Source organism: Geothermobacter hydrogeniphilus, assembly GCF_002898515.1.
In the GTDB taxonomy this organism is placed as follows: Bacteria; Desulfobacterota; Desulfuromonadia; order Desulfuromonadales; family Geothermobacteraceae; genus Geothermobacter_A.
In genome coordinates this window covers 1-55985 of record NZ_PPFX01000003.1, presented here as the reverse complement: position 1 = coordinate 55985, position 55985 = coordinate 1, and the positions used below count along the sequence as shown (strand labels likewise).

Here is a 55985-nt window from a genome sequence, read left to right as displayed (position 1 = left end):
GGATAATTCGGGTTGCCGCCAGTTCCGGCCGTTGCTTGATGCTCTCGGCCAGGTCAAGGCCGTTCATATCCGGTAGATCAACCGAGAGCAGCACCAGCTGAAACGGATCCCGCTCGGCGGCGTGTCGCAGTCGGGGCAGGACCTCGTTGCCGCTGTCGGCGAGTTCAACTTGGATGCCGACCAGGGTCAACTGGTCGGCCAGAGCCTGTCTGCTCGCCGGGTGCGCTTCGACAACCAGGGCACGCTGACCGGTAAAATGCCGCCGGGAAGGATGAGGGCCGGGATCCTCATCAAACGGCTTTTCCAGCGGCAGGCGCAGGGTGAAGACGGTTCCTTCTCCCCTGGCGCTGCGCAGGCCGATTTCTCCTCCCATCATGCTGACCAGCTGGCGGACAATGGCCAGTCCAAGGCCGGTGCCGCCGTACTGCCGGGTATTGGAATTGTCGACCTGGATGAAGGGGTCGAAAATGGTCTGTTGTTCGTTGCTGTCCATGCCGATGCCGGTGTCGGCGATCTGCAGTTTGATCCAGATCCGGTTGCCGCTGACCTTCTCGCGTTCGGCGCGCAGCACCACGTCCCCTTCGCCGGTGAATTTGATGGCATTGCCGACCAGGTTGAGGACCACCTGGCGGATGCGGCCGGCATCTCCGATCAGTTTCGTTTCGATATCGTTGTCAATCTGGCAGGCCAGGTCGAGACCCTTTTTATGGGCTTTCTCTCCGAGCAGGAAGCAGGCGTCTTCGAGGACCTGGCGGAGGTTGAAGGGTTCCTGTTTGAGGGTCATTTTGCCCGCCTCGATGCGGGAAAAATCGAGCAGTTCTTCGAGGATTTTCAAAAGTGCCTCACCGGATGCGTTGATCGCCTCGGCCATCGATCTCTGCTGGGGATTGAGCCCGCTTTCGGTGAGCAATTCGTTCATGCCGAGAATGCCGACCATCGGGGTGCGGATCTCGTGACTCATGTTGGCCAGGAACTGGCTCTTGGCGCGGTTGGCCACTTCCGCTTCCTGTTTCGCCTTCTGCAGTTCAAGAATGCTTTTCTCCAGCCGTCGGTTGGTTCGGTGCAGGTCTTCGGTGCGATCCATGACCTCGTCCTCGAGGGCGTCGCGGTGGGCGGCCAGTCGCCGGTCCTGTTCCTCAATCTGGACCAGCATCCGGTTGAAACAGTCGACCAGTTCGGAGAATTCATCATCACTGTCGATCTCGGCCCGTCGGGTGTAGTCCCGCTGGTCGCTGATTTCTTTCATGGTGTTGACCAGTGCCAGCAGCGGGCGGGAGAGCCGACCCTGCAGCCGGTTGGAGAGGACATAAGCAACCAGCAGGCAGACCAGCATCACCAGCAGGCCGGTCAGCAGGATCCAGATGACACCGGCATTGAGAGGGGCCAGGTCGGCCTGCAGATAAATGGTGCCGACCACCGCGTCGTCCAGTTTGACCGGCTGATAGAGTTCCAGCCGCATGCCGTTGGCGGAGGCCTGGAGGAGTTGTTGATTCCGCCCGCGGCGGGTGATGATTTCCGGGACCTTGACCGGTCGTTCGTTTTGGGGATGGAAGCTGGCGAACAACCTGCCCTGGTTGTCGTAAATGGCGGCTGCCAGAATCGTTGGTTCGACCTGCAGCGGGGCCAGGTTGTCCTCGGCGGCGGCGGCGTCCTGGAAAACCAGGGGGGCACTGCTGTTGACGGCCAGCATTTCGGCCAGCAACTGCAGCTTGTCAAACATCGCCTGCCGCCGTCCGAGCAGATCCATAGTGGTGAAGGCCGTCGCCGCCAGGGCCAGGGCGAGAGCACAGGTCAGCATGATGGTGGCGACCAGTTTGCGGCGAAATCGGCTTTTTTGTTGATCGATCATGGCTCTTGCCCCCGGGCGGAGATCACATTTCTTGCCAGTTTGAGCAGGTGGGCGCTGAGGGTGAGGCCGGCCTTGCGGCTGGCGTCGAGGTTGATGATGAAGCGGATGCGTTGATCAATTTTCAGCAGTTCGATCATGCCGCCGCGGGCGGCGAATCCGGGAATGTCGCTGACGGTCAGTAAGCCGGATTGCGGTAACTGTTGCAGGATCTGCCGCAGCCGGGGGGATTCGGAGTCGGCGATGAAAAGGATGTGACAGCCGCGCGCTTCGGCCAGGGTTGAAACGTCCCGGATGCGGACCGGCCGGCCATGAATCCGGTAATCGCGGAAGGGCTGCAGGGCCGGTCCGAACGGATCGCGGCCCATGATGCCGACGATCAGTTCGCCCGTCTGTTGTGGAGAGTGTTGCGTGGGCCAGCTGGTGAACTTGGCGAAATTGAAGAGGAAGGCCGTCTTGACCTGGATGGTTGTGTATTGCGCGGCCGCGCTTCCCCCGAATCCCAGGAGGAGGCAGAACAGCAGGACGATGATGGCAGGGCGGCGGCGCATGCGGATTGTCTCCCCCTCAGAAAGTCCAGGTGCCCCTGAGAAACAGGCTGCGATCCACTTCAATGGCGGTCGAATTGAGGACTTCGGAAACAAATTCCGGGTGGTGCGGGTCGTTCAGATTCTGCCCGACCAGTTCCAGTTGCCATCCCGGCCGGGGTTTCCAGGCCAATCGTGTGTCGATGCCGAGATAGCCGCTGACGTTGCTGCCGGGGAGATTGTCAACCAGCCGCAGGCCGGCATCCCATTCCCAGTTGCGGGCGAAGTCGATGCTCGACCGCAGCGAGAGCTGATGATGCGGACTGTTGTCGGCCCGCTGTTTGAACCCGGTGAAGACCGCGCCCGCCTTCAGACTCTGGGTGACGTTCAGGTAGGTGTAGGCGGATTGCAGTTTCCACCAGCGGCGCGGCATCCAGTCGGCGGCGAGTTCGATTCCGTAACTGTCGGCATCAAGACGGTTGTTGCCCACCATGGGCAGCAGCCAGTTGGCGCCTTCGTTGACCGGTGTGCCGAGATCAACACTGGCCAGACCTTCGTAGCTGGTGTGGAAGAGCACGAGTTCCAGGTAGGTGGCCGCCGCCGGTTGGCAGCGCAGACCGAGTTCGTAGGTCCAGGCGGTGGTGGAATCGAAATTGTCATTGCCGATCAGTGAGAACTGACCCAGTGACGGCGCCGGCAGGCCGTTCAGTGGTGGCGGCAACAGGGCGACCGGAACGACATTCTGCCGCAGGTCGATACCGGTTTCGGCGCGGCTTGGGGTCCGTACCGAGCGGGAAATGGCACCCCAGATGGTATAGAAGGGGCGTGGGGTCCAGAGCAGACGCAGGGTCGGCTGGATCTCGAATCCGCTGTAATCGCTGTGTTCGATCTGGGTGCCGGCAATCAGTCTGAGATGGTCGGGGACCAGTTCGATCTGGTCATTGATGAAGGCGGTGAACAGGTCGTTTTTTTCATCCTGCGGGGTGAAGCTGATGACCGGTCCCTGCTTGGTGTGATCCCAGATATGACGGTAGCCCAGTCCCCAGCCGACAAGCTGCCTCTCGGTCGGTGCGAAACGATGTTGAAAATCGATGTCGAAGGTCTGCTGGTCCTGGCCGCTGGCGATATCCCAGTTGTGGGCCCGGTCGTAGAAAACCTGCAGCGAGAGGTCCGAGGTCGCGGAAAAGATTTCTTTCCAACGGCCGAGCAGGTTGCCGCCGAAGATGTCGGTGTCATCGGTCAGGGTTGTCGAGAAGGGCGGCGACAAGGTCGCCAGGGTGAAGGTTTCCCCCACGCTTCCACGGTAGATATCTCCCTGCAGGGTCAGGTGGTTCCGCCCTGCCTGTTCACGGTCAAAACGAAAGCCGCCGCGCAGGGCGCGCCAGTCGTCTGAATTGTCGTTCCCCCTGGCGTCGCTGCCGGAATCACGTTCAAAACCTTTGGCGTAGACGCGAAGATCAGCGTTCTCGTTCAGCGCGACTCCCTGGCGGGCTTCGACGATGACGCGGTTCTCGTTGCCGAGGGTCAGGCTGAGCAGGTTTCCCCGGGTCGCGGCGGCGGACTTGGTGATGATGTTGATGACACCGTTGACCGCGTTGGCACCCCAGATGGCCGCGCCGGGACCGCGAATGACTTCGATGCGCTCGATATCTTCCAGCACGGTGTCCTGGGCATCCCAGTAGACACCGGAAAAAATGCGGTTGTAGAGTGTTCGGCCATCCTGCATGACCAGCAGCTTGTTGGCGAAACGGTCATTCAGCCCACGGGCCGAAACCGCCCAGACACTGCTGTTGATGCGGGCCACCTGGATTCCCGGGACCATCCGCAGGATCTCCGGCAGGGACGTCGCTCCCGAGCGGCGGATGTCCTCCTGGCTGATGACATAGATTGCCGCGGCGGTGTCATAGATGCCCTGCGGTCGGCGGGCGGCCGAGGTGACTTCGACGTTGAGCAGTTCTTCGAGGTTGAGGCTGGTGAGGTCGGGGTGGTCAGCGGCCCGCGCCGGTATGCTTGTCAGCGCGGTCAGCAGCATGCCGAGCAGCAGAACTCCGGGCCGGTGCCGATGCGACCTGCGGTCAGTCATGAGACCTCCTTTTCGATAGCAAAACCGGTTGGAACCGGAAGCAGATCCGGTTGAGAGAACCGGACCCTTCATGGGATATGCGTGGGGAATCGCGATGATGGTTCCGTCAAGCCGGCGGGGAGAAAATAACCCCTGCCGGAATGGGACAGTTCAGTTTGAGCGGGGTCCCCCTCCCGTCCGGGTTTTTCGCCCGGCATGAGATTGCAATTTCCTCATTCTAGGGAGGTTGGGGTGGGAAGTCAATTGATGAAGACGGCCGGGGTTCAGTCCGCCTTCCCATCCCGGTTGCGGGTGGTGAAGTCGGTCCAGCGGCTCAGCGCCTCCTCTTCCAGGGCGATACGTCGTCGCAGCGTCACCAGCAGCAGGGGAATGAACAGCAATAGGGTGGTCGGGGCACGCAACAGCAGGGGAATGATGGCGAATTCGAGCGTCATGACGAGGTAGTTGGGATGGCGAAGCCAGCGGAAGGGACCGGTCCGGACCAGCCGGGAGCCGGGGATGACGACAATGCGGGTATTCCAGAAGTCGCCGAGAACGCCGATGGTCCAGTAGCGCAGGAGTTGAACCAGGCCGTAGCTGGTCAGCAGGCTCCAGGTCAGCAGGTCCGCCGGTACCCGGAAGGGATAGGCTTCGATCAGCAGCAGCAGATGAAAGCCGAGGTAGAGGGCCACCATGCCACGGTAGCTGCGGGGGGCGTATTCGCGGCCACCGCGGGCCTGCAGCCGGCGGCGGTTGCGGGCACAGAGCAGGAGTTCGGCACCACGTTGGATGAGCAGCAGCAGATAGAACCAACTCAGGTTGAGAAGGACGTTTCCCATGACGAGAGTCTACCCTGAATCGCACGGACAACAAAGCCCCCGGAGCTTGTTCCGGGGGCTTTGTTGCTGCTCTGTTTTCGTGTCTCGTCTATTCAACGACAACCTTGGCATCCTCGATGATGACCGAGTACTTGTAGCCGTAGCCGAAATCCTTGTCGGTAACCAGTTTGCCGGTGACGACAACAGTATCGCCGACCTTGGCGGTGTCGGCACTGGTGACGGTCAGGTCATTGGTGCCCTCGGCACCGGTTCCATCCTGCAGGTGCAGCCAGTTCTTGCCCATGATGTTGGCATTGTATTTGACCACTTTGCCGCGAACGGTGATCGGTTTGCCGGCCAGGGATTCAGTGTCAGCGAAAAGCTCGGCGATCGTTTTGCCGCCTTCCGGCGGCTTGATGCCGGAGAAGTCAACATCCGCCGGGGCTGATGAGGTGACATCAGGATGTTTCTGCTGGGTGCCGGCCGGTGCAGCGGCCGGGGTTTCGCTGAGGGGCTGGTCAGCACCGCCGACCATGATCGCGTCGACAAAATAGACAACCGGAAAATCTCGGTCGAGGGTTTTGCTGTGGTAGTTTTTCATCGCCATGCCCTTGGGAACTACCACCGCGTCGCCGACTTTGGCACTGAATTTGGGCGCCGCCGCCCAGATTTTTTCACTGCCGGTGTCGACCTGAACATAGGTATAGCCTGCGGCATCCATGGTTTCCAGCACCTTGCCGGTCCATCCGGCCTGCTGGGAGACAGCGGCAGGTTCTGCGGCAGGCGCAGGCGCCGTTGCCGGGGTTTCTGCGGCAGGTTTGGCGGCACTCTGTTCGGGGGCGGGGGATTCGTTTTTACAACCGGTTGCCAGCAGCAGAGCGACAGTTCCGGCAAGAAGCAACATCAGGTGTTTGTTCACAATCAAACCTCCAGTTTTTGGGTTTCCCGAGCGAAATCGATTCGACACCGCGTGGCAATGTAGCACAGGCGGTGTCTGCCAGACAAGAAGATCCGTTTTTATGGGCAGTTCACGCAGCGGTTCGCCGGCAGCGCCGACATTCTTCCCGCAGCCAGTCCGCCAGTTCAACAGTCAGGACATTTTCCGCCATTCGCCAGGTCCAATTCCCGTCCGGCCGACCGGGACGGTTCATGCGGTCGTCGGCCGGCAGCCCGAGCAGATCCTGAAGCGGGATGACGGCCAGCCGCGCGGGGCTTTGCAGGGCGCTGCGGATCAGGTCCTGCGGCATCTGTCGGCAGGGTTCACCGAGAAGATCCCGTACCCGTCGGCGGGCTGTCCGGTCGAGTTCCCGCCACCAGCCGAGGGTGGTGTTGTTGTCATGGGTTCCGGTGTAGACCACGGCGTTGGCGGGGTGGTTGCGGGGCAGGTAGGGGTTGTCGTCATCCGAATCAAAGGCGAACTGAAGGATTTTCATGCCCGGAAGTTGCCAGCGGTCACGCAGGGCCGCAACCTCCGGGGTGATGACGCCGAGATCCTCGGCGACCAGCGGCAGATGTCCGAGATCCTGCCGCAGGGCTTCAAACAGGCGATCCCCGGGGCCGGGTTGCCAGCTTCCGGCGAGCGCGGTTGAGGCTTCGGCGGGTATTCCCCAGCAGGCGGAAAAACCGCGAAAATGATCAATCCGCAGCAGGTCGAACAGCTCCAGGTTGCGAGCCATGCGCTGTCGCCACCAGGCATAATCCTGCTCGGCCAGTTTTTCCCAGTTGAAGAGTGGGTTGCCCCAGCGTTGTCCGGTTCGGCTGAAATAATCGGGAGGGACTCCGGCGACCAGCGGCGGGTTGCCGTGAGCATCCAGGCGGAAAAGCTGACGATGTCCCCAGGTGTCACTGGAATCCTGGGCAACGAAAATCGGCATGTCGCCGAAGATGCTGACGCCGCGGCTGTTGGCGTAGTTTTTCAGCCCCTGCCACTGCTCGAAGAAGATAAACTGCTGGTAGTATTGTTGTCGAATCCGGGCGCGCAGCCTGTGTCGCAATTCGCCGAGAGTGGCCTCGTCCCGATCTCGCAGCTCCGGCGGCCAGTTGTTCCAGCATTGTCGGTCAAATTGTTCACGTAGAACCCGGAACAGGGCGTAATCATCCAGCCAGAAGGCCTGCCCGCGACAGAAATCTTCAAATTGCCGCCGCCGTTCCGTCGTGGCGGAGCGGAAGAAGGTGTGTTCGGCTTTTTCGAGCAACGGCCTGCGGCAGTTTTCGGCCCAGCTGAAATCGGTTCGTTCCCCCTTTTTTCGCCAGGGATCGAGATCGGCCGGTTCCAGGTCGCCGACGGCTGCCAGCAGCTCCGGAGAGATCAGCAGCGGATTGCCGGCAAAAGCCGAGAGGGCGCTGTAGGGCGAGTCGCCGTAACCGGTTGGGCCGAGCGGCAGGGTCTGCCAGCAGCTCTGCCCGGCTCGGACGAGAAAATCGACAAATTGCCGGGCGGCAGGGCCCATATCGCCGATGCCGAAGGGGCCGGCGAGGGAAGACGGGTGGAGCAGCAGGCCGCTGGCGCGCTGTGTCAGCATGGAGACTCCAGGGGAAAATAAAATATCCGAATCGTCAGTATCCTGAATCAGTGAATTCATTGCTGGCGAACAGCACAAGCCCAAATCCACCATGAACCCACTGATTCAGGAGTATGCCATAAATTGCCCGGTTGCAAAGTCCCTTTCCAGCTGTCAGGATAGTTCATGTGAGTTATCCCTGAATCAGTGAGCCCCTTGTCGGTGGCCGGCACAAGTCATTGCTCTGCCTGAGCTTCCCAAAAATCACCAGCGAACCTATGGGTGCGCTTCAGATTTTTGGAAATCTCATTCAGACCAAGCACTTGCACTCTCCATCCAACAGGGACTCACTGATTCAGGTTGTCATTTTGCGGGCATGGGATCGCTTTCGGGAGAGGGATTATGCTGCGTATCACCTTTTTGCGTAACATGCTGCTGTTGTCACTGGTCCTGGTGACGGTCCTGCCACTCTACGATCTCTTCTATATCTATCCGACCTACCGCAACCTGCTTACTCAGGAGACCGAGGATGATGCGGTGCGGTTCGTCAACTACCTGGTTCGTACCCTGAAGCTGGAAGACCTCAGCCTCAACCGGGAGCAGATTGCCCCGACCTTTACCCGTGAGGCGCGCCTGCTGATGCAGGATTCCCTGCTGGTCAAGCTGCGGGTCTTCTCGCCGCGGGGAGAGATTATTTTCTCTACCGTCCCCGGGGAAGTCGGCACCATCAACAGCAGCCCTTATTTTCACCAGATCGTCGCCCGCGGCCGGGTCTACTCCAAGGTTGTCAGCCGAGACCGGGAAACCGCTGAAGGCAAACATCTGCCGGTGGACGTGGTTGAAACCTATGTCCCGGTGATGAACAGCCGGGGGTTCGGAGGGGCGCTGGAGGTCTATTACAACGTCACCCGGAACCAGCAGCGTATCGATCAGTTGACCCGCCGCTCAACCCTGTTGTTGCTGGGGCTCTGCGGCGGCATGCTGCTGGTTGTTTTGTTGCTGCTTTACAAGGCGAAAAAATTCTGGCTGCAGCGGGAACAGGCCGAAATCGACCTGCAGTCGAACAACGAGGCCCTTGAAGAACGGATACAGAAACGGACCGGGCAGCTGTTGCTGGCCAACCAGCAGCTGACAGCCGAAATCGCCGAACGGACCCTCGCCCAGGCCGCTCTCAAGGCTGCGCTGGCCGAGACCGAGGCCGGCCGGGAGAAAATCAACGGCATCCTCAATTCGGTTGCCGACGGGCTGCTGGTTGTCGATCAGCAGCAACGGGTGGTGCTGATGAACGCGGCCGCGGAAACCGCCCTGGGCATCTCTTTTTCCGCTGTTGCCGAGCGCCCGCTGGCAGAAGCCCTGGCGGGATCGGGGCTTGAACAATTGTTCCAGGAGGCTCTGGCGGACCCGGATCAACCGGGGCATTTCGACTTCAGCAGGGAGACCGGCAATCCTGACCGGCCGGAACGTGTTTACCAGGGTCGCTGTTCGCCGCTGTTGAGCCAGTCCGGTGAGATCAGCGGGCAGATCGTGCTGATGCAGGATGTCTCCCGTGAGCGCGCTCTCGACCGGATGAAAAGTGAATTTCTGGCCATGGCCGCCCATGAACTGCATACGCCCATCACCACCATCATGGGTTACACCGAACTGCTGGTCACGCATCCGCTGGAGGAATTTCAGCCGGAACAGCGTCGGGAATTCGTCAACTATATCTACGACAAGGCCCAGGCCCTGGCGCGGATGGTCGATGACCTGCTCGACGTCAGCCGTATCGAGGCCGGGCAGATGCTGTCGCTGAAAAAAGAAACATTCGCCCTGTCCGCCGCCCTCGACCAGGTTCGCCGGACAACCCGACTTTCCGGCAGTCATAAGCTACGGCTGGATGTCGCACCGGAAGACATTGAACTTCATGCCGACCGGCTCAGGTTCGAGCAGTTGATGGCCAACCTGCTCGGTAACGCGGTCAAGTATTCGCCCGACGGTGGGGAAATCACCATTACCGCCCGGCAGGTCGACGACAACCTGCAGGTGACCGTCAGCGACCAGGGCATCGGCATGAGTGAAGAACAGGCGATCCACGTTTTCGAACGGTTTTACCGTGCCGATACCTCGACCACCGCGGTTGCCGGAACCGGCCTCGGGATGAGTGTGGCGAAGATCATCGTCGACGCCCATGGAGGCCATATCTGGCTCGAAAGCGAAGAGGGCGTCGGCACCCGGGTCTCTTTCACCCTGCCGGTTGTGCCCACGGAGAGGGGCGGGGATTGACCCTGGTCCCCGTTCCGGGCTAGAATCCAGCTTTCCTCGGGCCGTTTTCGGCCCGGTTTTTTTTGTCATTCGGCGCGGCGCGGCCGCTCCGGCAGTTGAACCCAAGGATTGACTCGTGAGCAAACGACTCCAAGAAGAAATCGCCCGGCGGCGGACCTTCGGCATCATCAGCCACCCGGATGCCGGCAAGACCACCCTGACCGAAAAATTGCTGCTGTTCGGCGGCGCCATCAATCTCGCCGGCGCGGTCAAGGCGCGCAAGGCGGCCCGCCACGCCACCAGCGACTGGATGAAGATGGAGCAGGAGCGTGGTATCTCGGTGACCACCTCGGTGATGAAGTTCAATCACCGCGACTTCGAGATCAACCTGCTCGACACCCCGGGCCACCAGGACTTTTCCGAGGATACCTACCGGGTGCTGACCGCTGTCGATGCGGCGCTGATGGTGATCGACTCGGCCAAGGGGGTCGAGGCGCAGACCGAGAAGCTGATGGAGATCTGCCGGATGCGCAACACCCCGGTGATCACCTTCATCAACAAGCTTGACCGCGAGGGGATGGATCCCCTCGACCTGCTGGCCGACATCGAGGAGAAACTGCAGATCGAATGCGCGCCGCTGGCCTGGCCGATCGGCATGGGCAAGCGCTTCAAGGGGGTCTACAGCCTCTACCGCAAACAGCTCAACCTGTTCACCCCCGGCACCGAGACCCGCAATCAGGAGTTGATCACCATCGAGGACCTGGCCGATGCCCGGCTCGACGAGCTGCTCGGCGACCAGGCCGACGAGCTGCGCGGGGATGTCGAGCTGCTTGAAGGGGCGGCCAATCCCTTCGACCTGGAGGATTTTCTCAAGGCCAGCCAGACCCCGGTCTTCTTCGGCAGCGCGGTCAACAACTTCGGGGTGCGGGAACTGCTCGACGCCTTTGTCGAGCTGGCCCCGGCGCCGGGGCCGCGGATGACCGAAACCCGCGAGGTGCACCCGGACGAGGAGCAGTTCTCCGGCTTTGTCTTCAAGATTCAGGCGAACATGGACCCGGCGCACCGCGACCGGATCGCCTTTCTGCGCATTTGCTCCGGCAAGTTCGAGCGGGGGATGAAGGTCCGTCACCACCGCATCGGCAAGGAGGTGGCGCTGAACAACGCCATCATCTTCATGGCCCAGGACCGTGCCCACATCGAGGAAGCTTATCCGGGCGATATCATCGGCCTGCACAACCACGGCACCATCAAGGTCGGCGACACTTTCAGCAGCAAGGAGCCGCTCAAGTTCACCGGCATCCCCAGCTTCGCCCCGGAGCATTTCCGCCGGGTGCGGCTGAAGAACCCGCTCAAAGTCAAGCAGCTCGACAAGGGGCTGACCCAGCTCGCCGAGGAGGGGGCGGTGCAGGTCTTCCGGCCGCTGCTTGGTGCCGACTGGATTCTCGGCGCGGTCGGGGTGCTGCAGTTCGACGTCACCATGGAACGGCTGAAGAACGAGTACGGGGTCGACGCCGTCTACGAGGGGATCGACTTCGCCACCGCCCGCTGGATCGACTGCGAGGACGCGAAGAAGCTGGAGGAATTCCAGAAGAAGAATCAGGCCAACCTGGCGCATGACGCCGAGGGCAACCTCGCCTACCTGGCCTCGAGCGAGTGGCGGCTGGGGTATGTGCAGGAGCAATGGCCAGAGATCATCTTCCACAAAACGAGGGAGCAAGGCAGCCGATAAGCATCCGCCTGCTGCGTTGCTCGCACCTTCAGTCGCTGCGGAGTAGCTGCCGCTACACCTCACTCCTTCAGTTGCGAGACGCCTTGCATCTACACACGTCTCGACCACCTTGTGGCGGTAGTGCTGGTTTTTTTTCGATCTTGCCGTTCCCTTCCCCCGTGGAAGCCACTGAACGGAGGGGACGGCCGGAGGAAATAGAGGCATGAATGTCTGAGGCGTCAGCCGAGTTTTCATGCCTCCCGCCGGGCGGCTCCGGAGTGAAGGAACCCGCAGGGTGGCTTCGTCGGGTGCCCTTCTTTTGCTTACTTTTCTTGGGCAAGCAAGAAAAGTGAGGCGCATGGCGGGCGCTCCCGCCGGTTTTGGGGGTGAGGGGTCGGCCGACAACACCCGTCAGTGGCGTTATGTTCAGCCTTCAATCTCGACATGAAGACAACAACGGCCATCCCCTTGCGGGAATGGCCGTTTTGATTTGGGTTCAATCTCAAGCTGTTTTTGCTTTTGATCTTCCTGGCTGGCGGCAGATCTATTTCTCCACCAGCGCCGCGCCGCGCTTGATCGCCTCGATATTCATCGGGATGAAGCGGTGATTGCGTTTCGGCAGTGCCTGTTCCAGAGCCTTCTCCAGGCTGGCGGCGTCGACCGCGCCGGTGGCGGTGACGTAGGCGCCGAGGGAGACCATGTTGAGCAGCCGGTCGCCGCCGGTTTCCCGGGCGATTTCGGTCAGCGGGGCGGAGAGCAGGTTGATATCATCGCGTGGATTGGCCGGCAGCTCGATCAGGGAGCTGTTGAGCAGGCAGAATCCGCCGGGGCGGACCTTCTCCAGGTACTTGTCGCAGGAAAGCTGGTTGAGGATGATCGCCGCGCCCGGTTGGCCGATCACCGGTGAACCGACCTCCTGGTCGGAGATCACGACCGTGCAGGTTGCCGCTCCGCCCCGTTTCTCCACCCCGTAGGAGGGATAGTAGGAGACATTCTTCCCTTCGAAGATTGCCGCCCGCGCCAGCAGGTCGCCCATCATCAGCACCCCCTGGCCGCCGAAGCCGGCCATGAAAACATCGTAGGTCATTGGTTGCCCTCCTGGCTCTGGGTGTCCTTGAAGGTGCCCAGCGGGAAACAGGGGATCATCTCCTCGGCGACCCGGGCGTTGGCCTGCCGCGGGTCCATCCCCCAGTTGGTCGGGCAGGTCGACAGGATCTCGACGAAAGCGAATCTGCCCTCGTCACGCTGCAGGCGGAAGGCCTTTTCAATCGCCTTGTCGGCCTGGCGGACATGCTGCGGGTTGTCGACCGCCACCCGGGTCGAATAGGCGACCCCGTCCAGCTGGGCGAGCAGCTCGGCCATGCGGATCGGGTGACCGTCCCGTTCGGCGCTGCGGCCGCCCGGAGAGGTGGCTGACTCCTGGCCGAGCAGGGTGGTCGGGGCCATCTGCCCGCCGGTCATGCCGTAAGTGGTGTTGTTGACGAACAGCACGCTGAAGGCTTCGCCGCGGTTGGCGGCATGGATGATCTCGCTGGTGCCGATCGCCGCCAGGTCGCCGTCCCCCTGGTAGGTGAAGACAAATTTGTCGCTCTGCACCCGCTTGGCGCCGGTGGCGACGGCCGGGGCGCGGCCGTGCGGTGACTCGATGACATCGACATCCAGGTAGGCATAGAGAAAGACGCTGCAGCCGACCGAGGCGACGCCGATGGTCTGCTGCTGCAGCCCGAGGCGGTCGAGGTTCTGGGCGACCAGGCGGTGAATAAGGCCGTGATGGCAGCCGGGGCAGAAGTGGCTCGGGACATCTTTCAGCGATTTCGGACGTTCGAAAACGGTTTGCATGGTCATGATCGGCCTCAATAACTTTCTCGGATCTGCTCGTACAGTTCTTCGGGGGTCGGCAGCGAGCCGGTTCCCGGTGGACGGCCGTAGAAATGGACTTCACGCCGGCCGTTGACCGCCAGGCGCACATCCTCGACCATCTGCCCGGTATTCAGTTCGATGCAGAGGAAGCGGCGCGCCGTTTCCGCCAGACGGGCCAGGTGCCGTTCGGGGAAGGGGAAGAGGGTGATTGGTCGCAGCATGCCGACCTTGAGTCCCGTCTCCCGGGCCATCCGCACCGCGGTCTTGGCGATCCGCGCCGCCGCGCCGAAGGCAACCAGGACCAGTTCGGCGTCATCCAGGGCGACCTCCTCGGCCATCACCTCGTTGGCCCGCAGGGCTTCGGCCTTGGCCTGCAGGTGACGGTTGTGGGCTTCTAGTTCGCCGTCGCCGAGAAACAGTGATTTGACGATGCGCTGTTCGCTGCGCTCGCCCTTGCCGGTGACGATCCAGTCCTTGGCCGGCAGCTCGACTTCAGGTCGGGGGCGCAGTTCGATTGCCTCTTTCATCTGGCCGACCAGGGAGTCGCCGAGCAGCATGGCCGGCATCCGGTAGCGGTCGGAGAGATCGAAGGCGTGCATGGTCAGGTCGTACATCTCCTGCACCGAATGGGGGGCCAGGACGATCATCCGGTAGTCACCGTGACCGCCGCCCTTGACCGCCTGGAAATAATCGGCCTGGGAGGCGTCGATGCCGCCGAGCCCGGGGCCGGAACGGGAGATGTTGACGATCAGCCCGGGCAGTTCACTGCCCGCCAGGTAGGAGATTCCCTCCTGCTTGAGTGAGATGCCGGGGCTGGATGACGAGGTCATCGCCCGGGCGCCGCAGGCGCTGGCACCGAGCAGCATGTTGATCGAGGCGACCTCGCTTTCGGCCTGCAGGAACTGGCCGCCGTGCTTCGGCAGTTCGCTGGACATCAGGGCCGGGATTTCGCTCTGCGGCGTGATCGGGTAGCCGAAATAGTAGCGGCAGCCGGCCTCGATGGCGCCGTAGCAGACCGCTTCGTTGCCTTTCAGGAAGACGCGTGCTGGTGTTGATTGACTCATTTCTCTTTCACCTCCCTGGCGACGCGGATGGCCACGTCCGGACAGACCTGGGCGCAGAGCGCGCAGCTGACGCAGGCTTCAAGGTTTTCCGGGCTGATGGTGGCCGGTGTGAAGCCGAGGCGGTTGATCTCTTCGCACAGTGCGAGCAGCCCCTTCGGGCAGACATCGACGCAGAGGCCGCAGCCCTTGCAGTAGGTTTCATCGATCGTCAGTTTCTTCATGCCTGTTCCTTGTCGCCGCGCGGGTGGCGGGCGGATGTTTCCCTGTTTGCGGACTGGCTTTGGTTCAGGAAGGAATCTTCACTGCTGGCCGGTCCGGGCCGCGCACGGTCCGGGCGGTGGGGATGCGTGCATTGGCTGTCGAGGGCAAGTCCGGTTTCAGAAAACCGGATTTTACTGTAGTATCCTTGAACTCTGCAAGACCTGAATGAGGGTTGTGGGCGGAAAATTTCTTGAGCACGGGGAGCTGAACAGAGATAATCTGCAGCGCCAAGAAATAAGTTTGATAACAATAAACATTCGGCAGGATTTTCCAACCGGAAGTCCTGTCCGGTACAGGAGATGGTCATGCCAGCTGTCATCGACAACCGCAAGATCCGCTCCGTCGCGGAGGTGCTGCGGCGGAATGAAGTCCAGCCCGATCTCTGTATCCGCGGCTGGGTGCGTACCCTCCGGCGCGGCAAGGAGGTCAGTTTCATCGCCGTCAACGACGGTTCCTGCTTTGCCGCGCTGCAGGTGGTCGCCGCGACCGAGCTGCTTCAGGGTCTTCCGGACGGGCTGGGAACCGGGGCGGCCGTTGCCGTCCATGGCAACCTGGTTGCATCGCCGGCGGCCGGGCAGCCGTGGGAGCTACAGGCCACCGCCATTGAGCTGATCGGACCCAGCGGCGAGGATTATCCACTGCAGAAGAAGCGGCACAGCTTCGAGTTTCTGCGCTCCATTGCTCATCTTCGACCCCGCACCAACAGCTTCGGCGCGGTTTTCCGGGTGCGCAGCCGCCTGGCCTATGCCGTACACCGCTTCTTCCAGGAGCGCGGCTTTCTCTACGTGCAGACGCCGATCATCACCGCCAGCGACTGCGAGGGAGCCGGTGAGCTGTTTCGGGTCACCACCCTCGAAATGGAGAAACCGCCGAAGGGGGAAAGGGGGGTCGATTATCACCGGGACTTTTTCGGTCAGCAGGCCGGACTGACCGTTTCCGGACAGCTGGAGGCCGAGCTGTTCGCCACCGCTTTCTCCAATGTCTATACCTTCGGCCCGACCTTCCGCGCCGAGAATTCCAACACCAGCCGTCATGCCGCCGAGTTCTGGATGATCGAGCCGGAAATCGCGTTCTGCGACCTGGCCGGCAACTGCGACCTGGCCGAGGATTTCATGCGGGCGATGGTGACCGCGGTGCTTGAGGAGTGCCGAGAGGATCTTGATTTCTTCGATCAGCGGATCGAAAAGGGCCTGATCGCCAAGCTCGAAGCCCTGGCGCGGGCGGAGTTCGCCCGCATGAGCTACAGCGAGGCGGTGGCGGAACTGGAAAAGTCGGGAAAGACATTTGAATTTCCGGTCCGGTGGGGGGCCGACCTGCAGTCGGAGCATGAGCGCTTCCTGACCGAAGAGGTGGTCGGCGGCCCGCTGTTCGTGACCGACTACCCGAAGCAGATCAAGGCCTTCTACATGCGGATGAACGACGATGATCGCACTGTGGCCGCCATGGACCTGCTGGTGCCGCGGGTCGGGGAAATTGTCGGCGGTTCGCAGCGCGAGGAGCGGCTTGACCGGCTCGATGCCCGCATGGCCGAGCTGGGGATGGATGCCGCGCCGCTCTGGTGGTACCGGGATATCCGCCGCTGGGGCAGCTGCCCGCACGCCGGTTTCGGGCTCGGCTTCGAGCGGCTGCTGATGTACGTCACCGGAATGGAGAATATCCGCGATGTGATTCCCTTCCCGCGGACTCCTGGACACGCCGAATTCTGACCTGGCGTTGCCGGCCGGATTCAGTTCCCTCCGCCGAACACCTTCTGCAGCAGTTCGGTGGTGCGCCGGGCCGGGTCGGCGCGGATGGCGGCTTCCTCTTTGGCCAGGTAGTAGAAGATTCCGTCCAGTCCTTTCTCCACCACCCAGCCGGTCAGGTCGGCATGAATATCGGGGACGAAGGGGAGGTTGCGGTATTCGCCCAGGGCGCTGTCGTAGCTGCGGATGGCGCCGACTTCGGCCAGGCTGTCAGCGACCACCGGGCGCATTTCCTCGGCCAGCGGCGCCGACATTTTTCCCTTGAAATAGCGGGTCGCCGCATCCTCGGGCCCGTTGTAGATTGCCATCACGTCATCGATAGTCATCTCCCGGATGGCCTGGCTGAACAGGGCTTTCGCCTTCGGCGTGGCCGCTTCGGCGGCACGGTTGAGCTGCAGTTCGAGATCTTCGGTCATCCTGCCCATGCCGATCACCGTCAGGGCGCTGTCGACCTTTTCCAGTTCCGGCGGCAGGGGGATGTGGATGGCCTCGTCGCCGTTGAAACCGTCGGCTGCGCCGAGCTGGTCAACCACCCGCTTGCTGCCGATCCGCAAGGCTTCTTTCAGTCCCGAACCGATTTCTGCTTCGGTCAGCGCCGGTTTTCCTTGCGGCGCCGTTACATTTTCCAGCAGCTTCTGCCCGTTTTCCCACCACCCGGCCCGCAGGTTTCCGGGGTTGAAGATGATACTGACGGCCAGCAGCAGGCACGGCAACATGTTGGTGGTTGGCATGGTCGCTTCCTTTCTCCTCTGGGACCGGAAGGCGATGCCGTCGGGATAAACGGCTCTTCAGTCCCGAGCAAGTATACCTCAAGTTCCCGATCGTTTCGGTCGATACGGAAAGCATCCTGTTTGGTTTCGCGTTCCTGCCGGAGGCCGTCGTGAGCTTTTTCATGTCCCTTTATAAAACCTTGGAAAATTCCTTTTTCAATACCCTGACCCGTAAACTGGTGGGCAATTTTTCCTTCCTGATTTTCCTGCAGCTGCTGTTGGTGATCGTGACCTGGTCAGGCGTGGTCGGGGCCCTGGGGCTGTCTCTGAAGGAGACGGTGCTGGCGATGGCCGGCCTGTCCATCCTCTGCATGATCGGCAGCCTGCTGTTTCTCTGTTTTCTTTTTGTGCGCCCGGTCCATCGTCTCAACCGGCAGCTGAGTTCCATGTGTGAAGGGGATGCCGACCTGGAATCCCGGCTTACGGTTCCGACCTGTGACGAGTTTCACGACCTGGCGGACAACTACAATGCTTTCATCCGCCGACTGCGGGAGACAGTCCTTTCTTTGCGCCAGATGGGCGTCAACATTGCCATCGGATCGGCCAAGGTCGTCAACCGGGTTGCCGATACCGCCGGCAAGGCGGACAGCCAGGAACAGCTGGCACAGGCTATTTTCAGTCGCAGTCGGGAAGCGACCGGGGCTCTCGCCGGTATTTCCGACAACACCCGGCAGATTGCCGCCACCACGTCTCACAGCCTGGAAACCGCGCGTGCCACCTTTGATGATTTTCAACAGCTCAGCGGCAGCATGGAAGAGATGCTGGAGAGGGTCCAGAAGCATGATGCGACCATTCAGGAAATGGGGGACATGTCGCGTGATATCGGCAAGATCATCGGCCTGATTCAGGGGATCTCCTTCCAGACCGGTCTGCTGGCTCTCAATGCCGCCATCGAAGCGGCGCGCGCCGGACAGGCCGGCAAAGGCTTCTCGGTGGTGGCGGGAGAGGTGAAGAAACTGGCCGAGGAGGCCAACCGGGCAAGCGAACAGATCGCGACGCAGATTACCGATATGCTGACCAATATTGATACCGCGCTGACGGAGGCTGACGGCATCAACCGGTTCGCCGAGCAGACCATGGAGGTTTCCGGTCGGGCCCGCTCCAGTTTTCAGGGCATGATCGAAGAGTTCGAGGCCAACCACGCGCGACTGGCCGAAATTACCGCTTCGGTCGAAGAGGTGGCATCGGCCAATCAGCAGGTCCACGCCCGGGTTGGCGAGATCGGCGAGCTGAGCCGGGCGGTCGTCGGGCAGATGGAGCAGTCACGGTCGGTGGCGGTTGATCTGCAGCGTACCAGCGAGGATATGCAGCAGCTGATGGCGACTTTCCGCACCGGCACCGGCGCCTTTGAAGAGTTGCTGCAACGTGCCCGTGGTTTTCAGGCGCGGGCCCGCAACTGGCTGGATAGCCTGGCGCGGCAAGGGGTGGATATCTTTGATGCCGTCTACCAGCCCATCGCCGGCACCGATCCGCAGAAATACACGACCCGTTACGATCGCCACTTTGATCGCCGGGTGAGGGAAATCTACGACCGGGAACTGGCAGGGCTTGCGGGCGGGATCTACGCCATCTGGGTCGATGGCAATGGCTATGCTCCGACCCATAACAGCATGTTTGCGCAACCCCTGTCCGGGGATGCGGAGACCGACCTGGTCAACAGTCGCGACAAGCGGCTGTTCGATGACCCGACCGGTCTTCGCAGCGCCCGCAATCGTGAACCTTTCCTGCTGCAGACCTACATGCGGGATACCGGGGAAATTCTCAGCGACCTTTCCCTGCCGGTGGAGATTGACGGCCGCCACTGGGGCGCGATCCGTATCGGTTTTGATCCGGCATTGCTGCTGCAGTGACCTGTCCCGTAACACCATCACCTGAATCCGTGGGTTCATGCCGGCGGGAAATACCTTGATTCAAGTGACGATCGGCAGAATCTAAACTTTCAGGTCCAGTTGTCGATAGAGGTTATAGGATATTCATTGTCTGAATCTTGATACCGGGGAGCCCTCATGTCTGTGCAAACCGCCTGTCGTCAGCAGGTTGAATTCGGCAACCAGTTGTGGATCGTGGTTAAAATTGACCAAAACAGTTTTGCGATCAACGCGCTGGATGTCCACGACATGGTGGCGATGCCGCCGCTGACCAGGCTTCCCGGCGCTGACAAATTTCTCTCCGGAACGATCAATCACCGCGGGCAGATTGTTCCCCTGGTCGACTTTCGCGTCCTGCTCGGCAGAAAGTCGATTGCCGAGACGGCCGAAAGTCTCTGCTCGCTGATTGATCAGCGGGAAGATGATCATCGCAACTGGCTTGATCAGTTGGAACTGTCGGTCAAGGAACAACGTGAATTTTCCCTGGCGACCGACCCGCGCAAGTGCGCCTTCGGCAAGTGGTACGATTCCTACACCACCGATGACCTGGTGCTGCAGGGTCTGTTGCGAAAATTCGATACTCCTCACCGAACCATCCACGCGATTGCCGAAAAGGTTAAAAAGTACGAGGTCGTCGGTGAATTCGAGGCCGCCTACACCCTCATCGAGCAGACCAGAGAACTCGAACTCTCCGACATGATCAGGCTGTTCGCCGAGTTTCGACAGGCCATAAGGGAGCAGACCCGAAGGCAGGTTGCCGTGATCCTGGAGCATGAGGGTGCGCAGGTCGCCTTTTCGGTTGATTCGGTGGATGCCGTCGAGGAGTTGTCCGCCGAACTGATCACCGATGCGGCGGATGTTTTCCCCGCCGAATGGAAAAACTGGATTGTCGCCATCGGTCGCCGCCGCAAAACGGACGGCCTGGCGCTCATCCTCGATCGGGAACTGTTTTTCGATCTGGCCGCCCGGGTTGACCCCTCGGGCGACTGAGAATTTCCCCTGGGTCTCCGTCTCCCTCCGAACGATTTTTTCAAACCTGAATCAGTGAATTCATTGCCGGTGAATAGCACAAGTCATTAATCCGTCTGCACTTTCCAGAAATCACCGGCGAACCTAAGGGTGCGCCTCAGATTTTTAAAAATCGCATCCAGATCAAGCTCTTGCACTCTTCCTCCGCCATGAACCCACTGATTCAGGTCAAATCCAGGGCTGTAGTCGTGTTTCTTGATCTATGTCTGAATCCGCGGCAGCGGCCGTGGGGCAAGATCTACCTGCTTGGCGGCAGTGACATCGGCGCTGACTCGGTTAAAACCAACGAAGAATTCACTCCCGGCAGGTGATGTTCGTTCATACCAGGAACTGAAATGTTTTCCGCCTGATGGTGCGGGGGGGCTTGACAGCCGCTTCATGGTGCTGATAGTTTAAATTTAAACCATTTGACATAGAATTGGCTATGGCGACGAAGTATCCGGGAACAACATCTGAACGACGGGCACTCAATACCTATATCAACCTGTTGCGCTGCAGCGAAGTGGTTTCCGCTGACACTACGCGTCATCTTGCCGCGGAAAAATTGACGGTCGGTCAGTTCGGCACTCTGGAGGCGCTTTACCATCTCGGACCGCTTTGTCAGCGGGACATTGGCAGAAAGCTTCTCAGAAGCGGCGGCAACGTGACCACCGTGGTTGACAACCTGGAGAAGCGCGGTTTGGTTAAACGACGGCGCCAGGCGGAAGACCGGCGTTATTACAGTGTTGCGTTGACCGATTCCGGGCGGGAACTGATCGCCCGCATCATGCCGCGTCAGGTCGCCGGCATTAAACAGCGCCTGGCCGTTCTCAGTGCCGAAGACCAGGAGACGCTGCGGCGCCTCTGCCGAAAGTTGGGAGTCGGCGACTGAATTTTCGTTCGGCAGATGGTTCGAAATTAACCTGAATCAGGTTGAAACTATTTTTGAAAGGAAAGACAGATGTGGAGAAAATGCCTTCATACACGCGATGATATAATCCTGCTGCTGCTCAGACTGACCCTCGGCATCGTCATCTTGCCGCACGGCTTGCAGAAGACCCTTGGTCTGTTCGGCGGTCATGGTTTTTCCGGCACTTACGGTTTCTTCACCGCCACAATGGGGCTGCCCGGCGCGGTCGCTGTGCTGGTGATCCTGGCTGAGTCTCTCGGCGCCCTGGGACTGATCGTCGGTTTCCTGACCCGCCTCGGCGCTCTCGGGGTGGCGGCGGTGATGGCCGGGGCGATTGCCATGGTTCACTGGCAGAACGGTTTTTTCATGAACTGGCTCGGCAACCAGAAAGGCGAGGGTTTCGAGTACCACCTGCTGGCCCTCGGTATCGCCGTTGCCCTGCTGATAAAAGGCGGCGGAGCGCTGTCGATCGACCGCGCCATTGCCGGTGGTGACTGAACCCGCCGGCCGGAATCCTGAATCAGTGGATTCGTGGGAGCTGAAAAGTGCAGTGAGGACAGGTCGGCAGGAGGGGGCTGTTCAGCGGTAGGAGCGGTCCGGCAGGACTCCGGTCGTGGAGGCCTGCCGCGCTGGTTGCGGCTGCTTGAGGTTGTCCCGCGCCTTGAAGTCCTGCTGCACCACCGGCAGGTCGTAGAGTTCCTTTTCCAGCAGGAACAGCAGCCGGCGCTGCATGTCGATGCCCGATTTGACCAGCTGATAGATGACTCTGACCCCGTCGCGGCGATCATCCACCCAACCGGCGCTGCGCAGGTAGGCGAGGTGGCGCGACACCGTCGACTGCGGCAGTTTCAAACTGCGGGTCAAATCGCCGACCGAAAGTTCGCCACGCGAGAGCAGCAGCAGGATCCGCAGCCGGGTCGGGTCGGAGAGAGCCTTGAAGAAACGGGCATATTCACGCATGTCCGCTATTCTATCCGTTTATCCGGATGATGCAACTGGTTTTTTAGATGGAGTTTCAGTCCTGAGCCTCGCCGGTGTGCCAAAGATGGCCCTGCAGTCAGAGCGAACCCACGACTCCCTTCCCATGGAGAGCTCTTCAGTCTTTCCGAACGAGTGTGTCAGCTGATTTTCCAGAGGTATCTCACCTTCTGTTGGGCTATATAACTTCCGAAAAGCCGGTAATTGCCCGTCTCTCGTCTAACCCTGCCTGCAGGGATGACGGGACTGATCCGGTGGACTGCCGCGAAAGCACGAACCCTGGCGGGTTTTGGATCCCGGCAGAGCCCCGCAGCGTTCCAGGCCTCCGCCGGGATCAATGTCTCGACGGCCCAATGGTCCGCGTCGGTTTCGAGGGCGTCGACCTGCTGCTGATCGAGATCGTCGAAAAAGACGATACTTTCCTGGTCGTCGAAGTGTAGCGCCACGTGGGCCAGTTCGTGGCACAGGGTGAACCAGAAGTTGTCGAGGCGGTCGTGGCGCAGGGTCAGGGCGACGAGAGGGGAGCCGTCGGGCAGGCGGATCGCGGCACCGTCCAGGTGGGTGTGGGGCAGGTGTGGTTCGACCACGAAATGGATGCCGTTTTTGTGTAGATATTCCTGTGCAAGGAGCGGTCCGTTATCCAGGTAGCTGAGTCTTACGAGGTCGCGGACGAAGTCCCGGGTGACGGTGCCGGGTTTGTAGCGCGGCAACTCCTGTTCAAGGGCCAGCAGAGATACGCGGATTTTCCAGGCCGTCAGCGCGTAGCCATCGGCTGTGCCGCCGGCACGAACATGCTGCCGGAGCAGGGCGGGCTCAAGCGCACCTTCCCCCAAGGGGGATGCCCAGACGCTCAGGATCTCTTCCGCTTTTTCCTTGGCTTCTGAAAGGGACCCCTTGAAACCGGCAATCCAGTTTCGCCCGAGAAGCTCTTTCATCGGGAATCGCTCCCACTCCACCCCCTCCAGGGGTGAGGTGATCTTTGCCCCGGGTTCCTGCAGCAGAACCTCCGCCGGAATCCCCAGTTCCCGATGCAGGTTGCGCATCATGGCAAGGCTCAGGGTCCGCTTTCCGGACAGAACCTCAGACACCTTGCTGCGGCTGCCGATCAGCGGCACCAGATCCTTCTGCTTGAGCCCGGCCTGATCCATGCGAAAGCGAATCGCCGCAATCGGATCGGGCAGCTCAATCGGGTGCGCTTCGTTCTCGTAGTTGTCGGCCAGTATGGCCAGCAGCTCAAGCTCGTCGAAGGCCTCGGTGCCCGGCTCGGCATCCATCAGCTCGTTGATACGTTCCAGGGTTGCTTGGTATTCGGTTTCGTTTTTGATGACTTTCGGTTTCATCACACGGTCTCCGCGTCAATGGCATCGTATTCTTTGTGGGTGCCGATAAAGCGGATCAGGACGATCGACGCCGCATAGTTGATCTTGACGATCAGGCGGTACTTGTTGCCGCAGATATTGAAGACGACCCGACTATCCTTGAGGACGCTGGCGCTGCGGTACTGGGCCTTGATCTCTGCCGGGTTCTGCCAGTTGGCGGCTTTGGCCTCGGCATGCCAGGACTTCAGGGCCTCCTCGGAGTCGGGATGGCTTTTCCAGAATTCACGCAGTGTTCTTTTGGCAATGATGCGGTTCATGGAAAGTATATACGTGTTCCCGGAAAAGTTCCATAAAAAATGTTCCCAGAATGGGAAATTTTCGAAGAGTAGGGTATGAAATGTTGTCCTGTTTGCTAAATTTCCCTAGATCAACTGGCTCCCCCTGGATTCTCCTTCCGAAGGCTAGAATGTATTCATGATCTATGGATAGACCAGTTTTATTTCTGCTGTCAGCAGATTTCCGGGATCTCCAGACAAGGACTCCTAGTTTTGAGTTCTCACCAAAAATTCGAGTCATCAACAGCCCAAGGGGGAATAACTCATTATCATCAATGGAGACGAAGATCACTCCTTCAGGGTGAAGAAGCTCTCTGGCCAGCATCAGCCGCTGGTACATGAACTCCAGCCATGTCGAGTGCCGGAAGCGGTTGGTGTTGTCGAAGAAGCGATCATTGTAGACGAAGTCGCGGTTGCCGGTGTTGTAGGGAGGATCAATGTAGATGCACTTGACCTTGCCGGAGTGGGTCATGCGCAGGTAACGCAGGGCATCGAAGTTGTCCCCTTCGATGATCAGATTCTGGTAGGGTGCGTCCCCCTGCGAGAGGTCCTTGTCGAGGTCCAAGGCTACAAAGTCGTCGTTGAGGTGCCTGTCGGGCTCGATCTCATCTCGCTCCCAGACAAGCCCATAGGCAGCCTCGCGCTCTCGGCGTTCGAGCAAGGCAATCAGCTGCTCTTTGGTCAAGTCACTGTACTTGCTCATGTCTGTCCCTAGGCGTCATCGTTGACCGGAGCCAACTGCGTTGCTTGGTCGATCTTCTGCTCCTGCCACTGTGCGTAGCTGGTCCGGGTCCCCTCGACAAGCTACGATTCCCGGCCGTTGGTGTTACGAGCCGCCACAACGGTGCCGACGGCACTTGGATTGGAGAAGGCAACATCATCGGTGAACACGTAGAAGGCGGGGGTGTCAGAGGGGGCTGGTTTGCTATCAATTACAAATTGGCCTCGCAGGTTGCAGTAGCTGCCCCAAGAGGCTGTACTTTTTTTCGCACTGGACATTGCGAGCCCTCCCCGCAAAAGTCACTGCAATTACATTGAGATAACTTTTCTAAAGTTATCATTTTCTCACGCCAGCGGCAAAATAAAAGCTCTGAGCCGGGCAGGTTTGAAGCCTTGTAGCGGGGGCGGTCTTAAATGACGGACTGAGTGGGTGAGTCGGGGAAGATAGAGTTTGCCGACGGAGCGGTTCTATCAGCCCGTCCGCATGTCCTCAAGCGCGGCCCGCAAAGTCGGGAGTTCCTTTTCCACCACCAGCCAGATCAGCTTGAGGTCGAGGCCGAGATAATCGCGGACCAGAATATTGCGAAACCCCGATATGGCCCGCCAGTCTATGTCGGGGCGGACAGCTTTGCATTCGTCACTGAGCTGCTGACTCGATTCAGCCAGGGTCTGGAGGTTTCTGACCACCGCGTCCTGAATAAGCTCGGAGTCGAAAAAATCCTGCCGTTTGCCACCGGTATACCTTTGAATGCGGCTGATGCACTCAAGCATATGCTTGAGAAGGATAGTGTCCCGTTCCCGCGTCATAGGTCCACCGCCTGTTCCAGAACCTTCTTTCTGATGTCGGGGTGCAGGGCTGCCGGCGTGACCACATCGACCCGTCGCCCCAAAAGTTCCTGAAGATCCATCAGTATCCCGCCCAGGGCCAGGGCCGAACGTCCTTCTTCCAGATCAACCAGAAGGTCAACATCACTTTGTGGCCCCCCGTCCCCCCGCGCCAGTGAGCCAAAAAGACGCACCCGCAAGGCGCCACGCTTAATCGCCAACTGCCTGATGGCATTACGGTGCTCTTCAATGAATTTGTCCATAAACTTGCTCCTGAAAACGGGAAATGTTCTGGTGGACTCTGGTATGGAATCTATATGAAAAACAGTTAAATGCTAGCATTTCTCAGAAGGAAACAAAAATAAAAACCCGAACCGGGCAGGGGGCTGGTCGCGGATCGTCCTCCTTTTTACAGAGATCAGTCGACCTCCTTCTGCGGATCGCTCTTGCGGTTGACCGCCTCGAACAGCGCAATCTGTTCGGCGACCGAGAGTTTTTTGCGGCAGCCGGTTCCGCTCTTCAGGCAGAGCCGGCAACGGTCATCCGAACACCACTGGCACATGCGGCAGTCGGGACAGGGGTGTTTTTTCTCCTTCATCTCTCCATCATAGCGGAATCTGATTTTTCATGAATTGCGGACATTTGGTGTGTTACCCTGAGGACCGTTGCCTGCCGTCCTGAAGGGTCGGTCACGGTATGAAAATAGACTGGGGAGGATTCATTTCATGTTGCGATCTTGGATACTTATCGGCTGCTGTCTCGGACTGCTGGTGCCGTCGGTCGGTTTCGGGGCGGTCAACCTGGCGGGATTCCAGGTTCATTTCGGTCTGAATTCGGCGCGGGTCACCCCGCGCGACCGGGCGGTCATCGCCCGCCTGGCGGGGGAGCTGAAGAGCCACCCCCGGATCAGGATTGCCTTCGCCGGGCACACCGACGACACGGGTCCCCGTTCCCTCAATATCCGCCTTTCTCATGACCGCGCCGCGGCGGTGCGTGACCTGCTGGTCAACGAGTACGGGATTGCCAAGGGGCGGATCGGCATCGCCTGGCTCGATTCCTCCCGGCCGCTCGCCGCCAACGGCAGCAAGGCGGGACGAGCCCGGAATCGTCGGGTTGACATCGCGTTCGTGTCCACGGAGGCCTTTGCCGGGGGAGGGGCACCGCGTCCGGCGGCGTCCGCCCGCAGCGGCGAATCCCGGCAGCGGGCGGTCCGTCTCCAGCCTGTCGCTGTGAAGCCGGCTCCTCGCCGGGCCGTGTCGCAGACGGTTCTCAAGCGGGTGCCCCTGCGTTACCAGCCCGATGGCACTACGCCTGAAGGGGGGACGGAGGCGATCGCCGATCTGGCCGCGGCGCTGAAGAAGAACCCGGCACGGAAACTGAAAATCCAGGGAGTCTCGCGCGGCACCCGGGCCGATCTGAAGTTGGCCCGCAGGCGGGTCGACGCGGTTCGCTCGCGGTTGCTCTACATCTTCAAGGTTCCCGCCCGACAGATCGAGGTCAGCTGGTTCGGTGCCGCCGAAGAGGCCGCCGGGGACGCCGCCGTCGGCGTGCTGCTGCAGCTGTTGGGTGCGCGCTGAAGATCGGGACCGGCACGACCATGCCGGCCTCCCATCTCCCATCTTTCACCTCGAACCTGTCCCCTACCTCGGGACCAGATGCTCAACCCCGCTGCCGAGTTTTGACCGCTGCCGGGCAAGATAGACGGTTTCCAGAATTTCGGCCGCGATCAGCAGCATGATCGCGACGCCGATGCCGGAAAGCGGCGGCCGCAGCCAGAGGATCAATGGCCAGAGCAGCAGGATGAAGAAACCCTTCAGCAGCGTGGAATGTCCGAGACGGGCGGTCTGTCGGGCGCCGGCGAACCAGCCGCGCAGCAGGTTGGTGGTGCCGTACAGCAACGGGAAGATGCCGCAGGCGGCCAGCGGCCAGGTGATGTAGCTGCGCAGCCGATCGGCGACACCCAGCCAGCCGCCGAGGACGGTCGCGCTCAAGGGCCCGGTGACCAGCAGGATCAGCGCGCCCATGCCGATGGCCAGCAGCAGGTGGAAGCGGACCAGTACCGCTCTGTCTTCATCCCCGCGGACCAGGGTCAGGTAGGCCTGCTGCAGGTTGCGCATCGGGCCGGCGAGCAGGAACAGGAATCCGCGGATGACGCCGAAGGCCGCCAGTGCCAGGGGCGCGTCCGGCAGGCGGCTGATGATGGCGTTGATCAGCAATGGCACGGTCTGCTGCAGGCAGGAGGACCAGGCGAGAGGGAAGGCGTAGCGCAGGATGCTGCCGGTGGAGTCCTCTACTGCCTCCTCGTCTCGGGGCAGGTGAACCTGCCAGGCGAACAAGCCCATCAGCAGGGTCTCAATCATGATACAGCCGACCAGGGCAAAGGCCCCGAGCGCGGCGCCTGAGAACCAGCTGCTTCCCAAGGTGAGCAGCAGCAACAGGAAGCCGACCCGCACCCCGGTGGCCAGAGAGACCAGGGATGTGCGGCGCGCCTGGATCACCAGCCCCTGGAAGAGGCCGCGCAGCCCGGTGAACAGGGGCAGCAGCACCAGCAGTCGAAGGGTCCTGCGGGTCTCCTCGGCGATCTGTGGCGGAGTGCTGAGGATTCTCTCCAGCACCAGGTTGCCGAGCGGCGTGAAGGCGATCAGTGACAGCATCAGGGACACGTAGGCGGCGACCAGCAGCACGAACAGCAGCACCGCCTTGAGCGACCGGCGTCCCCTGACCATGGCGATGGCGACGGTGTGGTTCTGGTAGGACGGCGAGGCGATGAAGAGATGGATCACCATCGCCACCGAAAAACCGGCCAGTGCCGTGACGTAGTCTTCCAGTCGCGCCAGGGCGCCGTTGATGACGGTGTGGGAGATGCTCATCAGCTGCACGTTGAGCAGCAGCGGAAAGAAAAACAGCGCGATGTCGCGTTGCCGCAGGCGGCCCATGATCAGCGGAGCAGACGAGCGGTTTGAATTCGGCCGAAGCAGTTCATTTCTATGAGTTCCGCGCTCCGAAAATGGCCGTCCCGACACGGATCAGGGTCGCTCCTTCCTCGATGGCAACCTCGAAATCGTGGCTCATGCCCATGGAAAGTTCCTCCATGCGGACATCGGGCAGCCCGGCCGCTTCGATCTCGGCGGCCAGCTCGCACAGCCGGCGGAAGTAGGGCCGCACCCGTTCCGGATCCTCATCCCAGGGGGGCAGGGTCATCAGTCCGCGGATCTGCAGTCCCGGCAGTTCGCTGACCGCCCTGGCCAGTTCGAGCGCCTGGTTCTCGTCGGCTCCGCTCTTGCTCGCTTCGCGGCCGAGGTTGAACTGCAGCAGGATGTCTGCGCGCTGCCCGATCTTCTGCCACTGGCGGCTGATCTCCCGGGCCAGGGAGAGCCGGTCAACGGAGTGGATCAGCGCGGTTTTGCCGCGCAGGTACTTGACCTTATTGCTTTGCAGCCCGCCGATGAAATGCCATTCGAGCGGCTGGTCGATCTGTTCCTGCTTGTCACAGAATTCCTGGACATAGCTTTCGCCGAACAGCTTCTGGCCGGCCATGAAAGCAGCTTCGATGGCGGCGGCGGGTTTTTTCTTGCTGACGGCAACCAGCCTGATGTCACGGGAATCGCGTCCGCAGCGTCGGCAGGCGGCCTCGATCTGCTGCCGGATGTCTTTGAGGTTGGCGGCGATGGTCATGTCGATATCTCCGCTTGCGGAAAGGGGGTGGCGGCGCCGATCTCTTCGAGCAGGTCGAGCAGTTCGGCCAGCGGCAGACCGACGACATTGCTGTAGCTGCCCTCGATGGCCCGGACCATGAACGTGCCGATCCCCTGGATGGCGTAGCCGCCGGCCTTGTCGAAGGGTTCGCCGGTGGTGATGTAGCCGCTGATTTCCGCCTCCGTAAGTTGTTTGAACAAGACGTTGGTGCTGACCGCGCCGCTGTAGCATTTGCCGGAAGCGCGATCGACCACCGCGAATCCGGACAGGACCCGATGGCGCCGGCCGGACAGGGCGCGCAGCATGGCGGCGGCCTGTCCGGCGTTGGCCGGCTTGCCGAGAATGGCGTCGTCGTGCAGGACAATGGTGTCGCTGCCGATGAAATAACGTCCAGGCTGGTCGGCGCGGCCGGCGACCTCGCGGGCCTTGGCTTCGCTGAGGCGGATGACATGCTGTTCGGGGGATTCCCCGGGGATTTCGTCCTCCGGCGCGGTACTCGGGACGACGGCGAAATTCAGGCCGACCCGCTGGAGGAGTTCCCGTCGCCGCGGGGAGGCGGAAGCGAGAACCAGTTCAGGCTGCTGATCATTGTTTTTCTGCTGCATAGCGAACTCAATTCGGTGATGGGAATGGCGATTGTAGCCGCAACCGCGTTTTCAGACAAGGTTGATTGCTTTCGCAAGAAAGCAAAGATGTTGTTGGCTAAGCAAAAAGCGCCGGCAGCAAGGCGCGCGATTGTCGAGCAATGAGGCGTACTTACGTACGTCGAAGCAGTGAGACAATCGCAGTAACGAAGCTGCTGAGTTTTTGCGACGCCATCAAGACTGTGAAAAAGGGAAAGAATCAGATGAAAACAATGCGCTGCTGGCGCAGGGTGGGTTCGAACAACTGAATGCGATTGCGGCCGTTGTCCTTGGCCTGGTAGAGGGCGCGGTCGGCGGCTTCGAGCAGCGCCTCGGCGCTGTCGCCGTCGGCCGGGTAGCTGGAAATGCCGATACTGATGGTGAGACGGCCGCCGGGCAGCACCTCTTCCTGGTAGAAGGGTTCCCGTTCGATGCCGTGGCGGATGCGTTCGGCAACCATGCGGGCCGGTTCGCGCCCGGTTTCCGGCAGCAGAATACAGAATTCCTCGCCGCCGAAGCGGGTGACGGAATCCATCTCCCGAGCGGAACGACGCAGCAGATGCGAGAGTTTTTTCAGGGCCTTGTCGCCGGCCAGGTGGCCGCAGTGATCGTTGTAGTTCTTGAAGTGGTCGATATCGAGCAGCAGCACCGAAAATTCCAGCTTCTGGCGTGAACTGCGGTTCAGTTCCTCGTCCAGCCGCTGGTCGAGGAAGCGCCGATTGTGCAGTCCGGTCAGGCTGTCGCAGGAGGAAAGTTCCTCAAGCAGGCTGGCGCGTTCCAGGGTGCCGGCGCGTCGCACCAGGCTGCCGGCATGTTCGAGCAGCGGTTCGACCGTTTTCAGGTCGGCAACGGTGAAGGCGCTGCCGTTGTTCTTGTCGCTCAGGTTGAGGACACCGATGATTTCATTTTCACTGCGGAAGGGCAGGCAGAGAAAGGATTGCGTCGCGAAACGAGGACGTTTGTCGATGCTTACACGTTGATCCTGTTCAATATCGTGGACCAGCATCGGGCTGCCGGTGATCATTACCCGGCCGGCGATCCCCTGTCCCTTGAGTAGTTTCATGTTGCGCGCCAGTTGGCGGTTCATACCGATGGAGGCGACGATGGCGAGCTTTTCCCGGCGGTCGTCGAGCAGCATCAGCGAGCCCTTGCCGGCATCGAGCAGATCGGTCGCCATCTCGACCAGTCCCTGGTAGAAATGCTGGGAATTTTCCAGTTGCGCGAGACGGCTGACCATATCGAGCAGCTGCCGGGAGCGCTGGTTTTCCTGCTCCCGGTTGCGGCGCCGGCGCAGACGCAGCAGTTTGCCGGCGATGCGGCTGCAGAGCAGCTCGATGATCATCAGGTCGCGTTGGGAGAGTTCGTGGTCGAAGAGAGCGAGAAAGCCGATCAGTTTATTGTCGACCAGCAGCGGCAGACAGCTCAGGTGTTCGGCATCGAGATAGGGAAAAAGGTTCTTCAGTTGTTTGCCGCGCAGCACCAGGGATCGCTCACCCTTGCGCTGCATCAGGGCCCCGGAACTCTTTGCCCCCAGGCGGATGGCGGCGCCGTTGTCCAGTCCGAGCAGGCCTTTGAGAATCAGCTGGCGCTTGTTGCCCTGCGGGTAGAGGATCGCGATGCGGGGGATATTGAACAACACCGTCAGGGTTTCGCTGAGCAGCTGGATGACATCATCGACCGTTTCAGCCCGGTCGATTTCCGGACCCAGGTCGGAGATGGTATTGATGAGATCGACCGTGCGTTCGTAGACCCGGGCGTAGTAATTGTTATCGCCGATCAGCGGCAGCACTCCGTAGATATTGTCAATAACATCCTTGACCGCGAGACGCGTGGTGCTTGGCAGCTGCTCCCACTGTTCAAGAAAATAGATGCCGTTGATCTGGCGGTCACGAATAATGGTTTCCAGGTGTTCGAGGTCGGTGGCCTGGTCCCGGATACCGCCGGCGAGCAGGTAGTGGATGTGCTGCTCGCGGTCCTGGAAGGGGAGGACGAAATTGAGCAATCCGCTGGAGCAGTTGAAAATCCGAGCCTTGCGTTCGCTGACGGCGCGATCGATTTCCTGTTTGTAATTCTTGTCGCAACCCTCGAGGCAGAGCCAGTTCTCGCCGAAGGTGCCGCACATCCGGTTTTTTTCTCCACGAAACGCGATCAGCCCTTCCCGTTCGGAAAAAACAGCCAGATTATAGGGCTGCAGGAAAGAGAATTCGCGCAGGGTGTCGAGCAGTTCGACCGGGTCTGCAGTGAACAGAATATTGTCAGCCATAGCGGGTCGCAACCTGTTGAAGACAGGATACCGGTTTGCCGGTGGCAGTCGGCAGGGGACCGGAGTCAGATCAAGGCTTGACCAGTGATTAAATCACCGGCCTATGGCTAATGATAAAGGAAAAAGTCTTATTCAACAAGCAGTTGCCTGAAATCAGGAGAAAAATGTTGTTCAGGAGGATCGCTCGGGATCGATTTCGGCCCACCAGGCCTGCAGGTCCCGCAGGGCGCGTTCGGCCAGGGCGAGTCGTTTCTCACTGCGTTTGCGGATGCGTTGCGCAAGTGGGGGAAAGAGGCCGTAGTTGATGTTGGATGGCTGGAAAGGGTTGTCGGCGGCATGTCGCAGATGGGCCAGCAGGGCGCCGAACCCGGTTGTTTCCGGCGGCAGCGGGACCTCTTCACCACGTGCCAGGCGGGCGGCGAAGCAGCCGGCGAGGAAGCCGCAGGCGGCTGATTCGACATAGCCCTCGACACCGGTGATCTGGCCGGCGAACAGCAGGTGTTCGGCTTTCCTGAACTGCAGGGTCGGGGTCAGGCAGCGCGGGGCGTTGAGAAAGGTGTTGCGATGCATGCTGCCGAGCCGGGCGAACTCGGCCTGCTGCAGTCCCGGCAGGCTGCGGAAAATCCGCCGCTGCTCGGGGTAGGTCAGCTTGGTCTGGCAGCCGACCATGTTGTAGAGTTGGCCGTGGCGGTCATCCTGGCGCAACTGCAACACGGCGAAGGGTTCCCGTCCGGTGCGCGGGTCGGGCAGGCCGACCGGCTTGAGGGGGCCGAAGGCGAGGGTCATCTCGCCCCGTTCGGCCATCTCCTCGATCGGCATGCAGCCCTCGAAATGGATCAGTTTTTCAAAATCCCGGGCGGGAACCTTCTCGGCCCGACGCAGTTCAGCGACGAATTGCCGGTATTCGGTTTCGTTCAGGGGGCAGTTGATGTAGTCGTCCTCGCCGCGACCATAGCGTGAGGCGCGCCAGGCGATCGACATGTCAATCGATCCGGCCTCGACGATCGGGGCGATGGCATCATAGAAATAGAGCTGCTCGGTGCCGGTCAGACGGGCAATCGCGTCGCTCAGCGCCGTCGAGGTGAGCGGCCCGCTGGCGACAATGGTCCATCCTTCGTTCGGCAGTTCGGTCACTTCGCCGGTAACGACTTCGATCAGCGGATGGCTGCGGACGGCTTCGGTGATGTCGGCGGCAAAATCGTCGCGGGCGACGGCGAGGGCGCCCCCGGCAGGAACCGCGTGGCGGTCGGCAGTGAGGATGAAGAGGCTCCGCAGACGGCGCATCTCCTCCTTGAGCAGACCGACGGCGTTGCTCAGCTGCGTGCCGCGCAGGCTGTTGGAGCAGACCAGTTCACAGAACAGCGGGGAGTGATGAGCCGGGCTCATGCGCTCCGGCTTCATTTCTTTGAGCACGACCGGCAGGCCGTGCCGCGCGATCTGCCAGGCTGCTTCGCAGCCCGCCAGACCGGCGCCGATAACAGTGATCGGATGCGTTTTCATGAGGGAGGTGAATCCGGCCCTTACCTGGCTTTTTTTGCGGTGGTCGCTTTTTTGGCGGTGGTCTTCTTTTTCGTCGAGACCGGTTTCTCCGGCGGCACCAGGGTTTCCTCGAAATCGCAGTTTTCCTGCGGACACCTGCGGACGGTCCCGTAACGCTTGGTGGTCTTGATCTCGGTCAGGGGCCAGCTGCACTTGGGACAGGCCTCGGCTTTAGGTGGATTCCAGAGGGCATACTTGCACTTGGGGTAACGGTTGCAGGAATAGAAGATTTTGCCGTAGCGGCTCTTCTTTTCCATCATCTCCCCTTCGCCGCACTCAGGGCAGGGAATGTCCAGGGCCTTCGGTTTGACCAGCGGCTGGATGTTTTTGCATGCGGGATAGGCGCTGCAGGCGAGGAACTTGCCGTAGCGCCCCTGTTTGATCAGCATCCTGGCGCCGCACTTGTCGCAGTTCTGGTCCGAGTACTCCGGTTCTTCCGGCTCCTGCTCTGAACCGTTCTTCAACGGCTGGGTGTGGCGGCAGTCGGGGAAACCGCTGCAGGCGAGGAACTTGCCGCGTCGACCGAGCTTGATCACCAGTTCCTTGCCACACTCGGGGCATTCCTGTCCGGTTTTCTCGGTGGTGACATCATCTTTGTTGACTTCCTGCTCCTTCTGTCGCAGCAGGCTGATGAAGGGTTCCCAGAACTGGCGCAGAACCGGACGCCATTGCTGTTCACCGCGGGAGATGGCGTCGAGATCCTCCTCCATCTTCGCGGTGAAGTCATAGTCGACATATTTTTCAAAATGCCTGGCCAGCAGGTCGCTGACCACCATGCCGATGTCTTCGGGGAAGAAGGTGCGCTTTTCCAGCCGGACATACTTGCGGTTGGCCAGGGTCTGGATGATGCTGGCGTAAGTGGAGGGGCGTCCGATGCCGTTTTCCTCCAGGGTCTTGACCAGCGTTGCCTCTGTAAAGCGCGGGGGCGGCTGGGTGAAGTGCTGTTCCGGCCTGAGCTTAAGCAGGTCGAGTTTTTCCTGTTCCGCCAGCGGCGGAAGAATGCCCGATTCCTCCTCCGGCTCGTCCCGGCCTTCGGTGTAAAGCTGCATGAAGCCCGGGAAACGCACCACCTGTCCACTGGCGCGCAGTTGGAAGCGGTCGCCGGCACTGATATCGACGCTGGTGGCGTCGAGGATGGCGGCGGCCATCTGCGAGGCCATGGTGCGCAGCCAGATCAACCGGTAGAGTTTGTACTGGTCGGGGCTCAGTTTACTGCGCAGCTCTTCCGGGGTTCGCTTGAGGCTGGTCGGCCGCACCGCTTCGTGCGCTTCCTGGGCGTTCTTGGCCTTGTTGCGGAAAACGCGGGGCTTGGCCAGTGCGTATTCACGCCCGAAACGTTCAGTCACCAGCTCGCGCGCTTCGTCGGTGGCGACCTTCGACAGAACCACCGAGTCGGTTCGCATGTAGGTGATCAGGCCGATGGCCCCTTCACCGATATCGATCCCCTCGTACAGCTTCTGGGCAACCTGCATTGTCTTGCGGGCCGAGAAGCCGAGCTTGCGGCTCGCCTCCTGCTGCAGGGTGCTGGTGGTGAAGGGGGGGGAAGGGTTGCGCTTTTTCTGTTTGACCTGCAGCCCGGCCACCCGGTAGCTCTGTCGTTCCAGCTCAGTGACAAGTTCTTTGGCCTGCTGTTCGTTGCCGATGGCCAGTTTGGTCAGCTTCTTGCCGTCGATGGCGGCCAGCCTGGCCTTGAACGGCTTTCCGGTGTCGCTGTTCAGGTCGGCTTCGATGGTCCAGTATTCATCACTTTTGAAGGCGTTGATCTCTTTTTCCCGCTCACAGATCAGTCGTAGCGCGACCGATTGCACGCGCCCCGCGGAGAGGCCGTAGCGGATCTTCTTCCACAGGAAGGGTGAGAGATTGAAGCCAACCAGGTAGTCGAGGATGGAACGCGCCTGCTGGGCATCGACCAGTTCGCGCGAGATTTCGCCCGGTTCGGCCAGTGCCTGCTGGATGGCGCCCCTGGTGATTTCGTGAAAGGTGACCCGTTTGACCACCGGTTTGCGCTTTTCCGGATCGATGCCGAGGGCCTGCAGCAGGTGCCAGGCGATCGCTTCTCCTTCGCGGTCGGGGTCTGTCGCGAGAATCAGTTCATCGACGCCCTTGAGTTCCTTCTTCAGGGTACTGATGTGCTTGCTGCTCTCCGGCAGAACGTGGTAGCGCGGTTCGAAGTCGTTGTCGATATCGACCGATCCCTGCTTGCTCGGCAGGGCGCGAACATGCCCGTAGGATGCCAGTACCTTGTAGCCCGCACCGAGGAATTTCTCGATGGTTTTGGCTTTGGCGGGGGATTCAACTATAACGAGGGTCTTGGCCATGATGATCTCTGTGTGTTGTGGCGGTCTCGCGGGCCGGAAGCAAAAAGGCTGCGGTGTCATCCGCAGCCGGCTGTCGTCAGGTCAATGATAGAGTCGCGACCAGTCGTCTTCCATGAAGCAGTCGACTTCCCGTTGCCAGTTGGCCTGGGAGCGGCTGAAGAGGGTCAGGGCGGTGAGTGCCTTGATTTCCTTGAGGCTGACCTCGTCTTCGCTCAACTGCACGGCTTTGTCAATGATCTCTTCCTGCAGATCGTCGTTGAGGATGCCGAGAGCCCGCAGCCGAACCAGGAACCCGCGGGCTTCGCAGGATATCTGTTGGGTCTCTTCACCGGTAAAGACGCGGTAGGTCGGCTCGCTCAGGCCGAGGTCGCCGGGCCGTCTTTCATCGACAAATGAAAGACGCTCCATCCAGCTGAAGGCCGCATCGATCTCCTCGGCTTCGAACCCTTCTTCGAGCAGTTGCTCGACGATGTCACGTTCGTTGAAGAGTTCGGGCTCTTCCATGACATACTGGGCGATTAGACTGACAATAGCCAGGACCCGGTCCCGCACAGGCGTTTCTTGCTCCATCGGTTGGCCGCGCCTGGCTCAGCGGGCGCGGACGTAATGACCGCCGGGCAGCTGGGTTGCGTGTCCGGACAGTTCTAGGTGCAGTAAACTATCGGAAAGCTCCATGGGTGTCAAGCCACTTGTCCGCAACAGCTGGTCGCGATGAATCGGATTAAAACTCAGCAGTTTCAATAGCTTGTGCTGCTGCTCCGGCATGTCCGGAAGATCCTCTCCTGTTCGGGAAGAACTTTCGCCGGATCGGATGTGTGGCCAGAGAACCTCAAGGATGTCGCGGCTGTCGGTCACCACGTGGGCCCCGTCCTTGAGCAGCTGGTTGACGCCGTTGCTGGTTGCCGTCCGCACCTGGTTGGGGACGGCGAAGACCTCCCGCCCCGATTCGAGGGCAAAGTCGACGGTCAGCAGCGAGCCGCTGCCGGTGGCCGCCTCGACCACCAGGACGCCGCGGCAGAGGCCGCTGATGATGCGGTTGCGGCCCGGGAAATGTCCGGCCAAAGGTTCCGCCCCGGGCGGGTATTCCGAGAGGATGGCCCCCTGCTCGGCGATCTGCTGGAACAGGGCATCATTTTCCGGGGGGTAGACGCGGTCGATGCCGCAGCCGAGGACGGCGATGGTCCGTCCTCCGACCGCCAGGGCGCCACGATGGGCGGCGGTGTCGATACCGCGCGCCAGGCCGCTGACGATACAGATTCCGGCGGCCGCCAGTTCGGAAGCGATCTGTTCCGTAAAGCGTCGACCGGGCCCCGAGGCCTTGCGTGAGCCGACCACCGCCAGGGCGGCCTCGTCGCTGCCCAGTTGCCCGCGCAGGTAAAGCAGCGCCGGTGGGTCGGCGATGGTACGCAGAGCCGTCGGGTAGCGATGCCGGTCCCAGTAGGAAACCAGTTCCACGTTGAGAGATTCAAGCTGTTTCAGGGTGGCTTCAAGGCGGGTATGATCGACCTGTTGTCGCGCCAGGCGCAGGTCACGGCGCACTCCCGCGGCCGTGCGCCACTCGGCCGGGTCGGCGGCCAGGGCAGCCGCCGGGCTGCCGTAGCAGCGTATCAGCTTGAACAGTCCCTGCCTGCCGAGCCCGGCAATCAGGTGCAGCCGCAGCCAGTCTTCTCTGCTGCCAATGTCCATCGGCGTCTCCATCCATAGAGGGCCGAAACCTTCCAGGTTCGGGCGATAGAGGAAAAAAAGGATTGAAGCCTGGCGGCTTCAACCCCTTTTTCAAAATGTTGTACAAACGTTCGGCGTCTACTCGGTGACCGTGGTTACCTTGTCGCCGCGCAGCAGGGTCTCCACGCTCTTGAGGACCAGGGCCGAGGAGGTGTGCTCCTCGGTGGTCAGGACCACCGCCGCGCCGAGCAGAACATCAGGAAGTTCGACCTCGGTTTTCTTGACAATGAATTCGGATGGCTTGCGCTTGCGACTGATGTTGACCATGTTGCCGATCTGCAGCCCGTCGGCGGTGCCGAGATCGAGATAGATGATGTCGTGCTGGCCGATACCGATCTTGTTCTCCTTGGCCGAGATGATGACACCTTCAATCGGTTTGTCGGAGCGTTTGAGTTCAACCTCAAGCAACGGCGCGCTGAAGGGGATCAGCAGGTTGGAGCGATGGATTTCCCGGTTGGAGCTGATGATGCGGGCGGTTGCCACCGAATTGTTGACGCTGATCACTTCCAGCGCCCCGGTTTCGGCGATCTGGCGTCCGACCGGCTCTCCGGTGATCGGGTGAAGAACCTCCTTGCCGACTTCAACCAGGGAGAAGGTGTCGCCCGGGTGGGTGTCGGCGAGGTTCTTCATATCGCAGAAAACGGTGTCGCCGGCGGCCATCAGCAGGCGGTTGTCGGTGGCGTCGATGAGGGTGCCGGCATTGTCGATCTGGTCGAGACCGACGAAGCCCTCGGCGCCTCCCATGGTGCGGATGGTGATGGTTTCCTGGACTTCAGGCAGCGGTTGGTTTGCCTGGGGTGTGGCCGCGGTCGGCTCCGCCGGAGTTTCCTTCTTCGCGGCGGGTTGGGTCGCCGGCTTGTCCGGTTCGGGGAATTCGGGAACCAGTTCGATCCTGCCGTCGTAGATGGCGACCTTCTGCCCCGGGTAGATCAGGTGCGGATTGGTGATGAAAGGATTGTTGGACCAGAGATTGGGCCAGTAGTAGGGGTCCTTGATAAAACGTTGGGAAATGCCCCACAGGGTATCCCCCTTTTTTATCACGTAGGTGCGGGTGGCCGGGCTCCCGCCGGCTGCGGCCAGGGCCGGCAGCAGAAGCAGCAGAGACAGAATCAACAGTAGCGATTTTTTCATGCAAACCCCCTTGAATGCCTGTCCTTGAAGAGGAATGGACCAAAGCAAGAGATCAGATCGGTCGAATTGTTGTCGTCGCAGCAGGGTTTCGTCCGCCGTGTCGGTCAGCGGGTGCCGGCCTTGCGGGCGGCGGCACTGTCCGGATAATCCGTCAGCAGTTGCTGCAGGGTCTGTTCGGCCATGATCGGTCGGTCCAGTTCCCGGTAAACAGCGACCATGCGCAACAGGGCGTCCGGCGCCTTTTTGCCGGACGGGTCGATCGAGACGACTTTTGCAAATTCGTCGACGGCCCGTTTCAGCAGATGCTTCCGATAATAGCATTCCCCAAGCCAGAACTGCGCGTTGCCGGCAAAGGGATTGCGTGGATAAAGATCGAGAAACTGGCGAAAGTCATCAATGGCCTCGGCGTAACGGCCTGCCGCGTAAGCGGAAAAGGCGCGCAGGTAGAGAGCGGTCGGCGTCTGCTCGTTGCCGGTGTCGTCCGTCGTCTGCCGGGGAGCCGTCGGCGGTTTTGATTCCGTGATTTGACCGTCTCCGGTGCCCATTTCGGTGCTGCTTCGGGGCCGGTCGGGTTGCTGCCGCTGTTTGTCAAGCTGATTCTCAACCAGGGTCAAACGGTTCTCCAGTTCGGTCAGCCGGTTCTGCAGAGTTGACTGCAGCTGTCGTATCTGGTCAATGTCCGTCGAAGGGACAGCGGTCGGAGCAACGCCCGCCGTGGGGGCGCAGGCGGTCAGCAGCAAAAGAGGTAGAAAATAACGCAGGCGCAACATCAGCTGAAAGCCGTCCGGGGGTACCGGCAGCTATCCTCCCTTAATCAAAATTCACTAAAAACTATAGGCTTTTATGGGTCTTGTCAAGCAACAAGGGTGCCATAAACGGGACTGGCTGTGGTAAGCTTTGTCCCGCCTGACCGAGAATGGACAGTATTCAGATTCAAGGGACATGAGGGAATGAAGAGGATTGAACTGCTGGCGCCGGCCGGCGATCCGCAGAAGTTGGCCAGCGCCATCTATTTCGGCGCCGATGCCGTGTACCTTGGCGGCCCCGGATACGGTCTCAGGTCGCAGGCCGGGAATTTCGATCTTGATCAGCTGCGTCAGGCCCGCCGGCTCTGTTCCGAGCATGGTGTGCGGCTCTACCTGACTCTCAACGCCACCCCACGTACCCGTGAATGGCCGCACCTGCAGGCCTATCTCGAAGAATTGCGTCCCCTCGACCTGGATGCCTATATCGTCGCTGATCCGGGGGTGCTGGCCCTGGTCCGGCAGCTCGACCCGCGGCGCGAGATCCATCTGTCAACCCAGGCCAATACCGCCAATGCCGCCGCCGTCCGTTTCTGGCAGGCCGCGGGGGTCAGCCGGGTCAACCTGGCGCGGGAGTTGTCGCTCGACGACATCCGCGCCATCCGGGCCGGAACCGCCCTTGAGCTGGAGGCCTTTGTCCATGGCGCCATGTGTGTCGCCTGGTCGGGACGCTGTCTGCTGTCGGCGGCGCTGACCGGGCGCAGTGCCAATCGCGGCGCCTGTGCTCAGCCCTGCCGCTGGTCCTACCGGCTGGAGGAGGAGTTGCGACCGGGAGAATATCACGCGATCGAAGAGGATGAGCGGGGAACCTATCTGTTCAACAGCCGCGACCTGCGGCTGGTTGAACATCTGCCGGCACTGCTGGCTGCTGGAGTGGACAGCCTGAAGATCGAGGGGCGGATGAAGAGCCGCTATTATGTCGCGGCGGTGACCCGCGTCTACCGCCGGGCGCTGGATGCCTGGCAGGCCGATCCGGAGGGCTGGCGCTGCGATCCGCTCTGGCTGGAGGAACTGGACAAGGTCAGTCATCGTCCCTACGACAGCGGTTTTCTCTTTGCCCGCGAGGACCCGGTGGTCGAAGCGGGGGAGAGCCGCTACCGGCGGGCCTGCGATTTCGTTGCCGTGGTGTTGTCGGCCGACCCGAACGGGCGCGCCTTGGTGGAGGGACGCAACCGGTTCCGGGTCGGGGAGCAGATCGAGGTGATCGGTCCGCGGATGCGGCAGCAGACCCTGGTGCTGGAGCGGATCGAGACCGAGGACGGCGAATCCCTGTCCGCGGCCCATGCCAATTTCCGGGTGTGGCTGCAGCTGCCGGCCGGAACCGTCGCTGGCGATCTGCTGCGGCGCCCGGTCACCGGAGATTAACCGGGTGCTGAAACGTCAGGTTCCCCCAGACTGAGCAAAAATGTCCAGATGCAAGGCGTCCGCAGCCCCGCGGCATAAGGCGTACCGGAAGGTACGTCGTTGACGCGGGGGAAGGGCAACACCGCAGATGGACGTTTTTCATCAGCCTGCTGTCTAGCCGGCACTCCAGAGCCTGCGGGTCAGGACATCGCAACAGCTCAGCTGCCGTCCATAGACGGCCCCGGTATCCAGGCCGATGCGGGTCGCTGTCATGATCGGACTGGGCTGCGGCGTGTGGCCGAAGACCACGGTTTTGCCCCAGTCGTAGTCGCTGTCGAGGAAGTCGGAGCGGATCCAGAGCAGATCGGCCTCGCTCTGCCGGTCGCTCGGAATCCCCGGTCGCAGGCCGGCGTGAACGAAGATGAAATCCTCCGTTTCGTAACGGTTGCGCAGGGCGGTAAAGAAGTCGAGATGCTCTTCGGGGATGCTGAGTCGACCTGCCGTCCGGTAGTTCTCCAGGGTTCGGCCGCCACCGTTGGCCAGGAAATCGAGAGCTTCATCGTTGCCGGCCAGGTAGGCAAGCAGCATCTGTTCGTGGTTGCCCTTGAGAAAGACGGTCTGCGGGAAGGTTCGGCGCAGCGCCAGCAGCTGTTCGATGACCCGGCGGCTGCCGCTGCCGCGGTCGATGTAGTCGCCGAGAAAGACCAGTTGGTCTTTCTCCGTCGGTTTCACCTGCGCCAGCAGCTCGCGCAGCAGCAGATCGCAGCCATGGATATCGCCGACGGCCAGCAGCCTGCCGGGACGCTGATTCACTGTGGACTGGTTGCGGAGTCGGTATCCCATGCTGCAAGCATACCCGGCCACAACAGGATACACCACCGGGGCAGTTGACAAATGGGGGGCCGCAGACCACAATCCCCCCGTTTGCGGGCCGACTTGAGTCGGCCTGGTGGTGTCCGCTCCGCGTGAAAGGCACTGATATGGGATACTGGAAGAAAGAGATTTTCTCCTTCCAGCTGCGGGCCGCCCTGCTTTACTGGCTGTGGCTGCCGGCGGCGGTCATCGGTGGCGGCCTGCTGGTCGATTGGCTGCTGGGCCGGCTGCGCTGGCCGTACCGGTCCGCGACCTTGGTCGCCGTAGCCCTGCTGGTCACCTGCGGCGTCTGGATTATTGGTCGGGCGACCCGTGATTTTGCCCGCTGGGGTGATGGTACCCCGGCTCCGCAGGCGCCGCCGAAAAGACTGGTGACCGAGGGGATCTACGCCTGGTGTCGGCACCCGATGTGGTTCGGTTATGACCTCGCCGCTCTGGGGGTCGTTCTCGGTTGCCGCTCATGGGGGATGCTGCTGCTTTCTTATCCGCTGTTTATCGTTCTGCAGCTGCGATTTCTGCGCCGGCGGGAGGAACGCCTGCTGGTGAAGCGCTTCAGGGACGACTACCTCAACTATCGCGACCGGGTGCCGCTGCTGATTCCCCGGCCGCCCGGACATGGCTGACTTATGACCCTGCTGAATCTGCGCCATCTGCTCCCCTCGGTTCGTGAACATCGCGAGGTGGAGAAAAAAGTTCTGCTCCTGCTGGAGGAAACCCTTGAGCAGGGTTACCTGAAACCGACCCGCCTGCCGATCAACCCGTTGCGTTATGCCCAGCGCAATGTCTTCTCCATTCTTTTTCTGGCGATTTACCAGGCGATCGGTATCCCCGCGGAACGGCGCCTGCTCTATGGCGTCATCAATCACGCGATCCGCGGCATTGTCACCGGTACCGACAACCTGCTCGATGATGAATACAAGGAAATGCTGCCGCTCAAATTTCCCGAGCAGGCGACCCGCTTCAAAAGCGTGATGCATATCCTGCTGTTTGACCGCTTCCTGTTTCGGGTCATGGATGAGGCGGTGCTGCTGGGGATGCTGGAGACGGAGCAGCGTCAGCTGGTACAGCAGAAGATCTTCCAGGCGATGGTGCCGATCGGCGGGGAGGAAGCGACCGAAGAGGGGGGCGTTCATGACATCCTCAGCCCGGAGGCGATTCTCGAATCGGTCCATGTCCACAAGGGGGGCAACCTGCTGCAGCTCGCCTTCGTCGCGCCGCGGATGATCGAAAAGGACTGTTTCTCGGCGCTTGAAGAGGCTGACCAGGGGATTTTCCGCATCGGCATGGCCCTGCAGGTCATCGATGACCTGACTGATTTCTACCAGGATATCGCTGATCGGCGGCACAACTACCTGGTCTCTTCGGTTCGTTTCGAGGGGACCGCGGTCGAGCAGCAGCGTCTGGAGGAACTGCTGACCGGCGCCGAGGGTACGCAGCCGGTGGAAGGGATCTTCCGGGAATCGGTGGAGCGGGTCATGCACCGGGCTGTCGGCGAAGCCCTGGCCGGATTTACCCAGCTGGAAAAAGCCGGCTTCTGGCTCGGCAACAGGGACGCGCTGCGGCTGATCCGCTATCTTTTCCGGCTGCGTGGCGTGGGGCAGCTGCTTTCCCTGTGGCCTGCCGACAACCGTTTCGTGATGACCCTGGAGGCCGGCGATGACCCATGAACCGAAAACTAAGGGGCGTGATCTCGACCATGTCGCCTGGCTCTATGATCCGATCATCGAGGGACTCTCCTTCGGTCGGGAGCGCAGGTTCCGGGAAAAAACCCTTGATTACATGGAGTTCAGTTCCGGAGACCGGATCCTGGATGTCGGCTGCGGCACCGGCAGTCTGACGCTGCTGGTGGCCGGACAGCTGCAGGCTCCCGGGGAGGCGGTCGGTATCGACGCGGCGCCGAAGATGATCGAGATCGCCCGCCGCAAGGCGGCCGCCGCCGGAGCCCCGGCCCGTTTTTATCCCGGTGTGGCCGAAGCGCTTGACTTTCCCGACGCCAGTTTCGACCTGGTCGTCAATTCGATGTTTACCCACCACATCGATACCGGTTTGAAGAAACGTGCCTTTGCCGAGATGGAGCGGGTTCTCAAGCCGGGTGGAACGCTGGTGACGGCCGATGTCGATCGGCCGACTACTCCGATCGGCTGGTTGATGGGCTGGGGGGCGCGCTGGGTCCTGGTGCAGAAGGAGCTGGTCGACAACCTGCGTGGCGACCTGCCCGACCTGATGCGGGGAGCCGGACTGCTCGATGTGCGCCGGGTCGACCATGTCTACGGTCTGGTCTCCTTCTTTACCGCCCGCAAGGCGGAGGCGGCATGAACGGCCCGTTGCTCTGGCGGCTGGCGGCGCGCAACGTTCGTCGCAACCTGCGCCGGTCGCTGCTGACAGTGGCGGCCATCGCCTTCGGCCTTTTCTGCCTGATCCTCTTTCAGTCCCTTAAGGCGGGACTGCACCATGAAATGGTCGCCAGTACTGTTCAGCTCGATACCGGTTCCTTTCAGATCCATGCGGCCGGCTATCGCCCCAATCGGGTGGCCCTGAGTCCGTTACCGGCTTTGCCCGAGCTGTTGGGGAAACTCGATCGCCTCGGCCTGGTCTATGCTCCGCGCCTCAAGGCGCCGGCACTGGTGATCGGGCCGGGGGGAAGCGCTTCGGTGCTGCTATCCGGCGTGGATCCCGAACGGGAAGCACGGTTGACCATCATCGCCTCCCGCCTGCAGTCCGGAACCTACCTCGGCGGGCGGGATGAACTGTTGATCGGCGCCGAACTGGCCACGGCTCTCGGGGTCGGCGTCGGCGATGAACTGAAACTGATGGCCCGCTCGCTGCTCGGCAGCCCGGCGGCCAAAAGGTTCAAAGTCGGTGGTATTTTTCGTACTGACCTGGCGGGTTTCAATCGCGGTCAGTTGTTCCTGACGTTGTCGGCGACTCGGGCGTTGCTCCGGGCTGACGGTCTGGTGAGTGAAATCGTGGTGCGGGTACCGTCAGGGGAAGAACAGCAACAGGCTGCGCGCCTTGCGGCGGTCCTCGATTCCGATCGTTACCGGGTTGACAGCTGGGATCGCATCGCCCCCGATGTCAGCCAGTTGATCGAGTTGAATGACGGCACCATGCGGCTGCTGGTGCTGATCGTTTTTTTCATCGTCGCCCTCGGCATCACCAACACCATGACCATGACCGTCTTTGAACGCTACCGGGAGTTCGGTATTCTGGCGGCCCTTGGCATGCGGCCCGCCGGGATTGTCCGACTGGTGGTTGCCGAGTCCCTGCTGCTGGGTCTCTGTGGTGCCCTGGTGGGGGGGCTGGCCGGTTGGGCCGGAGCGTCCTGGTTCGCAGCGCATGGCCTCGATCTGACTGCCCTGACCAGCTCCAACCGTTACTTTGCCACCAGCCACGTCCTGCACGCGCTGCTGCGGCCGGGAGATTTCTGGCTGGCCAACCTGGTGACCCTGCTGACCGGGCTGCTGGCAGGTCTCTACCCGGCCTGGAAGGCGTCGCGGCTGCATCCGGTCGAGGCATTGCGACAGAACTGAACCGGAGTCTATCCCATGTTCCCTGACAGCTACTCCTCGCCCCTGCACCTGCCTTTCAACCGTACCCGTCTTGCGGGTTGTTTCAACTTGCTGACGCCGGATGTCGACCCTGGCGGAGAAGGGCTGCTGCTGGCCCTGCAGGGTCCGAACCTGGTTTTTGCCGGTCCGCCGGAGCAGCCGCTGCTGCCCGCGACCACATCGGCGCTGCCGGTCGGGAAGGGGCAGGACCTTTTCCTCGGCCTCTGGCGGGGGGAACCGTTGCGGTTGCGTATACTGTCGCGGGAACTGAGCCTGCCCCCGGGGATGAACGGCGCCGGGCTGACAACGGGCAGGCCGCACCTGCCGCTGGAACTGCTCAGCCTCGGCGGCCTTGGCCTGCAACTCAACCACTGGGAGCGAAACAGCCGTTGTTGTGCCCGCTGCGGCGGGGTCCTGGAACGTTTGCCCGGAGAATGGGGGAAAAGCTGTCGGGGATGCGGCAGCACTCATTTTCCGCATATCCATCCCTGCATTATCGTCATCGTGCAGCGCCCCGGCGAGGTGCTGTTGACCCGCAAGGCCGACTGGGCGCCCCATCGCTACAGCCTGGTGGCCGGTTTTGTCGATGTCGCCGAATGCCTGGAGGAAACCGTGGCGCGCGAGGTACGCGAGGAAACCGGGGTGGAAATTGCCGACATCCGTTACATCGGCAGCCAGGCCTGGCCTTTCCCGAGCCAATTGATGGTCGGTTTTCGGGCCACGTATGTCAGCGGCGAGATTCGGGTCGAGGAGAAGGAACTGGAGGACGCGCGCTGGTTCTCCCTCGATGCGCTGCCCGACCTGCCGCCGCGGCGCTCCATCGCCCGATACCTGCTCGACACCTGCCTGGGACAATAGCCGGCTGATGAAAAGCACCCGTCTGCGGCGTTGTCCTCCCCCCGCGTCAACGACGTACCTTTCGGTACGCCTTATTCCGCGGGGGTTCGGACGCCTTGCATCCGGGCACTTTTGATCAGCCCTGGAGTGGTGTACGGGGACAGTCCCTTTAAGGAGAGGGGCTGTCCCCCTCGAACCTCGAACCTCTTGAATAAAAAAAACCCCCGGTTGGGGATAACCGGGGGGTTCGCAAGGCGATCTCTCTTCTTGGGGAACCAGCCAACTCTGGAGGAGGTTTCACGGCTGAAAAAAGAGATACTGCGAAAAGAATTTTGGACCGTCGGCAAGGGTCGGGCTGAAAAAGCATTTCTTCAACCGGAAGATGATTTTAATCCGGCTAAAAAACTTTAGCAAAAATAACGGCAGTTCGGCTTCAGGTCAAGGGAAAAGGGACGGTAAATTCTCGGGGCGGAAAAAAAGTTTGTCGGGAACAGCCCGGATGCTGTCCGGCGGGGCTGGTGGTCACCTGCCGCCTTCGTGATCGACAGCGGCAGGTGACGGGAGAACAAGAGCATTGATTCAGGCCAGAGTTTTTACACTGAACTCCGGAGGATCGAGAATCGCCCGCTTGACGGCACACTGGTCGGTCGCCTTGATGATGGCGGCCCGGTATTTTTCCGGGAAACCTTCCGGCAGGTGAATGGTGATGTTGACCTTGGCCAGCCGATGCTTCGCGGCATCCCAGTCGCCTTCAAGGGTCAACTGCAGGCCGGTGGTGTCGATCTGCCGCTGCTGGCAGAAGCGCAGGGCGAAGAAGCCGGCGCAGTTACCCAGCGCGGCCAGAAACAGGTCAAAGGGCGAAGGGGCCTGGTTAGTGCCGCCGTTGGCCTCCGGCTGGTCGCTGAGAATGCTGAACCCCTTGTAGTCGGCCTGCACGGCGACGCCGCCGGGAAAACTGATCGTCATTTCCACTGTCTTATTCCTCCATGTTGTCTGTTATGGGGCGGGATGTTAGAATCCCGCGGGTCGCCGGATTGTAGCATACTCCCCTGGAAACGGCACTAGCAGGCTGATGGAAAACGCCCATCTGCTGCGTTGTCCTCACCCCGCGTCAACGACGTACCTTCCGGTACGCCTTATTCCGCGGGGTTGCGGACGCCTTGCATCTGGACATTTTTGCTCAGCCTGGGGAACACATGACTTTTTCAACAACCTGCCAGGCTGAACAGATGCTGAACAGACTGCTCGATTTTTTCTCTTCCCTGCGCCTGGCCCTGGTGCTGCTCCTCGGTCTGGCGCTGGTGGCTGTCTTCGGCACCATCTGGCCGTCGCGTGATACTCATCTCGATGTCTTCCGCTACGAACTCTTCTACCAGACCCCCTGGTTCCGGTTGCTGCTGGGCCTGCTGGCGTTCAATCTGATTGTCTGCACCCTGCGGTTGCTGATGCGGCGTCTGCGGGACCGGCAGCGACTGGGCGAGCAACTGCGCAAAGGGACCGACAGCGGTTACCGCTTGCCGCTTGAGGCAGATGCCGGAACCCTGCTTGACCTGCTGAAGAGACAGGGGTACCGGGGAGGGCTTGTTGACGGCAGGATTCTCGCCTGGCGGCGGCGGATCGGCCGCTACGGGGTGCTGATCATTCATGGCTCGCTGCTGGCGATCATGGGCGGGGCGCTGCTCAGCGGCGCCGGATTCGTCGGCACCCTGAATATTTATGTCGGTGATTCCAGCTCCACCGTTTTTGACTGGGATGCCGGCACGGACCGCCCGCTCGGTTTCAATTTTCGTCTCGACCGCTTTGAGCCGCTCTTCTATCCCATTGACCTGCGTTTTGCGGCCATGGACGCGGCCGGCCAAAAGACCCTGCGTGAGTATACGACCCGGGAGGGGGAACGGGTTGACCTGCCGCGTGCTGGTTGGCAGGCCGATGTGGTTCACTTCGATCCCTTTGTAAAACGACTGGACCTGAGGATTCTGAATCGGGGAGAGGTGGTTGCCGATTACCGGGCGACAGCTGGGGTTCGAGACCCGGACAACCAGGTCGGCGGCATGATTTTCTACCCGCTGGCGTATCGGGATCCGGTTCTCAAGCAACTGCACAGTGAGGTGTCGATCCTGGAGGGGGGCAAGGTGGTTCGGCGGGGAGCCATCGAAGTCAACCGGCCACTGGTTCATCGCGGTATCACCATCTACCAGACCGCCTTCGACCGCGACCCGTCGGGCCGTTTCTACGGTGGTTTCCAGTTCTCTCGCGATCCGGGCGAGCCGCTGGTCTGGGCCGGCTGCATCGTGCTGATGCTCGGCCTGTTCATCAATATGCTGTTGCGTCCGCGGGCCGTCGGTCTGATTCGCGACGCTGATGCCTGGCGACTGGTCGGCCTGCTCGGTTTTCGCGGCGAAGCCGGTCGCGAGGCCCTGCAGCAACTGGCGGAAAAACTGCGGTCAGCTCGCAGCTGAAGGCCGTAATCCTCGCATCTCACGCCTCTTATTACCAGTCCCGTCCCTTGGGCTTGAGCGTCTCCAGCAGGTATTTCCGGCTTCCCAGCCCCACTTTTTCGCCGTGTTCGAGACTGACTTCCCAGTCGATTTCGGGATGCAGGCCGCGGAACTTGTCCTCGCCGGCTTTCAGGTTGGTGACCAGGGCGGTTCCCGGCAGGGCTTCGGCCCGGTTGACCAGGTCGACGCCGGCCTGGTCGATGGCGACCGGGTCTCTGCTGACCAGGATCCCCTGGTCGGGGACGATCGGCGCGTCAGTGTGGCCGTAGCAGTCGCACAGCGGGGAGACCTGGGTGACGAAGTTGATGAACAGGACGCGATCCGGTTTGCCGTTCACCGCGCCGAGGGCGTACTCGGCCATTTTTTTCATCACCTGGTTCGACTCGGCCCCCCAGTTGATGCTGATGGCGGTATCCCGGCAGATGGTGATGCAACGGGCGCATCCGACACATTTTTCGGGGTCGATGCGGGCCTTGCCGTCCACCGCTCTGATGGCCGAGTGGGCGCAGACCCGCAGGCAGGCGCCGCAGGAGGTGCAGCGTTCTTCTTTGACCGTCGGTGCGACATTGCAGTGCTGTTCCATCTTCCCGGTCCGGCTGGAACAGCCCATGCCGAGGTTCTTGATCGCCCCGCCGAAGCCGGTCAGCTCGTGACACTTGAAATGGCTGACCACCACCAGGCCGTCGGCCTCGAGAATCTCCGAGCCGATTTCCGCCTCCTGCAGCAGCTCACCGTTGATCGGTACCCGCCGCGCGCTGTGGCCGCGCAGCCCGTCGCACATGATCAGCGGCGCGCCGGCGACGGCGAAGTCGAAGCCGTTTTCGATGGCGCAGCGCAGGGCGGAAATCGCTTCCTTGCGTTCCCCCGGGTAGAGGGTGCTGGAGTCGGTGAGGAAGGGTTTGTGTCCGGCGTCACGCAGGATATCGACGATGCGGCGTAGGAAGGTCGGCCGGATGTAGGCATGGCCGCCCTTTTCGCCGAAATGAACCTTGATCGCCACCAGGCTGCCGCGCTGGAACAGATCGGTCAGGCCGGCTTCAGTCAGCAGGCGGGTGAGTTTGTCGAACAGGTTTTCCCGATAGCCGCTGCGCAGATCGGCAAAATAAACCTTGCTGGGCATGGATTCCCTCCCTGGATGGCAGATGGTTGATGCGGATAAATTAGCACAGGGGGTGCCGCGGGACAATCCACCCGTCTTTCGGTCTCCGGGTAAGGTCTCGAAAAAATGGTATAATTCACCCACTGCTGACCCGGAGGTGGGAGAGTGGAAGAGGAACAACGCTATCGTCTGCTGCAGCGGGCGCGGGTGAAGAATTTCATCAAGCGCGGCATTCTGCTGCTGGTTACCGGATTGATGCTCTACGGCCTGGTGGCGCTGGTCTACGCGACCAAGACCTTCTACAAGGTGCGACGCAACTATGCCGTGATCCTTGAAGATCTCGGCGGACAGCGACGGGTGGTCGATGAAGTCGGTTGGCACGGCCGCCTGCCCTTTTTCACCCGCCTGGAACTGGAGGTTCCGCTGATGAACCAGGAGATGCACCTCGGCGGGCGGCCGGAGCCGGTGCGCATCGTCTCGCAGGGGAATGTCGCCCTCTGGACCAGTGCCATGCTGACCTACCGCATTCGTGACCTGGAACGCTGGGGGATCGAGAACCAGTCGCCGCAGAGCCTGCTGCAGAACGACTTCGACGGCATCGTCAAGGATGTCATGCAGGCCAATATGGTCGATGACCTGATCTCCAAACGTGAACGGATCAAGGAAGAAATTTTTATCGACCTGAAGAAGCGGCCGATCAACAAGGGCGGGCCGACCCTGGAGGACAAGTACGGGATTGAAATCGTTTCGTTTATTCTCCGTGACACCCGGTTCGGCGAAAAACTGGCCGCCGCCAGTGAAGAGAAAAAACGTCGCGAGTTGATCGCCGAGGCGGAGAACTACGCCGCCGACCAGGAAGCGAGCCGGACCCGCAAGCTCTACGCCGCCTACAGCGATTCGATTCGGCAGTTCCGTACCGCTCTCGGTATGACGGCCGATGACAATCGCGCCCTGTTCCAGTTTCTCAACCAGCAGAAGTGGGCGACCGCCTATGAAAAGAACCAGTTCGGCCAGAATACCTTTGTTCTCAACAACACCAATGGCGGCATCCCGGTGGTCCTGCCGACCAGCCGGGTGAATGTTGAAAAGGTGGAGCAGCGGCATGAGCAGATACCGCAAAACCCGCAGCCCGATCTACGTCAGGCTCTCCGAGCGGCGAATCGCGCAAATTGAGGGACTGGTCGATTCCTGGAGCTTCGAAACCCAGCGTTTCGTTCTGCGCCGCCTGCACCAGTACACGCCCTCGCGATCGATTCTGAAAACCTTTCCCATCTGGCTGCACAGCGTCTTCTGGCCCCGGGAGCGAAGGTTTGTCCATCTCTGCGATCCGGAACGGCTCTCCGACTGGCGGCGGCGTATCGAGGTATCCGGTTCGCAAAGCGCCAACGCCACCTGGGAGCGGATTCTCGACCGCGAACTCGACTGGCACGACTACCAGTACCTGCGTTTCCTGCTGGAAAAACGCACCTCCGATATTTTTGTCCCTCCAGCTCTGTGTGATCTTTTCAAGAAGATCTACCACGCCCATATTCTCAAGGAATACAGTGATGATCCCCAAGTGCCGCGTACGCCGCTGGTGCTGGTGATCGGCTCTTCCGGCAGCGGCAAAAGCGTGACCGTCAAGGAGGCGGTGGAACAGGCGATCTTTCAGAACGAGGTCCGCCCGGTGCTCGACCTGCAGGCCAAGCGCGAGGAAGTTCTGGCCGATCAGCCGATCTGGCGCAGTCTTGAGGAGGTCGATTTCGAGCTGGCGGTCGCCATAGAACGGCGGCATAAACTGGAACTGCTGCGGTTCCTCTCCCATCTGCCGCTGATCAAGTATTTCTATCGCAAGCGCATCAGCCAGGCGCTTTCCAACCTGGAAGAAGAAGGGGTGCCGGTCGATTTCGCCATGATCACCCCCAACGATTACCAGACCGCCTGGGCGGGAGAGCCGGGCAATTACCTGCGCAAGGCGATGGGGGACCCGCGCCGGACCTGCATCCGCCACCTGGAGGAAGCCCACAGCGCCTTCGGCCGACCCGACCAGATGAGTGCCGTCAAGGGGCAGCAGTCGACCCTGGTCGATGCCGCCAACATCATCCTCGACGAGATCGCCTTCGGTCGCCGTGACTGCCTGCTGATCGCCACCACCGATCAGCCGGAACAATTTGACCCGGCCATCTACCGGCGTTTTGTCGAGCGCGGGCTGGTGATCGACATCGGCGACTACTGGTGCGATCCGGAGAACCTGAAGGAAGTGGTGCGGATGGAACTGCGGCGGCACAATTTTACTTTCGAAACCGACCGCCTCGATGAAAATCGGGTTCCGGAGAGTGCCCTTGAGCGGACCGTCGAAAAGCTGGCGCCGATTTTTCGCGAGCGTTCGCTGCGCATGATTCCCGCCTACGTGCGGCGGCTGATTCATTCGATCATCAGCCTCAAAGGGGACTTCGATCCGGTCTACTTCGATGACCAGTTCCTGGTGCGGGACGCCCTCAAGGCCGTGGCGCGCAATGTCCATGGATCCCTTTACAACAAGCTGGTCGGGCACATGGATCGCTCGGTGCAGTGGTCGGAGTATATCGGCACCATCAAGAACGAGTTCTCCGAAATGGCCAACAACTCCCTCTACTACAACGTCAACGAGGAGAAGGGGGTGGTGCTGACCGGGCCGCCCGGATCGGGCAAGACCTACATGGTGCAGGCCTGGCTGGGAGACAATCGCGAGGTGCAGGACCTGGTGGTCAACCTCAACGACCTGACTGACCCGATGTCGCCGCTGGAGGGGATGGTGGAGAATCTCGAACGGGCCTATGACATCGCCAAGATGCTTTCACCGTCGATGGTCTTTTTCGACGAAGGGGACGCCATCGCCCCGCGCCGCAGTCCGACCGGGGGCAGCCCCTACGACAAGGTGACCAACAAGTTCCTCTCCATCATCGACGGCGAAGCGCCACTCAACCGGGTTTTCACCGTGCTGACCACCAACCGGCTCGATATCCTCGACCCGGCGCTGATCCGTTCCAAGCGGCTCAAGGTGCTCAATGTCACCGGTCATCTGCGTGACGAGGATGCCCTGCGCATCATCCGCAAGGAGATGGCCGGCATCCCCCTGGAGGAGAACCTCAGTCACGAAGAAATTGTCCGTTCGGCGCGCGGCCTCTGCGAAACCCCGGCCGACTTCACCGCCTTCGCCGAAAAGATCCGCAGTCTGCGCACCACTGAAATCGAGGTGATTGAAAAGCTGCAGGCCGCGGTGCGCGGCAGCGAAGCCGACCGGGCGCGTTTCGTGCGTTTCAATTACAAGATTCTGCTCGGTCTGCTGGAGGGCTCCGCCGGGGACAATACGCTGGCCCTGAAGGCCCGTCAGGGTGAGGAGGAACTGCTCCGCTGCCTGGCTCCCGCGGCCGAAAAGCTGGGGCATTATCAGGAAGACGGCAGCTATCCGGTCAGTACCTGGCACCTGCAGTCGGCCCGTCAGCAACTCGCCGCCAGCCCGACCCGCAAGGGCAAGCAGGATCTCGACCAGTTTCTCGAAACCGAACTCTCCAACGAACCGCAGGTCGGCTTCGTGGTCGGGGTCGGTGCCAACGAGACCAGCGGCGTGCTGTTGCCGATCGCCTCGTCGCTGGTCTATCGCATGTTTCCGGAAAAAATCGTCGTCACCGGCGCGGTTTCCTCAGCGGCGCCGGGGGCCGCCGAAATGGATCTGGCGGTGCAGATGACCCGACAGAGCGCGCAGGAAGCTCTCACCCTGGTTGAAAATTACCTGCAGTCGCTCTGCCCCGAGTTCAACGTTTCCCGGCTGCTCGGCGCCTATCTCGACGGCTATACCCTCCATCATCAACTGCTCTCGGCGTCCTACAGCGTCGGTGGCCCATCGGCTGGTTTCGCCCTGGCGATCAACACTCTCTCGGTCCTGATCTACCTGCCGGTGCTCAACGATTTCGGCATCACCGGCGCGCCCTGGACCAAGGGTTCGCAACGCGGTGAAGTCGGCGCCTCGGTGATCATCGGCGGGCATCGCCAGAAGGCCGAAAAGGTGCTGCAGTACCTGCCGCGGATGTTCATGCCGCAGCCGAATTATCTCGATTTCGAGCCGGAGCTGCTGGAGGCCTACCGGGTCGAAGGGCGCAATATCCAGGGGGTGGTCAGCTTTTCGGCGCTGGTGCCGGAGGTCTTTTATTTCGGTGACGAACCCTTGCGGCAGCTGCAGGAGCTGCACCGTGAACGGATCAAGATGGAGCTCGACAAGGCGCACGGCGTTCCTCATCCGCGCTGTGAGAAGCGTCTTGAACAGACCCTGGCCGATCTGCGTCGTCACTGCGAACAGGAGATCCGTCGGCGGATGCAGGCGATCCGGGAGTTCGTTGCCGATCCGGAGCAGCGGGAGATCAACCTGGAGCGTCTTTTCGCTGCCGGACAGGTGGAGATGTCCGCCCGGGACCAGCTCTCCGAGGCTTGCAAACCGGGCTCGGCTGGTGGACAATAGCCCCCCCTTGCGTTGGAGGAGAAGAATCATGCCGCTGGTCCGATGGAATCCCCTGCCCGAACTGGAAGAATTGCGCCGGAGGATGGATGAGATGTCCCGCGAAGATCGTTCCCTGGTCGAGGAAAAGCTGCCCGAGGCGATCCCCTGGCAGCCGCTGACGGATATCTACGAAGACGAAACGCAGATTGTCCTCTGTCTGGAGCTTCCCGGTGTCCCGCAGGAGGATATCACCCTGCAGGTCGAGGACCACCAGCTGGCGGTCTCTGGCGAGAGGCAGCTGCCGCAGGAGGAGGGTTTTCAGCGCATCGAGGGAAACTACGGTCCCTTCAGCCGCATTTTCGCCCTGCCTCCCGGCATCAGTGAAGAAGAGATCAGTGCCCGCTGTGAAAACGGCGTCCTGCGCGTGGTGCTGCCCAAACAGCCGGCCGGCAAGCCGAAGCAGATTGAGGTTGCGGCGGATTGAGCGGTCTTCCGGTCCGCAGCAGACCCCAGCCTTTCTGAACGCCCGGAGCCCTTCATTCCTCAGTTGCCCGTGGCAGGAGTCTCCCCCGAAAAATCAACCATGCGTCCAGCCGCCTCATCCCAGAGTTTGACCCTGGTGCAGGACAGGCTCTGGCGCAGCCGTATCGGTCGTTTTTGCTTCAGGGCGGGGATGGTGCGTTGGCAGAGGGGCAGAAAATAGTTGGGGATGCGCGGTTTGAGATGGTGGATGTGATGGTAGCCGATGTGTCCCGAGAACCAGTCTAAAACGGCCGGCAGCCGGTAGAAGGAACTTCCCTCCATGGCGGCCCGGAGCGGGTCCCAGTCTTCTTGGCGTGCCCAGTACCCCCCTGCGAACTGGTGCTGCACGTAGAAGAGCCAGATCCCCATGGCGCCGGCCAGCCAGAGAATCGGCAACTGCACGATCAGGTAGGTGCGCCAGCCGATGCTGGCGCCGGCGATCAGGGCGATGGCCAACAGCAGCAGGTTGGTCAGGATCACGCTCATGGCTTCCTGGCGGCGGGCCCGGCGGTCGGGCAGGCGGTTGTGCAGCAGGAAGTTGAACAGCGCTCCGAAGCCGAGCAGCACCAGGGGATGGCGATAAAGACGATACCCCAGGCGCTTCCACCGCGAGCTGGTCCGATATTCCTCCGCCGTCATGGTCCAGATGTCGCCGAAGCCGCGCGCATCGAGGTTGGCATAAGTCGCATGATGGCGCAGATGCGTGAACCGCCAGTCCTCGAAGGAGGTGAAGACCAGCAGGCCGAAGAGGTAGCCGAAAAAGGTGTTGGCTTTTCTGGCGGTGAAAAAACTGCCGTGGACGCAGTCGTGAAAGAGGATGAAAATCCGTACCAGAAAGGCGGCGGCGAACAGCAGTATCAGGCCGGTCAGCGGCCAGGGGACATCCTTTTTGATGCTGTTGACCGCCAGGTACCAGAGCAGCAGGTAGGGGCCGACGGTGTTGACAACCTGCCACAAGGCGCGGCGGTTGTCACTTTTGCAGAACGGGGCCAGTTGCGGGTGGCGGTCCGGCCAGTTGCGACCGGGATCGGGTGGTTGAACAGACATCTCCTCAATGCACCTCCTTTTGAAAAAATATAGGGCTTCGGGAGAATGTTTCAAGTGGGCCGCTTGCAACGATTGCCTGTTTTATTCCTGAATCAGTGAATCCCTTGTCGGCGGATTGCACAAGTCATCGGCCTACCTGAGCTTCCCAAAAATCACCAGCGAACCTATGGGTGCGCTTCAGGTTTTTGGAAATCCCATTCAGGCCAGGCACTTGCACTCTCCATCCAACAGGACCTCACGGATTCAGGAGAGCTGGTACCAAAATTTCGGACAGTGCATTAAGGTGGACAGCCCCGCACTGAC

The 55985-nt window shown here is 61.1% G+C and carries 53 protein-coding genes (1 of these 53 running past the window's edge); 19 read left to right on the top strand and 34 right to left on the bottom strand.

Annotated features, from left to right (window positions below; genetic code table 11):
• From C2E25_RS02195 to malQ, 6 genes are all read right to left on the bottom strand, one after another.
• Positions 1-1849, bottom strand: the 5' portion of a protein-coding gene (locus C2E25_RS02195) for a response regulator (RefSeq protein ID WP_103114159.1). 548 nt of this gene lie to the left of the window's left edge; the window shows 1849 of its 2397 coding nt (coding positions 1-1849); its start codon is at positions 1847-1849; its stop codon lies beyond the left edge, outside the window.
• Complete coding sequence (locus C2E25_RS02190; RefSeq protein ID WP_103114158.1) at positions 1846-2397, bottom strand: YfiR family protein; 552 nt, start codon at positions 2395-2397, stop codon at positions 1846-1848. Before C2E25_RS02190 ends, C2E25_RS02195 begins: the two co-directional genes overlap by 4 nt.
• A gap of 16 nt (positions 2398-2413) precedes the next feature.
• Positions 2414-4456, bottom strand: a complete 2043-nt coding sequence (locus C2E25_RS02185) for a TonB-dependent receptor plug domain-containing protein (protein WP_158247090.1) — start codon at positions 4454-4456, stop codon at positions 2414-2416.
• A gap of 263 nt (positions 4457-4719) precedes the next feature.
• Positions 4720-5274, bottom strand: coding sequence for an isoprenylcysteine carboxylmethyltransferase family protein (locus C2E25_RS02180; protein WP_103114156.1), 555 nt, complete (start codon positions 5272-5274; stop codon positions 4720-4722).
• An 88-nt stretch (positions 5275-5362) separates the two neighbouring features.
• The gene (locus C2E25_RS02175; protein WP_103114155.1) at positions 5363-6172 is read right to left on the bottom strand and encodes an OB-fold nucleic acid binding domain-containing protein; all 810 of its coding nucleotides are present in this window, start codon (positions 6170-6172) and stop codon (positions 5363-5365) included.
• 109 nt (positions 6173-6281) lie between these two features.
• On the bottom strand, positions 6282-7835 hold the full coding sequence (malQ, locus tag C2E25_RS02170; RefSeq protein ID WP_103114154.1) for a 4-alpha-glucanotransferase: 1554 nt from the start codon (positions 7833-7835) through the stop codon (positions 6282-6284).
• Between the two features lie 321 nt (positions 7836-8156).
• On the opposite strand from malQ, the gene C2E25_RS02165 reads away from it, so the two are divergent.
• Positions 8157-10016, top strand: coding sequence for a sensor histidine kinase (locus C2E25_RS02165; protein WP_103114153.1), 1860 nt, complete (start codon positions 8157-8159; stop codon positions 10014-10016).
• Positions 10017-10131: 115 nt separating this feature from the next.
• The gene (locus tag C2E25_RS02160; protein ID WP_103114152.1) at positions 10132-11724 is read left to right on the top strand and encodes a peptide chain release factor 3; all 1593 of its coding nucleotides are present in this window, start codon (positions 10132-10134) and stop codon (positions 11722-11724) included.
• Positions 11725-12247: 523 nt separating this feature from the next.
• Here C2E25_RS02160 and C2E25_RS02155 read toward each other — a convergent pair.
• Genes C2E25_RS02155 through C2E25_RS17765 form a run of 5 tightly spaced genes read right to left on the bottom strand, consistent with a single transcriptional unit; the run spans position 12248 to position 15195 of the window.
• Positions 12248-12790 (bottom strand): 2-oxoacid:acceptor oxidoreductase family protein, encoded by a 543-nt coding sequence (locus C2E25_RS02155; RefSeq protein WP_103114151.1) that lies wholly within the window; start codon positions 12788-12790, stop codon positions 12248-12250.
• Complete coding sequence (locus C2E25_RS02150; RefSeq protein WP_103114241.1) at positions 12787-13542, bottom strand: thiamine pyrophosphate-dependent enzyme; 756 nt, start codon at positions 13540-13542, stop codon at positions 12787-12789. The genes C2E25_RS02155 and C2E25_RS02150 overlap by 4 nt, the downstream gene beginning before the upstream one ends.
• Positions 13543-13556: 14 nt before the next feature.
• Positions 13557-14627, bottom strand: a complete 1071-nt coding sequence (locus C2E25_RS02145) for a 3-methyl-2-oxobutanoate dehydrogenase subunit VorB (RefSeq protein ID WP_103114150.1) — start codon at positions 14625-14627, stop codon at positions 13557-13559.
• Complete coding sequence (locus tag C2E25_RS02140; RefSeq protein WP_103114149.1) at positions 14624-14848, bottom strand: 4Fe-4S binding protein; 225 nt, start codon at positions 14846-14848, stop codon at positions 14624-14626. The genes C2E25_RS02145 and C2E25_RS02140 overlap by 4 nt, the downstream gene beginning before the upstream one ends.
• Complete coding sequence (locus C2E25_RS17765) at positions 14845-15195, bottom strand: hypothetical protein (RefSeq protein ID WP_233189302.1); 351 nt, start codon at positions 15193-15195, stop codon at positions 14845-14847. The genes C2E25_RS02140 and C2E25_RS17765 overlap by 4 nt, the downstream gene beginning before the upstream one ends.
• On the opposite strand from C2E25_RS17765, the gene asnS reads away from it, so the two are divergent.
• Complete coding sequence (gene asnS / locus C2E25_RS02135; protein ID WP_103114148.1) at positions 15194-16594, top strand: asparagine--tRNA ligase; 1401 nt, start codon at positions 15194-15196, stop codon at positions 16592-16594. The genes C2E25_RS17765 and asnS overlap by 2 nt on opposite strands.
• Positions 16595-16614: 20 nt before the next feature.
• Here asnS and C2E25_RS02130 read toward each other — a convergent pair whose 3' ends face one another.
• Positions 16615-17361: a DUF4197 domain-containing protein gene (locus tag C2E25_RS02130; protein WP_103114147.1), complete on the bottom strand. Its 747-nt coding sequence runs from the start codon at positions 17359-17361 to the stop codon at positions 16615-16617.
• Between the two features lie 161 nt (positions 17362-17522).
• Between C2E25_RS02130 and C2E25_RS02125 the strand changes: the two genes are divergently transcribed.
• The 5 genes from C2E25_RS02125 (at position 17523) to C2E25_RS02110 (ending at position 21684) form a co-directional block, all read left to right on the top strand.
• Positions 17523-19250, top strand: coding sequence for a methyl-accepting chemotaxis protein (locus tag C2E25_RS02125; RefSeq protein ID WP_146032878.1), 1728 nt, complete (start codon positions 17523-17525; stop codon positions 19248-19250).
• Between the two features lie 156 nt (positions 19251-19406).
• On the top strand, positions 19407-20258 hold the full coding sequence (locus C2E25_RS02120) for a chemotaxis protein CheW (RefSeq protein WP_103114145.1): 852 nt from the start codon (positions 19407-19409) through the stop codon (positions 20256-20258).
• Positions 20259-20485: 227 nt separating this feature from the next.
• Entirely contained in the window at positions 20486-20608 is a 123-nt protein-coding gene (locus C2E25_RS17955; RefSeq protein ID WP_269845092.1) for a hypothetical protein, read from the top strand.
• A gap of 113 nt (positions 20609-20721) precedes the next feature.
• A complete protein-coding gene (locus tag C2E25_RS02115) occupies positions 20722-21168 on the top strand; it encodes a MarR family winged helix-turn-helix transcriptional regulator (protein ID WP_103114144.1) in 447 nt (148 codons plus the stop codon).
• Between the two features lie 69 nt (positions 21169-21237).
• Positions 21238-21684: a DoxX family protein gene (locus C2E25_RS02110; RefSeq protein WP_103114143.1), complete on the top strand. Its 447-nt coding sequence runs from the start codon at positions 21238-21240 to the stop codon at positions 21682-21684.
• Positions 21685-21765: 81 nt separating this feature from the next.
• Here the strand turns inward: C2E25_RS02110 and C2E25_RS02105 are convergent, their stop codons facing one another.
• From C2E25_RS02105 to C2E25_RS02075, 8 genes are all read right to left on the bottom strand, one after another.
• Positions 21766-22146, bottom strand: a complete 381-nt coding sequence (locus C2E25_RS02105) for an ArsR/SmtB family transcription factor (RefSeq protein ID WP_103114142.1) — start codon at positions 22144-22146, stop codon at positions 21766-21768.
• 158 nt (positions 22147-22304) lie between these two features.
• A complete protein-coding gene (locus C2E25_RS02100) occupies positions 22305-23504 on the bottom strand; it encodes an ImmA/IrrE family metallo-endopeptidase (protein ID WP_103114141.1) in 1200 nt (399 codons plus the stop codon).
• The gene (locus C2E25_RS02095; protein WP_103114140.1) at positions 23504-23800 is read right to left on the bottom strand and encodes a type II toxin-antitoxin system HigB family toxin; all 297 of its coding nucleotides are present in this window, start codon (positions 23798-23800) and stop codon (positions 23504-23506) included. Before C2E25_RS02095 ends, C2E25_RS02100 begins: the two co-directional genes overlap by 1 nt.
• A complete protein-coding gene (locus C2E25_RS02090) occupies positions 23766-24521 on the bottom strand; it encodes a DNA methyltransferase (RefSeq protein WP_103114139.1) in 756 nt (251 codons plus the stop codon). Before C2E25_RS02090 ends, C2E25_RS02095 begins: the two co-directional genes overlap by 35 nt.
• A 101-nt stretch (positions 24522-24622) precedes the next feature.
• Positions 24623-24817, bottom strand: a complete 195-nt coding sequence (locus tag C2E25_RS17240; protein ID WP_146032877.1) for a DUF4357 domain-containing protein — start codon at positions 24815-24817, stop codon at positions 24623-24625.
• Between the two features lie 192 nt (positions 24818-25009).
• The gene (locus C2E25_RS02085) at positions 25010-25345 is read right to left on the bottom strand and encodes a DUF86 domain-containing protein (RefSeq protein WP_103114138.1); all 336 of its coding nucleotides are present in this window, start codon (positions 25343-25345) and stop codon (positions 25010-25012) included.
• Positions 25342-25626: a nucleotidyltransferase family protein gene (locus C2E25_RS02080; protein WP_103114137.1), complete on the bottom strand. Its 285-nt coding sequence runs from the start codon at positions 25624-25626 to the stop codon at positions 25342-25344. Before C2E25_RS02080 ends, C2E25_RS02085 begins: the two co-directional genes overlap by 4 nt.
• Before the next feature lie 155 nt (positions 25627-25781).
• A complete protein-coding gene (locus tag C2E25_RS02075; RefSeq protein WP_103114136.1) occupies positions 25782-25961 on the bottom strand; it encodes a hypothetical protein in 180 nt (59 codons plus the stop codon).
• 127 nt (positions 25962-26088) lie between these two features.
• Between C2E25_RS02075 and C2E25_RS02070 the strand changes: the two genes are divergently transcribed.
• Complete coding sequence (locus C2E25_RS02070; RefSeq protein ID WP_103114135.1) at positions 26089-26940, top strand: OmpA family protein; 852 nt, start codon at positions 26089-26091, stop codon at positions 26938-26940.
• 63 nt (positions 26941-27003) lie between these two features.
• On the opposite strand, the gene C2E25_RS02065 is transcribed toward C2E25_RS02070, so the two are convergent.
• The 10 genes from C2E25_RS02065 to ybgF all read right to left on the bottom strand — a co-directional run bounded on the left by C2E25_RS02065 (position 27004) and on the right by ybgF (position 39428).
• Positions 27004-28299: a hypothetical protein gene (locus C2E25_RS02065; RefSeq protein ID WP_103114134.1), complete on the bottom strand. Its 1296-nt coding sequence runs from the start codon at positions 28297-28299 to the stop codon at positions 27004-27006.
• Positions 28300-28348: 49 nt separating this feature from the next.
• The gene (locus C2E25_RS02060; RefSeq protein WP_103114133.1) at positions 28349-29038 is read right to left on the bottom strand and encodes a YggS family pyridoxal phosphate-dependent enzyme; all 690 of its coding nucleotides are present in this window, start codon (positions 29036-29038) and stop codon (positions 28349-28351) included.
• The gene (locus C2E25_RS02055) at positions 29035-29664 is read right to left on the bottom strand and encodes a Maf family protein (protein ID WP_103114132.1); all 630 of its coding nucleotides are present in this window, start codon (positions 29662-29664) and stop codon (positions 29035-29037) included. Before C2E25_RS02055 ends, C2E25_RS02060 begins: the two co-directional genes overlap by 4 nt.
• 238 nt (positions 29665-29902) lie before the next feature.
• On the bottom strand, positions 29903-31945 hold the full coding sequence (locus C2E25_RS02050) for a sensor domain-containing diguanylate cyclase (protein WP_103114131.1): 2043 nt from the start codon (positions 31943-31945) through the stop codon (positions 29903-29905).
• Positions 31946-32116: 171 nt separating this feature from the next.
• Complete coding sequence (gene trmFO, locus C2E25_RS02045) at positions 32117-33445, bottom strand: methylenetetrahydrofolate--tRNA-(uracil(54)-C(5))-methyltransferase (FADH(2)-oxidizing) TrmFO (protein WP_103114130.1); 1329 nt, start codon at positions 33443-33445, stop codon at positions 32117-32119.
• 20 nt (positions 33446-33465) lie between these two features.
• Positions 33466-35802 carry a type I DNA topoisomerase gene (gene topA / locus C2E25_RS02040; protein WP_103114129.1) on the bottom strand — a complete coding sequence of 779 codons (2337 nt, stop codon included), beginning with the start codon at positions 35800-35802 and terminating at the stop codon, positions 33466-33468.
• Positions 35803-35883: 81 nt separating this feature from the next.
• Positions 35884-36372 carry a DUF494 family protein gene (locus C2E25_RS02035; protein ID WP_103114128.1) on the bottom strand — a complete coding sequence of 163 codons (489 nt, stop codon included), beginning with the start codon at positions 36370-36372 and terminating at the stop codon, positions 35884-35886.
• A gap of 18 nt (positions 36373-36390) precedes the next feature.
• Positions 36391-37488 carry a DNA-processing protein DprA gene (dprA, locus tag C2E25_RS02030; RefSeq protein ID WP_158247089.1) on the bottom strand — a complete coding sequence of 366 codons (1098 nt, stop codon included), beginning with the start codon at positions 37486-37488 and terminating at the stop codon, positions 36391-36393.
• A gap of 117 nt (positions 37489-37605) precedes the next feature.
• Positions 37606-38658, bottom strand: a complete 1053-nt coding sequence (locus C2E25_RS02025; RefSeq protein ID WP_103114126.1) for a LysM peptidoglycan-binding domain-containing protein — start codon at positions 38656-38658, stop codon at positions 37606-37608.
• A gap of 104 nt (positions 38659-38762) precedes the next feature.
• The gene (ybgF, locus tag C2E25_RS02020) at positions 38763-39428 is read right to left on the bottom strand and encodes a tol-pal system protein YbgF (RefSeq protein WP_103114125.1); all 666 of its coding nucleotides are present in this window, start codon (positions 39426-39428) and stop codon (positions 38763-38765) included.
• Positions 39429-39608: 180 nt separating this feature from the next.
• On the opposite strand from ybgF, the gene C2E25_RS02015 reads away from it, so the two are divergent.
• A complete protein-coding gene (locus C2E25_RS02015; RefSeq protein WP_103114124.1) occupies positions 39609-40826 on the top strand; it encodes a peptidase U32 family protein in 1218 nt (405 codons plus the stop codon).
• A gap of 153 nt (positions 40827-40979) precedes the next feature.
• Here the strand turns inward: C2E25_RS02015 and C2E25_RS02010 are convergent, their stop codons facing one another.
• Positions 40980-41648 carry a metallophosphoesterase family protein gene (locus C2E25_RS02010; RefSeq protein WP_103114123.1) on the bottom strand — a complete coding sequence of 223 codons (669 nt, stop codon included), beginning with the start codon at positions 41646-41648 and terminating at the stop codon, positions 40980-40982.
• Positions 41649-41785: 137 nt separating this feature from the next.
• Between C2E25_RS02010 and C2E25_RS02005 the strand changes: the two genes are divergently transcribed.
• Genes C2E25_RS02005 through nudC form a run of 5 tightly spaced genes read left to right on the top strand, consistent with a single transcriptional unit; the run spans position 41786 to position 46084 of the window.
• Positions 41786-42301 carry a methyltransferase family protein gene (locus C2E25_RS02005; protein ID WP_103114122.1) on the top strand — a complete coding sequence of 172 codons (516 nt, stop codon included), beginning with the start codon at positions 41786-41788 and terminating at the stop codon, positions 42299-42301.
• A gap of 3 nt (positions 42302-42304) precedes the next feature.
• Entirely contained in the window at positions 42305-43345 is a 1041-nt protein-coding gene (locus C2E25_RS02000) for a hypothetical protein (RefSeq protein WP_103114121.1), read from the top strand.
• The gene (locus tag C2E25_RS01995; protein WP_103114120.1) at positions 43335-43994 is read left to right on the top strand and encodes a class I SAM-dependent methyltransferase; all 660 of its coding nucleotides are present in this window, start codon (positions 43335-43337) and stop codon (positions 43992-43994) included. Before C2E25_RS02000 ends, C2E25_RS01995 begins: the two co-directional genes overlap by 11 nt.
• The gene (locus tag C2E25_RS01990) at positions 43991-45208 is read left to right on the top strand and encodes an ABC transporter permease (protein WP_103114119.1); all 1218 of its coding nucleotides are present in this window, start codon (positions 43991-43993) and stop codon (positions 45206-45208) included. The genes C2E25_RS01995 and C2E25_RS01990 overlap by 4 nt, the downstream gene beginning before the upstream one ends.
• A 15-nt stretch (positions 45209-45223) precedes the next feature.
• On the top strand, positions 45224-46084 hold the full coding sequence (gene nudC / locus C2E25_RS01985; RefSeq protein WP_103114118.1) for an NAD(+) diphosphatase: 861 nt from the start codon (positions 45224-45226) through the stop codon (positions 46082-46084).
• 558 nt (positions 46085-46642) lie between these two features.
• On the opposite strand, the gene C2E25_RS01975 is transcribed toward nudC, so the two are convergent.
• Positions 46643-47029: an OsmC family protein gene (locus tag C2E25_RS01975; protein WP_103114240.1), complete on the bottom strand. Its 387-nt coding sequence runs from the start codon at positions 47027-47029 to the stop codon at positions 46643-46645.
• A 230-nt stretch (positions 47030-47259) separates the two neighbouring features.
• On the opposite strand from C2E25_RS01975, the gene C2E25_RS01970 reads away from it, so the two are divergent.
• Positions 47260-48522: a cytochrome c biogenesis protein ResB gene (locus tag C2E25_RS01970; RefSeq protein ID WP_103114116.1), complete on the top strand. Its 1263-nt coding sequence runs from the start codon at positions 47260-47262 to the stop codon at positions 48520-48522.
• Between the two features lie 31 nt (positions 48523-48553).
• Here the strand turns inward: C2E25_RS01970 and C2E25_RS01965 are convergent, their stop codons facing one another.
• Positions 48554-49681, bottom strand: a complete 1128-nt coding sequence (locus tag C2E25_RS01965; protein WP_103114115.1) for a DUF362 domain-containing protein — start codon at positions 49679-49681, stop codon at positions 48554-48556.
• Between the two features lie 144 nt (positions 49682-49825).
• Between C2E25_RS01965 and C2E25_RS01960 the strand changes: the two genes are divergently transcribed.
• Genes C2E25_RS01960 through C2E25_RS01950 form a run of 3 tightly spaced genes read left to right on the top strand, consistent with a single transcriptional unit; the run spans position 49826 to position 54597 of the window.
• On the top strand, positions 49826-50833 hold the full coding sequence (locus C2E25_RS01960; RefSeq protein WP_233189301.1) for an SPFH domain-containing protein: 1008 nt from the start codon (positions 49826-49828) through the stop codon (positions 50831-50833).
• Positions 50763-54134 carry an AAA family ATPase gene (locus C2E25_RS01955; protein ID WP_103114114.1) on the top strand — a complete coding sequence of 1124 codons (3372 nt, stop codon included), beginning with the start codon at positions 50763-50765 and terminating at the stop codon, positions 54132-54134. Before C2E25_RS01960 ends, C2E25_RS01955 begins: the two co-directional genes overlap by 71 nt.
• Before the next feature lie 28 nt (positions 54135-54162).
• A complete protein-coding gene (locus C2E25_RS01950) occupies positions 54163-54597 on the top strand; it encodes an Hsp20/alpha crystallin family protein (RefSeq protein WP_103114113.1) in 435 nt (144 codons plus the stop codon).
• Positions 54598-54656: 59 nt separating this feature from the next.
• Here the strand turns inward: C2E25_RS01950 and C2E25_RS01945 are convergent, their stop codons facing one another.
• On the bottom strand, positions 54657-55682 hold the full coding sequence (locus tag C2E25_RS01945; RefSeq protein WP_103114112.1) for a fatty acid desaturase: 1026 nt from the start codon (positions 55680-55682) through the stop codon (positions 54657-54659).
• Positions 55683-55985: the final 303 nt, after the last annotated feature.

Excerpts from the sequence above, each read along its gene's own strand:
- C2E25_RS02190 (WP_103114158.1), bottom strand. The coding sequence starts at position 2,397 with ATGCGCCGCCGCCCTGCCATCATCGTCCTGCTGTTCTGCCTCCTCCTG.
- C2E25_RS02185 (WP_158247090.1), bottom strand. The coding sequence starts at position 4,456 with ATGACTGACCGCAGGTCGCATCGGCACCGGCCCGGAGTTCTGCTGCTC.
- C2E25_RS02180 (WP_103114156.1), bottom strand. The coding sequence starts at position 5,274 with ATGGGAAACGTCCTTCTCAACCTGAGTTGGTTCTATCTGCTGCTGCTC.
- malQ (WP_103114154.1), bottom strand. The coding sequence starts at position 7,835 with ATGAATTCACTGATTCAGGATACTGACGATTCGGATATTTTATTTTCC.
- C2E25_RS02165 (WP_103114153.1), top strand. The coding sequence starts at position 8,157 with ATGCTGCGTATCACCTTTTTGCGTAACATGCTGCTGTTGTCACTGGTC.
- C2E25_RS02155 (WP_103114151.1), bottom strand. The coding sequence starts at position 12,790 with ATGACCTACGATGTTTTCATGGCCGGCTTCGGCGGCCAGGGGGTGCTG.
- C2E25_RS02150 (WP_103114241.1), bottom strand. The coding sequence starts at position 13,542 with ATGCAAACCGTTTTCGAACGTCCGAAATCGCTGAAAGATGTCCCGAGC.
- C2E25_RS02145 (WP_103114150.1), bottom strand. The coding sequence starts at position 14,627 with ATGAGTCAATCAACACCAGCACGCGTCTTCCTGAAAGGCAACGAAGCG.
- C2E25_RS02140 (WP_103114149.1), bottom strand. The coding sequence starts at position 14,848 with ATGAAGAAACTGACGATCGATGAAACCTACTGCAAGGGCTGCGGCCTC.
- asnS (WP_103114148.1), top strand. The coding sequence starts at position 15,194 with ATGCCAGCTGTCATCGACAACCGCAAGATCCGCTCCGTCGCGGAGGTG.
- C2E25_RS17765 (WP_233189302.1), bottom strand. The coding sequence starts at position 15,195 with ATGACCATCTCCTGTACCGGACAGGACTTCCGGTTGGAAAATCCTGCC.
- C2E25_RS02130 (WP_103114147.1), bottom strand. The coding sequence starts at position 17,361 with ATGCCAACCACCAACATGTTGCCGTGCCTGCTGCTGGCCGTCAGTATC.
- C2E25_RS02125 (WP_146032878.1), top strand. The coding sequence starts at position 17,523 with ATGTCCCTTTATAAAACCTTGGAAAATTCCTTTTTCAATACCCTGACC.
- C2E25_RS02120 (WP_103114145.1), top strand. The coding sequence starts at position 19,407 with ATGTCTGTGCAAACCGCCTGTCGTCAGCAGGTTGAATTCGGCAACCAG.
- C2E25_RS02115 (WP_103114144.1), top strand. The coding sequence starts at position 20,722 with ATGGCGACGAAGTATCCGGGAACAACATCTGAACGACGGGCACTCAAT.
- C2E25_RS02110 (WP_103114143.1), top strand. The coding sequence starts at position 21,238 with ATGTGGAGAAAATGCCTTCATACACGCGATGATATAATCCTGCTGCTG.
- C2E25_RS02105 (WP_103114142.1), bottom strand. The coding sequence starts at position 22,146 with ATGCGTGAATATGCCCGTTTCTTCAAGGCTCTCTCCGACCCGACCCGG.
- C2E25_RS02100 (WP_103114141.1), bottom strand. The coding sequence starts at position 23,504 with ATGAAACCGAAAGTCATCAAAAACGAAACCGAATACCAAGCAACCCTG.
- C2E25_RS02095 (WP_103114140.1), bottom strand. The coding sequence starts at position 23,800 with ATGAACCGCATCATTGCCAAAAGAACACTGCGTGAATTCTGGAAAAGC.
- C2E25_RS02090 (WP_103114139.1), bottom strand. The coding sequence starts at position 24,521 with ATGAGCAAGTACAGTGACTTGACCAAAGAGCAGCTGATTGCCTTGCTC.
- C2E25_RS17240 (WP_146032877.1), bottom strand. The coding sequence starts at position 24,817 with ATGTCCAGTGCGAAAAAAAGTACAGCCTCTTGGGGCAGCTACTGCAAC.
- C2E25_RS02085 (WP_103114138.1), bottom strand. The coding sequence starts at position 25,345 with ATGACGCGGGAACGGGACACTATCCTTCTCAAGCATATGCTTGAGTGC.
- C2E25_RS02080 (WP_103114137.1), bottom strand. The coding sequence starts at position 25,626 with ATGGACAAATTCATTGAAGAGCACCGTAATGCCATCAGGCAGTTGGCG.
- C2E25_RS02075 (WP_103114136.1), bottom strand. The coding sequence starts at position 25,961 with ATGAAGGAGAAAAAACACCCCTGTCCCGACTGCCGCATGTGCCAGTGG.
- C2E25_RS02070 (WP_103114135.1), top strand. The coding sequence starts at position 26,089 with ATGTTGCGATCTTGGATACTTATCGGCTGCTGTCTCGGACTGCTGGTG.
- C2E25_RS02065 (WP_103114134.1), bottom strand. The coding sequence starts at position 28,299 with ATGGGCCGCCTGCGGCAACGCGACATCGCGCTGTTTTTCTTTCCGCTG.
- C2E25_RS02060 (WP_103114133.1), bottom strand. The coding sequence starts at position 29,038 with ATGACCATCGCCGCCAACCTCAAAGACATCCGGCAGCAGATCGAGGCC.
- C2E25_RS02055 (WP_103114132.1), bottom strand. The coding sequence starts at position 29,664 with ATGCAGCAGAAAAACAATGATCAGCAGCCTGAACTGGTTCTCGCTTCC.
- C2E25_RS02050 (WP_103114131.1), bottom strand. The coding sequence starts at position 31,945 with ATGGCTGACAATATTCTGTTCACTGCAGACCCGGTCGAACTGCTCGAC.
- trmFO (WP_103114130.1), bottom strand. The coding sequence starts at position 33,445 with ATGAAAACGCATCCGATCACTGTTATCGGCGCCGGTCTGGCGGGCTGC.
- topA (WP_103114129.1), bottom strand. The coding sequence starts at position 35,802 with ATGGCCAAGACCCTCGTTATAGTTGAATCCCCCGCCAAAGCCAAAACC.
- C2E25_RS02035 (WP_103114128.1), bottom strand. The coding sequence starts at position 36,372 with ATGGAGCAAGAAACGCCTGTGCGGGACCGGGTCCTGGCTATTGTCAGT.
- dprA (WP_158247089.1), bottom strand. The coding sequence starts at position 37,488 with ATGGACATTGGCAGCAGAGAAGACTGGCTGCGGCTGCACCTGATTGCC.
- C2E25_RS02025 (WP_103114126.1), bottom strand. The coding sequence starts at position 38,658 with ATGAAAAAATCGCTACTGTTGATTCTGTCTCTGCTGCTTCTGCTGCCG.
- ybgF (WP_103114125.1), bottom strand. The coding sequence starts at position 39,428 with ATGTTGCGCCTGCGTTATTTTCTACCTCTTTTGCTGCTGACCGCCTGC.
- C2E25_RS02015 (WP_103114124.1), top strand. The coding sequence starts at position 39,609 with ATGAAGAGGATTGAACTGCTGGCGCCGGCCGGCGATCCGCAGAAGTTG.
- C2E25_RS02010 (WP_103114123.1), bottom strand. The coding sequence starts at position 41,648 with ATGGGATACCGACTCCGCAACCAGTCCACAGTGAATCAGCGTCCCGGC.
- C2E25_RS02005 (WP_103114122.1), top strand. The coding sequence starts at position 41,786 with ATGGGATACTGGAAGAAAGAGATTTTCTCCTTCCAGCTGCGGGCCGCC.
- C2E25_RS02000 (WP_103114121.1), top strand. The coding sequence starts at position 42,305 with ATGACCCTGCTGAATCTGCGCCATCTGCTCCCCTCGGTTCGTGAACAT.
- C2E25_RS01995 (WP_103114120.1), top strand. The coding sequence starts at position 43,335 with ATGACCCATGAACCGAAAACTAAGGGGCGTGATCTCGACCATGTCGCC.
- C2E25_RS01990 (WP_103114119.1), top strand. The coding sequence starts at position 43,991 with ATGAACGGCCCGTTGCTCTGGCGGCTGGCGGCGCGCAACGTTCGTCGC.
- nudC (WP_103114118.1), top strand. The coding sequence starts at position 45,224 with ATGTTCCCTGACAGCTACTCCTCGCCCCTGCACCTGCCTTTCAACCGT.
- C2E25_RS01975 (WP_103114240.1), bottom strand. The coding sequence starts at position 47,029 with ATGACGATCAGTTTTCCCGGCGGCGTCGCCGTGCAGGCCGACTACAAG.
- C2E25_RS01970 (WP_103114116.1), top strand. The coding sequence starts at position 47,260 with ATGACTTTTTCAACAACCTGCCAGGCTGAACAGATGCTGAACAGACTG.
- C2E25_RS01965 (WP_103114115.1), bottom strand. The coding sequence starts at position 49,681 with ATGCCCAGCAAGGTTTATTTTGCCGATCTGCGCAGCGGCTATCGGGAA.
- C2E25_RS01955 (WP_103114114.1), top strand. The coding sequence starts at position 50,763 with ATGAGCAGATACCGCAAAACCCGCAGCCCGATCTACGTCAGGCTCTCC.
- C2E25_RS01950 (WP_103114113.1), top strand. The coding sequence starts at position 54,163 with ATGCCGCTGGTCCGATGGAATCCCCTGCCCGAACTGGAAGAATTGCGC.
- C2E25_RS01945 (WP_103114112.1), bottom strand. The coding sequence starts at position 55,682 with ATGTCTGTTCAACCACCCGATCCCGGTCGCAACTGGCCGGACCGCCAC.